The sequence below is a fragment of the uncultured Bacteroides sp. genome, assembly GCF_905207245.1.
Classification (GTDB): Bacteria; Bacteroidota; Bacteroidia; order Bacteroidales; family Bacteroidaceae; genus Bacteroides.
This window is the reverse complement of sequence record NZ_CAJLKP010000013.1, coordinates 1-57,671: the sequence shown is the minus strand read 5'-3', so window position 1 is coordinate 57,671 and position 57,671 is coordinate 1. Positions and strand designations below refer to the sequence as shown.

General features: G+C 43.9%; 38 protein-coding genes and 1 pseudogene (1 of these 39 running past the window's edge). 9 read left to right on the top strand and 30 right to left on the bottom strand.

Features of this window, described 5'->3' with window-relative positions:
- Nucleotides 1-1,064, top strand: partial view of an alpha-L-rhamnosidase gene (locus QZ135_RS06215; RefSeq protein WP_294606859.1) — the end only. Its footprint begins 2,527 nt before the window's first position; the window shows 1,064 of its 3,591 coding nt (coding positions 2,528-3,591); its start codon lies off the left edge, out of view; its stop codon occupies nucleotides 1,062-1,064.
- A 163-nt stretch (nucleotides 1,065-1,227) separates the two neighbouring features.
- Here QZ135_RS06215 and QZ135_RS06210 read toward each other — a convergent pair.
- From QZ135_RS06210 to QZ135_RS06165, 10 genes and pseudogenes are all read right to left on the bottom strand, one after another.
- Nucleotides 1,228-1,695: pseudogene (locus QZ135_RS06210) on the bottom strand (cupin domain-containing protein); the annotation flags it as partial.
- A 192-nt stretch (nucleotides 1,696-1,887) separates the two neighbouring features.
- Complete coding sequence (locus QZ135_RS06205; protein ID WP_294606857.1) at nucleotides 1,888-3,204, bottom strand: ATP-binding protein; 1,317 nt, start codon at nucleotides 3,202-3,204, stop codon at nucleotides 1,888-1,890.
- 123 nt (nucleotides 3,205-3,327) lie between these two features.
- Nucleotides 3,328-4,680, bottom strand: coding sequence for an MFS transporter (locus QZ135_RS06200; protein WP_294606854.1), 1,353 nt, complete (start codon nucleotides 4,678-4,680; stop codon nucleotides 3,328-3,330).
- A 12-nt stretch (nucleotides 4,681-4,692) separates the two neighbouring features.
- The gene (locus QZ135_RS06195; protein WP_294606852.1) at nucleotides 4,693-5,592 is read right to left on the bottom strand and encodes a glycerophosphodiester phosphodiesterase family protein; all 900 of its coding nucleotides are present in this window, start codon (nucleotides 5,590-5,592) and stop codon (nucleotides 4,693-4,695) included.
- Between the two features lie 36 nt (nucleotides 5,593-5,628).
- Complete coding sequence (locus tag QZ135_RS06190) at nucleotides 5,629-7,074, bottom strand: PQQ-binding-like beta-propeller repeat protein (RefSeq protein WP_294606850.1); 1,446 nt, start codon at nucleotides 7,072-7,074, stop codon at nucleotides 5,629-5,631.
- Nucleotides 7,075-7,086: 12 nt separating this feature from the next.
- Nucleotides 7,087-7,989, bottom strand: coding sequence for a glycerophosphodiester phosphodiesterase family protein (locus tag QZ135_RS06185; protein WP_217713019.1), 903 nt, complete (start codon nucleotides 7,987-7,989; stop codon nucleotides 7,087-7,089).
- Nucleotides 7,990-8,006: 17 nt separating this feature from the next.
- Nucleotides 8,007-9,773: a RagB/SusD family nutrient uptake outer membrane protein gene (locus tag QZ135_RS06180; RefSeq protein WP_294606847.1), complete on the bottom strand. Its 1,767-nt coding sequence runs from the start codon at nucleotides 9,771-9,773 to the stop codon at nucleotides 8,007-8,009.
- A gap of 15 nt (nucleotides 9,774-9,788) precedes the next feature.
- The gene (locus QZ135_RS06175) at nucleotides 9,789-13,298 is read right to left on the bottom strand and encodes a TonB-dependent receptor (RefSeq protein WP_294606845.1); all 3,510 of its coding nucleotides are present in this window, start codon (nucleotides 13,296-13,298) and stop codon (nucleotides 9,789-9,791) included.
- A gap of 96 nt (nucleotides 13,299-13,394) precedes the next feature.
- Nucleotides 13,395-14,375: a FecR domain-containing protein gene (locus tag QZ135_RS06170; RefSeq protein WP_294606843.1), complete on the bottom strand. Its 981-nt coding sequence runs from the start codon at nucleotides 14,373-14,375 to the stop codon at nucleotides 13,395-13,397.
- 65 nt (nucleotides 14,376-14,440) lie between these two features.
- Complete coding sequence (locus QZ135_RS06165; protein ID WP_294606841.1) at nucleotides 14,441-15,040, bottom strand: RNA polymerase sigma-70 factor; 600 nt, start codon at nucleotides 15,038-15,040, stop codon at nucleotides 14,441-14,443.
- 847 nt (nucleotides 15,041-15,887) lie between these two features.
- On the opposite strand from QZ135_RS06165, the gene QZ135_RS06160 reads away from it, so the two are divergent.
- The 4 genes from QZ135_RS06160 to QZ135_RS06145 all read left to right on the top strand — a co-directional run bounded on the left by QZ135_RS06160 (nucleotide 15,888) and on the right by QZ135_RS06145 (nucleotide 19,801).
- Complete coding sequence (locus tag QZ135_RS06160) at nucleotides 15,888-16,853, top strand: DUF3575 domain-containing protein (RefSeq protein ID WP_294606839.1); 966 nt, start codon at nucleotides 15,888-15,890, stop codon at nucleotides 16,851-16,853.
- Between the two features lie 5 nt (nucleotides 16,854-16,858).
- The gene (locus QZ135_RS06155) at nucleotides 16,859-17,812 is read left to right on the top strand and encodes a DUF5119 domain-containing protein (protein WP_294606836.1); all 954 of its coding nucleotides are present in this window, start codon (nucleotides 16,859-16,861) and stop codon (nucleotides 17,810-17,812) included.
- 40 nt (nucleotides 17,813-17,852) lie between these two features.
- Nucleotides 17,853-18,824, top strand: coding sequence for a fimbrillin family protein (locus tag QZ135_RS06150; protein WP_294606834.1), 972 nt, complete (start codon nucleotides 17,853-17,855; stop codon nucleotides 18,822-18,824).
- Between the two features lie 131 nt (nucleotides 18,825-18,955).
- Nucleotides 18,956-19,801: a helix-turn-helix transcriptional regulator gene (locus QZ135_RS06145; RefSeq protein ID WP_294606832.1), complete on the top strand. Its 846-nt coding sequence runs from the start codon at nucleotides 18,956-18,958 to the stop codon at nucleotides 19,799-19,801.
- A 22-nt stretch (nucleotides 19,802-19,823) separates the two neighbouring features.
- Here the strand turns inward: QZ135_RS06145 and QZ135_RS06140 are convergent, their stop codons facing one another.
- Entirely contained in the window at nucleotides 19,824-22,583 is a 2,760-nt protein-coding gene (locus QZ135_RS06140) for an outer membrane beta-barrel protein (RefSeq protein ID WP_294606830.1), read from the bottom strand.
- A 126-nt stretch (nucleotides 22,584-22,709) separates the two neighbouring features.
- On the opposite strand from QZ135_RS06140, the gene QZ135_RS06135 reads away from it, so the two are divergent.
- Nucleotides 22,710-25,070: a PAS domain-containing sensor histidine kinase gene (locus tag QZ135_RS06135; protein ID WP_294606828.1), complete on the top strand. Its 2,361-nt coding sequence runs from the start codon at nucleotides 22,710-22,712 to the stop codon at nucleotides 25,068-25,070.
- Between the two features lie 106 nt (nucleotides 25,071-25,176).
- Here QZ135_RS06135 and QZ135_RS06130 read toward each other — a convergent pair whose 3' ends face one another.
- The 4 genes from QZ135_RS06130 to QZ135_RS06115 form a co-directional block, all read right to left on the bottom strand.
- A complete protein-coding gene (locus QZ135_RS06130) occupies nucleotides 25,177-25,932 on the bottom strand; it encodes a succinate dehydrogenase/fumarate reductase iron-sulfur subunit (protein ID WP_294606826.1) in 756 nt (251 codons plus the stop codon).
- A gap of 33 nt (nucleotides 25,933-25,965) precedes the next feature.
- Complete coding sequence (locus QZ135_RS06125) at nucleotides 25,966-27,945, bottom strand: fumarate reductase/succinate dehydrogenase flavoprotein subunit (protein ID WP_294606824.1); 1,980 nt, start codon at nucleotides 27,943-27,945, stop codon at nucleotides 25,966-25,968.
- Nucleotides 27,946-28,042: 97 nt separating this feature from the next.
- Nucleotides 28,043-28,732, bottom strand: coding sequence for a succinate dehydrogenase/fumarate reductase cytochrome b subunit (locus tag QZ135_RS06120; RefSeq protein ID WP_294606823.1), 690 nt, complete (start codon nucleotides 28,730-28,732; stop codon nucleotides 28,043-28,045).
- Between the two features lie 207 nt (nucleotides 28,733-28,939).
- On the bottom strand, nucleotides 28,940-29,857 hold the full coding sequence (locus QZ135_RS06115) for an AraC family transcriptional regulator (RefSeq protein ID WP_294606822.1): 918 nt from the start codon (nucleotides 29,855-29,857) through the stop codon (nucleotides 28,940-28,942).
- A gap of 105 nt (nucleotides 29,858-29,962) precedes the next feature.
- Between QZ135_RS06115 and QZ135_RS06110 the strand changes: the two genes are divergently transcribed.
- Nucleotides 29,963-30,565 (top strand): phosphatase PAP2 family protein, encoded by a 603-nt coding sequence (locus QZ135_RS06110; protein ID WP_294606820.1) that lies wholly within the window; start codon nucleotides 29,963-29,965, stop codon nucleotides 30,563-30,565.
- Here QZ135_RS06110 and QZ135_RS06105 read toward each other — a convergent pair.
- The 5 genes from QZ135_RS06105 to QZ135_RS06085 all read right to left on the bottom strand — a co-directional run bounded on the left by QZ135_RS06105 (nucleotide 30,562) and on the right by QZ135_RS06085 (nucleotide 36,825).
- Complete coding sequence (locus QZ135_RS06105) at nucleotides 30,562-32,187, bottom strand: S41 family peptidase (RefSeq protein WP_294606912.1); 1,626 nt, start codon at nucleotides 32,185-32,187, stop codon at nucleotides 30,562-30,564. The two genes, QZ135_RS06110 and QZ135_RS06105, sit on opposite strands and share 4 nt — an antisense overlap.
- 34 nt (nucleotides 32,188-32,221) lie before the next feature.
- Nucleotides 32,222-32,674, bottom strand: coding sequence for a pantetheine-phosphate adenylyltransferase (gene coaD / locus QZ135_RS06100; RefSeq protein ID WP_294606819.1), 453 nt, complete (start codon nucleotides 32,672-32,674; stop codon nucleotides 32,222-32,224).
- Nucleotides 32,671-34,545: a DNA topoisomerase IV subunit B gene (locus QZ135_RS06095; RefSeq protein WP_294606818.1), complete on the bottom strand. Its 1,875-nt coding sequence runs from the start codon at nucleotides 34,543-34,545 to the stop codon at nucleotides 32,671-32,673. The genes coaD and QZ135_RS06095 overlap by 4 nt, the downstream gene beginning before the upstream one ends.
- Before the next feature lie 117 nt (nucleotides 34,546-34,662).
- Complete coding sequence (locus tag QZ135_RS06090) at nucleotides 34,663-35,799, bottom strand: N-acetyltransferase (protein ID WP_294606817.1); 1,137 nt, start codon at nucleotides 35,797-35,799, stop codon at nucleotides 34,663-34,665.
- A gap of 69 nt (nucleotides 35,800-35,868) precedes the next feature.
- Entirely contained in the window at nucleotides 35,869-36,825 is a 957-nt protein-coding gene (locus QZ135_RS06085) for a calcium/sodium antiporter (protein ID WP_294606816.1), read from the bottom strand.
- A gap of 179 nt (nucleotides 36,826-37,004) precedes the next feature.
- On the opposite strand from QZ135_RS06085, the gene QZ135_RS06080 reads away from it, so the two are divergent.
- Nucleotides 37,005-38,804, top strand: a complete 1,800-nt coding sequence (locus QZ135_RS06080) for a mechanosensitive ion channel family protein (RefSeq protein WP_294606815.1) — start codon at nucleotides 37,005-37,007, stop codon at nucleotides 38,802-38,804.
- On the opposite strand, the gene QZ135_RS06075 is transcribed toward QZ135_RS06080, so the two are convergent.
- The 3 genes from QZ135_RS06075 to QZ135_RS06065 are packed head-to-tail and all read right to left on the bottom strand — an operon-like array spanning nucleotide 38,779 to nucleotide 42,353.
- Nucleotides 38,779-39,918: an ATP-binding protein gene (locus tag QZ135_RS06075; protein ID WP_294606813.1), complete on the bottom strand. Its 1,140-nt coding sequence runs from the start codon at nucleotides 39,916-39,918 to the stop codon at nucleotides 38,779-38,781. The genes QZ135_RS06080 and QZ135_RS06075 overlap by 26 nt on opposite strands.
- Entirely contained in the window at nucleotides 39,887-40,600 is a 714-nt protein-coding gene (locus tag QZ135_RS06070) for a hypothetical protein (RefSeq protein ID WP_294606812.1), read from the bottom strand. Before QZ135_RS06070 ends, QZ135_RS06075 begins: the two co-directional genes overlap by 32 nt.
- Before the next feature lie 19 nt (nucleotides 40,601-40,619).
- Nucleotides 40,620-42,353: a family 43 glycosylhydrolase gene (locus QZ135_RS06065; RefSeq protein ID WP_294606810.1), complete on the bottom strand. Its 1,734-nt coding sequence runs from the start codon at nucleotides 42,351-42,353 to the stop codon at nucleotides 40,620-40,622.
- A 161-nt stretch (nucleotides 42,354-42,514) separates the two neighbouring features.
- Between QZ135_RS06065 and QZ135_RS06060 the strand changes: the two genes are divergently transcribed.
- A complete protein-coding gene (locus tag QZ135_RS06060; RefSeq protein ID WP_294606809.1) occupies nucleotides 42,515-42,895 on the top strand; it encodes an MmcQ/YjbR family DNA-binding protein in 381 nt (126 codons plus the stop codon).
- 106 nt (nucleotides 42,896-43,001) lie between these two features.
- On the opposite strand, the gene QZ135_RS06055 is transcribed toward QZ135_RS06060, so the two are convergent.
- The 7 genes from QZ135_RS06055 to QZ135_RS06025 form a co-directional block, all read right to left on the bottom strand.
- Nucleotides 43,002-45,449, bottom strand: coding sequence for a thioredoxin-like domain-containing protein (locus tag QZ135_RS06055; protein ID WP_294606807.1), 2,448 nt, complete (start codon nucleotides 45,447-45,449; stop codon nucleotides 43,002-43,004).
- 326 nt (nucleotides 45,450-45,775) lie between these two features.
- Nucleotides 45,776-48,451 (bottom strand): MG2 domain-containing protein, encoded by a 2,676-nt coding sequence (locus tag QZ135_RS06050; RefSeq protein WP_294606805.1) that lies wholly within the window; start codon nucleotides 48,449-48,451, stop codon nucleotides 45,776-45,778.
- A gap of 155 nt (nucleotides 48,452-48,606) precedes the next feature.
- Nucleotides 48,607-49,518: a hypothetical protein gene (locus QZ135_RS06045; protein ID WP_294606803.1), complete on the bottom strand. Its 912-nt coding sequence runs from the start codon at nucleotides 49,516-49,518 to the stop codon at nucleotides 48,607-48,609.
- Between the two features lie 124 nt (nucleotides 49,519-49,642).
- Entirely contained in the window at nucleotides 49,643-50,569 is a 927-nt protein-coding gene (locus tag QZ135_RS06040) for a DUF4361 domain-containing protein (protein ID WP_294606800.1), read from the bottom strand.
- Between the two features lie 25 nt (nucleotides 50,570-50,594).
- A complete protein-coding gene (locus QZ135_RS06035) occupies nucleotides 50,595-52,592 on the bottom strand; it encodes a RagB/SusD family nutrient uptake outer membrane protein (protein ID WP_294606799.1) in 1,998 nt (665 codons plus the stop codon).
- 15 nt (nucleotides 52,593-52,607) lie between these two features.
- Nucleotides 52,608-55,691, bottom strand: a complete 3,084-nt coding sequence (locus tag QZ135_RS06030) for a TonB-dependent receptor (protein ID WP_294606797.1) — start codon at nucleotides 55,689-55,691, stop codon at nucleotides 52,608-52,610.
- A gap of 28 nt (nucleotides 55,692-55,719) precedes the next feature.
- Entirely contained in the window at nucleotides 55,720-57,048 is a 1,329-nt protein-coding gene (locus tag QZ135_RS06025) for a hypothetical protein (RefSeq protein WP_294606795.1), read from the bottom strand.
- Nucleotides 57,049-57,671: the final 623 nt, after the last annotated feature.

Genomic DNA, 57,671 nt, shown 5'->3' with positions numbered 1-57,671 from the left:
AAAACACAATTGAGACGGAAACGAATCTGATTGTGCAAAACAGAGCATGGGGAGACCTGTGCGACTGGTTGGGCCTGGAAGACGAAAAGAATGATAAGTCGCTCGTATGGGAAGCCTATTTCATCTATAACTTGGAGTTGATGAGCAAGATGGCGGCTGCGCTGGGAAATACGGTGGATGCCGAGTGGTTCAAAGAGCTGCATGCGGCGCGGAAGGACTTCTTCAACAAGACTTATATAGAGCCTGAAACAGGGAAAACCGTCTTCTCAGCCTTCATCCCCGAAAAGAAAGGGACATTTGTAGATATACAAACTTCCTACGTGCTGCCGTTGGCCTTTGATATTATCGACCGGGAAAAGAAGAGTAAGGTAGTGACGAATCTGGCAAAGACAGTTGTCCGCGAGAATACTACCGACAGTGGCAGGCAATGCCCTGCCTATTCCTTAATGACGGGCTTCATCGGTACGGCATGGATTAGTAAGGCGCTGTCCGATAACGGATACACCGATTTGGCCTATAAGCTGTTGCAACAGACCAGCTATCCCTCATGGCTCTACTCCGTAGACCAGGGAGCCACGACCATTTGGGAGCGTCTGAACTCCTATACCCATACGGATGGCTTCGGGGGAAACAATCGCATGAACTCTTTCAACCATTATTCCTTCGGTGCGGTGGGAGCCTGGATGTACGGCCATTCTCTGGGCATACAGCGGGATGAAAACACTCCTGCCTTCAAGCATTTCCTGCTTAAACCGGAGATAGACCCGACGGGGCAGATGACGTTTGCAAAAGGCTATTATGACTCTATGTACGGGCGCATCGAAAGTAGCTGGAAGGTGGAGAACGGGGTGATTCATTATGACTTTACCATTCCCGGCAATACGACGGCTCTACTTTATCTGCCTGCCACGGCGGCGAAGTACATCAGGGAGAACAGGAAGTTTGTCGGTAAAATGCGCAGAGGTATAGAATATATGGGTGAGGAGAATGGAAAGATATTGCTGAAACTGCAATCCGGAAAGTATTCGTTCGAAGTGCGGGAGAAGAGATTGGCTAAGAAGTAATGTTCCCGTAGCGGAAGTATCAGCTTGTTTTGCTGATATATTGCCAATGTTCTGCCATCGTAGTGGCAAGACCTTGCCAACGCTATGGCAAAGTCTTGCCACTGCGATGGCAAAAGTTTGCCAAAGGGATGGCAAAACATTGGCAAAGTATCTACTCCGGAATCGCCTCAGTGTACTGCTTGTCGTCTACCGGTTCGAGCCAGATATTCTTGTTGGTCTGCGGGTTACATTCGATGGCAAGGTGGGAGAACCAACTGTCGGGAGCCGCACCGTGCCAGTGCTCCACGTCAGCGGGGATTTCCACTACATCGCCCGGCAACAGTAGGCGGGCAGCTTCACCGCGTGCCTGATAGTAGCCTTTGCCACCCACGGCAACCAGAATTTGTCCGCCTGTGTGGCTGTGCCAGTTGTTGCGGCAACCCGGTTCGAAGGTTACGTTAGAGATAGGGCAGTTCAGGGCCTTGTTTTGCGTCAGCCGGGCCAGATAGGCCTGCCCTATGAAATACTGTGAAAACATTTCCGGCAGTTTGTCACCTGTGGGAAATGCACTTGTTTGTTCAGGAGATTTCTTTTCCATATTCTGTGCATTTAATGGGTTGTAATAGTTGGGCAATGTCATTGCCACAGCCATAAAAATGAGTATTAACTTCTTCATATCCGTATTGCTTTGAGGTATTAAAAAAGACTTAACCGGAGGAAGGGATGTGGTTTCCTTCTTCCGGTTACAAAGTTACGGCATTCAAAGTTGGGAGGCTGTATACGGATTACTGATTGTTATACCAATTTTACGGAACTGATACTCTTGGAGGAAGGGCAGGCTCTTTTACATATCTTCCATGGATAATCCCATATATTCTACTTGATAATCCTTTAAGCCGGAACTTTCAATGAAGAAACTGCCTTTTGTCCGTAAACGTTCCATATCTATTTTTCGTTTCTGGCGTTTCACTTCAATGATGCGCGCGGACTTCTCTAACTCGTTCAATGTGATAAGGTCTATTTCGTTCTCTCCTTTCCGATCCCAGAAACCGCCTATGCGGGTACTGCATTGCTCTTCCATGAAGCGTGCCGTGAAATATTTCTCTAATGCCAGACCACTGAATATTTCATAATCGCGTTCTATAATCTCACGTAGCATAGTGTAGGAGCCGATCTCAACCATATAGTAATACTTGAAGATGAAGCGGAACCAGAATGACAAGAAGTTGTCGCATAGTCGATAGCGTACGTTTTTGGTTTCTACCTTGGCCAGCAGCGGGATACTCTTTTCGATAAGGCTAAAGTCTTTTTCCAATCGGGACAAGTAACCGCCGAGTTCTTTCTGAACGGCAGCTTCTATTTTGGCACGTGTGTTTTCTCCCCTTGCAATAGCGGCCAGAATAGAAAAATAGACGGCGTAATCTTTTCCGAATTCTTCAACGAGCATATTTTTCCCTTCGGCAATGAAGAGTGAGTCTTCCTGTATCATATAGTCCAACATCTTCTTTTTGGTAAAAATGCCGTTGTCCATAAAGAGTTGTACATACTTTGCCACGCCTCCGGTAAATGCGTATAGAGCGAGTAAATCCTCGTTTGTATAGCGGGCGTGGTGGTCGGATAGAATTAGCTTCAGCACGTCTGTGCGGAAAGGTTTCAGCCGGATATACGCTGTGGCTCTGCCGAATAGCGGTTCCTTGCTGTTCTGGAATATCTTTTGCATCAATGAATAAACAGAACCGCTGAGTAGCAGGTTTATTCGGCTCTTGTCTTTGTTGACATCCCAATAGTGTTGCATTTCGCTGTAAATGGCTGGGTTGATATTGAAGAATTCCTGAAACTCATCAATGATGAGATTGAAGGGATGAGTGGTGGAGTATTCCATGAGAAAGCGGAACAGTTCTGCAAAAGAAGTTACTTGTCCGAAGACGGGTATGTTCAGATTGCGGGCTATGATGGCTTGAAAGTCGGCGATGAGGTCGGCTTCTGCTTTGCGTGCCACAAAGAAATATAGCGTGGGTTGCTCCGCCGTGACATTCAGTAGTAGCTGGGTTTTACCGATACGTCTCCGTCCTGTAATGATAGTCATTTGAGCTTGCAGAAGTGATTTTTGCTGTATCTCCTGCAATTTGGCGGTTTCTTGTTCTCTATCGTAGAATTTCATAATCAGTAGTTTATGTGATTATAAATAAGTTCCGTAATGTACATTACGGAACTGGCGGTTACGGAACAAAAATACAGAGAATAATGAGATAAACCAAATGAGTGGTGCTTTTTCTGAATATACTTATTCTGTATCTGCCGACTTTGCATTCCATACCAGCAACGCCAGCACTACCGACAACAGCGCCGCGCCAATCCAGAACCAGTTGATATAGGTGAAGTCATACGTATCTGTTCCGTTCACTACCGTCTTATGCCCTTCTATCAACACACCGCTCATTACATCCTGTAATCCTGCACCGATGTAGCTGGCAATGCCTACTACTCCGAGAGCGGCTCCCGAAGCATTGCGTGGGGCAATATCAACGGCCATCAGTCCGCCGAGGAAGCAAATCAGTACACCGATGCCTAACCCAAACAGTATCATCGCCAAGGCATCCAACCAGAAGTGTACACCGGGCACCAATAGAAACAAGCAAAGCGCCAATACATTCGTTAATCCGAATATAAGTGCCGGTGCATTGCGGCGTCCTTTAAACAGCTTGTCTGAGATTACTCCGGAAAGCATAGTGCCTATGATGCCACATACCGAACTGATAGAAATAATGAAACTGGCATCCAGTGTTGAGTAACCTTTCTGTGCCTCCAGATAGAATATCCCCCAGCTATTCACCGCATAACGGCTGATGTACATGAATGCACTGCTGAGGGCAAGTATCCAGATTGCCGGATTCCTTAATACAGCTTTCTGCGCACGGTCAAATTCTTTCGTCTCCAATGCACTCATCACTTTCTTTTCTTTCGGTGCGTTGACCGGAGGAAGCCCTTTACTTTCCGGTGTATCGTGGAAGAAACGCCAGATGAGTAATGTGCCTAATAAGCCTACCATGCCTGCACCCAGAAAACCATAACGCCATCCGAGCGCACTCACGATGGAGGCCACAATGATGAACGTCATTGCTTCACCTATGTTGTGGCTGGCACTCCAGAAACCATAAAATGAACCGCATTCCTTGTCTGTGAACCAGCGTGATAACCCTACAACGCAAGATGCTGCCCCCATAGACTGAAACCAACCGCTGATACCCCATAATATGGCGAACAAGATGAACGAGTTCACAAAGCCCAGGCACAAGTTTACCAGTGCTGTCACCAGCAATCCTGTTGACATAAAGCGGTTGATGTTACTTCTGTCTGCCAGGAAACCGTTGGAGAATTTGCCTATGGCATAGGTGAAGAACAGTACAGAGCCAATGATACCTAATTCTGTTTCGGAGAAGATGCCTTCATCCACAATCGGCTTCTTAACGATGTTCAGGCTCAGGCGGCATACATAGTACATACTATATCCGAGGGTTGCCGCAAGGAAAGTGGACCATTGCAGACGCTTCAACCGACGCTTTTGTTCGGGCAAAGATTCCCCGTTACAAGGTGCCGGAGTCGACACCTTGTAAAAATCAATGATATGTTTCAACATGCTTTCTTTTCTTTACTTGTGCAGTTTCTTATCCTTTAAGTATTGCAGCAATATAGCGGGACGGTCTGTCTGAATCAGTTTTGCTCCCTGGTTGATGATCCATCCCCAGCTCTCGTCCGGCTGATGCAGTTCTATGGCACGGTCATCATCATGTCCGCCACAAAGCTCGGGCCAGAGGGAGTTGATGAATATCTTTGCTCCACTGTCGTGAACCTTCTTGATGAGGCGCTGCACTTCAGGGCTGTCGTTATTGAAGACTAATTCAAAAGCCTGTGGCTTCATGTGTTTCAGATACCCGTCTATGATTGCTTCTGCTCCCTCTTTGTGTAACTGGATAACAGGCATGAAAATCATCTTATCCAGCACTTCGCCATTTTCAGCTTTCACTTGTTCATAGGGCAGGCTGGCTTTCATCACACATTGGTCTGCGGTGCCGGTTTTCTTTAGTACTTCATACGCATCTTTGAAGTAGTCATAGCCTTTGTCTACATTTACCATGATCTTGCCTTTACATAGATTCATGACTTCCTCAAAGGTAGGAATCTGATGCCGGGTTTTGATTCCGGCACCATTTTTCAGTCTCATGGCTTTCAGCTCTGCCAGAGTATAATCCTCCGGACTTCCTTTACCGTTCATTGTGCGGTCTATCATTTTATCGTGCATCAGTACCAGGTGACCATCTTTTGTTTTCTTCAGGTCGATTTCCACCATATCTACACCCATATCGATGCAGTTCTGGATAGCCTGCAAGGAATTTTCCGGTGCATTGCGCCAATCGGCACGATGGGAAACAACAAGAATCGATTTAGTCTCCGGTTCCTTGAAGCTCTTTTCTATCTCTTTAAAATGTCCTTGGGCAAATGTTGCCAAATAAGCGATCAGTAATACTGATATTGATAATATCCTTTTCATATTCTATTTTTCTTTTGAGTTTTTTATTCGTTAAAGTTATTTTTTACGGGCGTTTCTCTTGTAGTCTCCACTCCGCATGGACCAACCTTGTTGTGCTCCTGTTGCATGGGTTCTGAGTGCGAATACCTTGCCTGGCTCTGATGATTTGGTAACATCGGTGCAAACGTAGATAAGTCCATTCTTATCAATAACAGGAGATGACCAGATGTTTGCTCCCAACTGAATTTCCTTATAACTCAGTTTTCCTTTTGAATTTAGTACATAGAAGTAGCCTTTTCCGTCACCGAAGTAAATATTTCCGGCATTGTCTATTGCAGGTACCGAACGAATCTGTCCTTGTGCCTTGAACTTCCAGACAGAGGTACCGTCTTCCTGAGTATAGCAAAGCATATCTCCGTCAGAATTGCCTACATACAAATATCCGTCGATACTCAGCGAGATACCGGAATTAGCGAAGGCTGAGGCTGAATATTGTTGCCATTTTACAGTCCCATCCGGATTTACAGCCATTACTATTCCACCATCCGCCGTTTCACCACATAGATAAATGGTGCCGTCTTCTCCTATGGCGGGAACTGAAGTACAAGTCTTTCCATATTCCACAGTCCATCTCTTCTTTCCGTCATTTTTGGCAAAAGCATAAAGTTTACCACTATTGGAACAGATGTATACAGCATCATCGCCTATTACTGGAGTAGATTGCGTAGTCCCTTCACAATCGGCATTCCACTTTTCGGTCATACCCGGTGCCGCATTGATGGCAAATAACTTTTTATTGGCAGAGAAAAATACTGTACCATCTTTATCTATAGCCGGGCTACTGAACTTGGCTGTGGCACTCAGATCAAATGTTCCCAATGGTGCGGATGAACTGGCGGAGAAGGCGTATAGTTTCTTGTCATAGCTGCCCACATAGATAGTACCATCATCTGCTATTGCAGCCGAAGAACGGATTACGTCGCCCGAAGAATAATGCCAGACTTCTGTTCCATTGTTTATTACCCATATATTTTGCCCGCCGCGTGCATTGTTTGCATCGCAGCCCACAACGACATTTCCATGATCGTCGATGGCAGGAGATACATCCTGAAAGCCGCATGGTGTCTGGAATTCCCATGCTATTTCGGGTTCTACGTCAGCAGTAGACTTTTCTTTTACAGTGATAGTCTTACTGAATACATTTGCATTCTGTGTCCCTTGATTATCCCAGACGGATAAAGTCACTGTATATTCTCCGGCCGCAGAGTATTCCGTTATTGGAGATTGTTCTTCGGAAGAACTGCCATTGCCAAAATCCCATGCCCATTGGGCTATTTGTCCGTCCTGGTCGAATGACAAGTCTGTGAAAGCCACAGACTGTCCTTCCTGGACGATGACTTCACTTGCCTTGAAAGCCGCCACCGGTTTTATATTCACTTTATCTTCATCACTGCATGCCATCCATAGAAGTGCAGTCAGTATTATTAATATTGTATTTTTCATTGATGTATCTTTTTAATTGTTTTTTAAATACTCTTTCAGTTCAACGGGATAATCTGTCTGTATGATACTTCCTTCTTTTATCAGAAATGCTTTCACTTGTTTGTAGTTATCCGAAGTCGGAGTAATATTGGTGTTTATATAAATGTTTTTGAATAGGAAAACACCGTTTTCGGATGCTTTGGCCAGAATGTCGTCTGTGAAAGCAGCGCTATTGAACTGGGCAACGGGAAGAGGTTTGCGAATTGCCAGATAATTTTCCAGATCCTGCATTTCGTAGATGACTGGTAAGAGGATGGCGTTTTCATCCAGATTCACCACCTTCTTGGCTGCCGCCACATCATAGACTGTAAACAGTACCTGGGAAAGCATACCATATTGCTTTACCAAGTCGTATACTGCCTTATAATCGGAAATCTTCACATCTATATCAATGTAGATCTTCCCTCTGGCTGTTGACAGGATATCTTTGAAGAGCGGTACTCTTTCCTCCGTCAACTCTCCCTCATGATACAGATTGTACGAACTTAATTCCTTGTAACTCAATTCCGATACTTTTCCGGTGCCATTTGTCGTACGTTCGATAGTGGCATCGTGCATCAATACCAGCTTTCCATCCTTTGACATTCTTACATCCAGCTCTATCATATCAATTTTATTTTCGATAGCCAGGGTTACTGCTTTGATGGAATTCTCCGGTGCATCTTTCCAATATCCTCGATGGGCGCATATCTGCACATGCTCTCTCTTCTGTAATGAAACGGGAATAGAAACCCGCTCACTTTCGGTAACTTCCGGATAGTATACTTCCGAAGGGTCGGGCTCTTCCGGAATAGATGGTTCGTTATCGCTCCCGCAGGCAACAAAAAGAAACAGGGAAAGGAAAAATCCGGTTATGTATATTTTATCTATTTTCATGATTCACTCTGTTTTTATTATTTCCAGTTCGGATTTTGTTCCAGTTTCTTGTTCAGCATAATATCGCCTGAAGGTATTGGGTACAGGTAATCGCGTGTTTCATCAAACTTCTTCGTTATATTCAGGAAACCAACCAGATAGCCTCGTTTCCCTTCTGTCAGTTGAAGGACACCTCCCACTTTGATTTTTTGTTTCGCTTTACTTTCGGGTGCTTTATCGTCGTAAAGCAGAAGATCGGCTGTGCCATCTCCGTCCAAATCAAATTCACCCAGTGAGGGGAAATACATACCTGTGAAATGAGGTTCAAGTAGTTTACCCATTTTCCAGCGCATCAAGTCATCATAGCGGAATCCTTCGAGAGCTAACTCTATGCGGCGTTCGCGTCTGATTTCCAGAATGACGCCTTTATTACTTCCGGTTACGTTGGTGTATTCGCTTGCAAGTATCCCGTCCGGGTTGGAATTGGATGTAGCAAGATTCAGATTTGGCATTCCGGCTCTTACGCGAATCAGCCTTATAGACTTATCAATGTCATCCTGTGTGATTACTCCCAGTTCAGCCTTGGCTTCGGCATAATTCAGAAGAACTTCCGCATAGCGAATGATAGCTACATCCTGATAGGATGCACCATCTCCATCCTGTGCCTCTTTGGATATGAATTTAGCAATCTGGTATCCCGTCATGGAGGCTTCTAAGTCGGGAAGTAATGGTTTGTCGCTGTCAATCCGGGTATATCCCACTGAACGGATTGTCTGTGCCAGACGTTTGTCCCGGTTCTTCATTTCATCCTTGAACTGCATGGTAGCATAATCTGTTTGAGCGGTGAACGGTGTTCCGTTGGCCAACAGATAGGTATTCACAAAGTCTTTGGTCAGCCCTACGTCTTGTTGGGTTTTTGATAGAAAATAATAGTTTGTATTATGCATCTTGTTCAATACCAACGAGTAACGTCTTCCCAAAATAACTTCTGCCTCTTTCAGCTCATCGGAAGCAAACAAGTCCCTGTAATCGACATCGGAATTTCCTGTAGTATATAAACTATAGCCCGATTCATTCATTACTCTTTCCGCTGCTTTATATGCTTTCTCCAGTAGTTTGTCGGCATCGGGAAGATTTAGTTCTGTGTGATATTTACGATAAGTACCTTCGTAGAGACATACGCGGGACAAGAAAGCCAATGCAGTCCATTTGGATATCTGGTCCGGTTTTCTGGTAGTACCCAGACGTTCCACTGCTATTTCCAGATCTTCAATTGTTTTGTTCATAATGAATTCACGTGAATCTCTGGGCTTATATAGCAAGTCTTCATCGTCTGTTTTTATTTCTGTTTCATACCAGGGCACACCACCAAAGCGTTTCACCTTGTCGAAGTAGAACCAGGCTCTGAAGAAACGGGCAACACCTTCATACTTCAGTGCGGCAACTTTGTCTTCACAGCGTGTGTAGTTATCAAAGAAAATATTGATTTTCCGGAGAGCTCCCCAACTCCAGCCACTACTACCGGCTTCGGATGGAATATCTCTTTCCGCACTTCGTTGTTCCATAGGTACATTGCTGTAAAGTATATTATCTGATGTATTATCTCCTCGGACAATATCATTGATTTTCGGAAGATTCTCATAAAACCCATTGGTATACAATTCGAGGTCTTGTGCAGACTTGAATGAGTTCTCCGGCGATATTTCCGCGATTGGGAATCTGTCCATGAATGAGTCGTTGCATGAGGCCATGCCTATGCCTATCATACAAACAGTACAAACTTTTATTATATTGAATTTATTCATAGCTATACTTCTTCTTTAAAATTTAAAATCAAAACCAAAAGCAAATGTCTTGCTGAACGGGTAAGAATTACCGTCTCCCAATTGTTCCGGGTCTACGGTGCGGTCCTCGTTATGTTTGTACAAAGGAGAGAACGTCAGGAGGTTGGTTCCTGAAACATAAACCCGGATGCTGGAGAATCCAATCTTACTACAGAGTGCCTTAGGCAGAGTATAGCCTAAAGTGATATCTTTCAGGCGGACATAAGCAGCATTCTGCAAGTATTTATCAGAATAGACTCTCAACTGGGCGCCTTCATAATTTCCACCTTCGTTGGCCGCATATACAGCCAGACGTGGGAAGTATGCATTCGGGTTTTCCGGGGTCCATGAGTTTTGCTCAATACTTTTAGGGTAGAAATTCTCGTACTGGCGTGTAAACGGTCCCCAGAAGAAACTGTTATCCTTGCCCGGCCACCAGTTACGTTTCAGGACTCCCTGAAAGAATGTTGAAAAGTCGAAGCCGTAATAATTGAATCCCAGGTTCAGGGAGCAAGTGTATCTGGGCGATGTATTACCGATGATGCGTAGGTCACCCGGATTTGCCAAAGTCTGGTCACCCGGAGATATTTCTCCATTGCCATCCAAGTCTTTGAATTTGATGTCTCCTGCTATCGGATGGTTAATGAGGTAGTTACGTTGGATTCTTCGGTTTACTTTCGTTTGGTCTGCATGTTTCAGATATTCCATGTCATCCTGGAAGAACCCTTCAACCGTATATCCCCATATTTCACCCAAGCGTTTACCTACATAAAACTGGTCTATCTGTCCGTCGGGGTTGTCGAATTTGGTAATTTCTGTTACGTTATCGGCTAATGTGAATCCTACTTTATATTCGAACGGCTGGTGTGCCAGCAAGAATTTATCCTGCCATTTCACTGACAGCTCGAAACCTCTTGTACGCAGATTAGCGGCATTCTCTTGTGGTTCGGAAGTTCCGAAAACAGATGGAAGTTTCTTACCTTGGGTCAACATATCTTTTGTGTCGCGTTGATACCAGTCGAAAGAAGTGGAGAACCGTCCGTTAAACAAAGAGAAATCGACTCCAAAGTCAATGGTCTGAGATTTTTCCCAAGTGAAGTTTGAGGAGATGGCATCAGGAGTAGTCAGGTAACTCATGTATGAACTGTCCATCAGGTAATCCCCTTGCGTGACTTTCATTTTGGCTATATAGTCGTATGGACCTACGTTTTGATTGCCCAGTGTCCCATAGGAAACGCGGAATTTCAAGTTATCCATAACGGATTTCAATGATTGGAAGAATGGTTCTTCACTTATGCGCCAGGCAAAAGAACCGGAGGGGAAAATACCCAGGCGTTTGTTATGGGGGAACTTGGAGGAAAGGTCGAAGCGTCCGTTGAACTCTAATAGATAGCGTCCCAGGTAGTCGTAGTTCAGGCGGTAAAAAGCGGCACGGATAGCCCATTCATCAGCATTTCCCTGAACCTGTACATTTTCTCCTGTGGCGAGGTTGAAAGAACCCAGTTCTTCGGATGCGGGTGAACTGCGTCTTGCAACGCTGCGCTCCCAATGTCTCCATTCCTGGTTGAATCCGATCATTGCCTTTACATCGTGTTTCTTTGCAAAGAGGTGGCTGTATGTACCGAAGGCATTGACTGCCTGATACATAGTTTGCCAATGCATCTCCTTATAGAGTGATTTGTTAGGCATATAGCGGCTTGTTCCCTCACCATTGGGTTGGTTGGTGTGTGGAGTTGAAACCAGTAACAGTTTGGAAACGGGACTTCCTTTACGGAAACTATAGTCGGCATTCAATACTACATCCTTGATGGGAGTAAACTGCAAAGCAATGGTGTTTGAAATGTCATGCTCCTGGTCAAGTCCCTTGCTTTTCCCATAGGTCAGGTCGGCAAATGTGCCGTCTGCTATGTCACGGCCGGGAGTGTAGGCGCCGTTGATAAGAATAGTACCATCCGGATTTCGAGGTAAGAATACCGGGGAAGCGTGGAAGGTATATTTTCTCCAATCCTCACTGTTATCGCTTCCACCTACATTACGGTTGTTGGTTGCCGGATAATCGTAATCACTGAAATAGATATTGGTGGAGTTGGTTATCTTGATAGAGGAGGTCAGCTGGAAATCGATCTTGCTGCGTAAAGTATAACTTTTCAGTTTATCGGGGTTGATTCGGTAAATACCTTCTCTTGAATAGAATCTTCCGGAAAGATAGAAACGAACTTTCTCGCTACCACCGGAAATATTCAGGTTATGCTCCATGGAGGGCTGGTTATTCTGGAAGATATAATCCCACCAATCCGTATTTCCGTAATGTACATAGCGTTCCACGCCGTCTACTGTTTTTATCAGTGCGGAAGGGAGTGAAGGGTCTTTCTTGCGGGCTTCCATATAGGCATAGTCTTCTTCAGTGTATCCTAAGTAGGTACTTGTGTTTTCCAAAAGACTTAACTTATCGCTCAGGCGAGCCCATTCCAGACCGTCTGTGATAAAATTGTCTGTATTGATAGTGGGATTGCTCCAACCGAAGTGATTGGAATAATTCACCTGTATTTTTCCGGCATTCGGATTCTTGGTCGTGATAAGTACTACACCAAAAGCGGCACGGGCACCATAGATGGCGGCAGAAGAAGCGTCTTTCAGTACAGATATGGATTCGATATCTTTGGGATTGATATAATTCATATCACCTTCTACGCCGTCGATAAGTACCAAAGGCTTTCCGCCGTTTATGGAACCTACGCCACGTACATCAAAGGTTGCCTTTGAGTTTATGGAACCATCGCTGAAGGAAACATTCAGATTGGGAATCATTCCTTGGAGTACTTGCCCGGCATTGCCACTGACGCGGTGCTCTATTTCTTTCGAGGATATTTGGTCTACGGCACCGGATAGATTTGCTTTCTTGGTGGTACCGTATCCTACCACCACCACCTCATCCAGCATTTCACTATCCTCTTTCAGCGTAACTTTGGTGAGTTCTTTACTGGATGCGGGATAGGTCAAGGGCTGATAGCCTATATAGGAAATGTTGATTGTGGAGTTTTCAGGTACATTTGCCAAGGTGTAATTACCGTCTATATCGGTGATGGTACCATTGCTGGTTCCTTTTACTACAATGCTGGCACCAATTACCGGTTCGCCCGACTGGTCTACAATCGTTCCGGTGATCGTCTTAGTCTTCTGATTCACAGCCTCCTTCTGCAACAGCACTACTACATTGTCTTTCTCCATTCTGTAAGTAAGTTCCTTTCCCACCAGCACTTTCTGCAAAGTCTGTTCAATGGTGGCATTGCTTACGTTGAAGGAAACGGGCTGATCGAGACCTGCCAGTTTTTCATTGTAGAAGAACTTGTAGTCGCTTACCTGCTCAATCTTTTTCAGTGCGGCACGCAACGGCGTGTTTTCCACAGTGACGGTGATCTGCGAGAAAAGACTGAGTGATACACTCAAGAACATAGTGAGGCAAAGCACCCGCATAGTTCTTAGATTCTTTGGTTTCCTGTTTTTCATATCAAATAAATTAAGTTGGTTTGATAGGTATACAGGCTTCCTTATGCCGCCGTCCAAGCGGCTTCTCTCTTTTAACTCACGTTAACAAACTAACGGCTACTTCTCCTTTAATATAATGACCGAATCTTCTACTTCGTAGTGGAACGGGGAGGTCAGCATTATAATATCCAGAGCATTCTGTATACCACCACCGGGTATTGTTCCGGTAAACCGCTCTTCTGCAATTCGAGGTGAGTCGATGCGTATCGTGACGTCGTAGACCCGTGAAAGGGCTTTCATGATATTCTCCAGAGATTCGTTCTGGAAGTACAGGTTGCCCTTCGTCCAGCTTACGTAATCGTCGGGATAAACTTTTTCGGTACTCAGTTTGCGGGTGGACTTGTTATAGTTTATCTTTTCTCCGGGGCTTAGGGTGGTAGAAGTGGATGGCGTGTGGATACCTACTTTTCCTTCCAGCAGAACGACGGTCACATCCTGGTCGTTGCTGTAGGCGCAGACGTTGAACACCGTACCCATTACTTTAACTTCCAGTTCGCCCACCTGCACGATGAAGGTACGGTGAGTGTCGTGTGCCACTTTGAAGTAACCTTCTCCTTCCAATTGTACGCGGCGTTCGTTTGTTCCGAAGTCGCTCAGATAGCTGAGTTGGGAGGCGGAATTCAGGATGACGTCTGTACCGTCGGGCAGAACTACAGTGGCTTTGTCGCCCTTGTCGGCTTTCACAATGAAGGGTGAGTGGGCTTTATCGGCATTAGAGATACTCAGGATATTGTAAGTGAAGAAGGCGATGCAGATGGGAATGCAAATCATAGCCGCCCACCTTGCCCAGGCGGGAACCAATGCTTTGCCCGGAGTGCGCTTCACGGTCTCTTTAAGAACTTCCGTCTTAATCCGGGCAAACATCTTATCGCGCAAGGCGGGACTGATGTCGGCGGCGGACTTCTCAAACTCCTTCTCCCACCATCCTGCCAGTTGGGCATTGTTGCGTATCCATCCTGCCAGTTCGCTGATTTCCGCTTCTGTGATGTCTCCTGCGAAGTATTTTTCGGCTAAGTTCTTATAATATTCTTTTTCCATCTTCTCTTACTTATTTCTATATGTGTATACAGTTACTTTCATTCTCTTGTCCAACTGTACCGTTATTATTGCATTTCGTTAACAAAAAAGGCCCATAGGATGAGAATCAGCTTATCGTAATGCTTAATGAATTGTTCGCGCATGAACTTCACGGCAAGTGATAGTTGGGTGGCAACGGTACTTTCCGAGATGTCCAGCATCGCGGCTATCTCCTTGTTGGTGTAGCCCTGACGTTTGCTGAGCAGGAAAATCCTCTTGCGCGAAGGGGGGAGTTCTTCGGCCAATGAGTCGATGTAGTCGTTCAGAAAGCGCAGGTCGGTGTTCTCTTCCGTTTGGCAATCGCGTTCGGAACTGCTTTTCAACAGGTATTCGGTATAGATGTATTCCACCGTCTGATGCTGATACATATTCATCGACATATTGCGGGCTATGGTGCAGAGGTAGGAGATGAAGTTTTCAGCCGGGTCTATCTTCTCCCGCACCTCCCATACGCGGATAAATGTTTGCTGCACCACCTCTTCTGCCATATACTGATTGCCGGAGGAGATGCGCATCATGAAGTTGTACAGTTTGCCGCTATACAGGTTATATAACTTCTCGAATGCTGGGAAAGAGCCTTCGGTCAGTGATTGTAACAACTCACTTATTTTATCGTTTGCAATCATGTGATTATTGATTTAGGCTTCAAAGGTATGCCTTGTACTTACGGTAACGGGTTACAATATTATTAATAATTTCCGGAATATCCGAATAGTAGTAGTGCTTTTTAACTACAGCACATTTTGCCAACTGGTTCCTATAGTCTGATTTGCAGCGATGCAGAAATGAAATAAATAATATGTAGCACTATGAATATCATAAGGAAAAGAGATGATATGAGACAAAATGAATGTCTGGCTTGGCGAGTAGGGGGAGTATATCTGGCGATAAGGCATAAAAAAAGGAGTACCGCTGTACTCCAACCTTTGTTAACCTTAAATCTAATACTATGAAAAAAATCACATGACAAATGTAACAGTTTACTATATTCCTTCCAAATCATAGCTTCTGTTTACTGTTTCTTTTAGATTTCTTTCACGGATATTCACTGTTTTCGCACACGAGTTGTCTTTTTGATAGTATGCTGATGTGCTCAACTCCGTGCGAGGTCCGTGCCTTCTCTGTACTTGCTCCGTATCTGCTCCGTGTTATCTCCGTATCTGCTCCGTATAGGGTCCCCTTTTTACGGACTTGGTACGGTCTTGGTACGGGCCTGATACGGTTCGGGTATGTACCTGATACTTCAATGGAGTAAATAAATAGTATAATTATTCAGTTGCAAGGGCTTCATGATTATCTGTAAATCCTGCATTCAGGGAGGTATATGTAACTACAATCACGAGAATGTTTGTCGCAAAGTTGCAAATATGTTTCATTCGTTTCACAGAACCTTTCACCCCCTGAAAAGAGTTATAGAATCTGTATTTATTTAAAATTATATGATATACTTTTGCCTCTATACAAAGCAAAGTTATGAGGGTTCGCGTCGGTTCATATATACTCTTAATACTCTTTTTTTTGATATTAGGAAAAGAAGAGGCGCGCGCTGAAAGATACGCGGCGAATGCTGATACTTGCAAAGTAGAAGACCGGATGGTGCAACCCGAAACGTGGGGGAGAGTTTATCAATGGATAACGAACGACCCGCAAGTTCCGGACCGGGAAGAAGTCCTGACGTTGATAAAGTATCACTACGGAGACTTCGGGAAACTGATGAAGTTGTTGCGCCGGTTGAATGAAGGTAAAGCCTGGAGCTATTTATCGGAATATATATTTCCGAGGATAGAGAAGGCGAGAGAGATAGAAAATGATTTGTTCATAATAAAATTGTCGTTGCCTGCAGATAGTCTGCCGATACTGAAAATGGAGCCAGTGCCTGTTTCCGCTGCAATAGAGAATAAGAAAAAGAGAGAATTTAAAAATAGGACGGTATTAGCTATAAAAAACAATTTGCTGTATGATTTGGCACTGGCTCCAAATTTGGAAGTAGAATTGCCCGTAGGACGACGGTGGTCTTTGAATGTTGAATATAAATGTCCCTGGTGGTCGGACAATGCGCGTGGCTTCTGTTATCAGCTTCTTTCGGGAGGCGTCGAGGCACGTGTTTGGCTGGGAAACCGCAGGAAGCGCGACCAATTGACGGGACATTTCGTGGGGGTATATGCCGAAGGGGGAGTGTACGATTTCCAATTGGATAAAGATAAAGGGTATCGGGGCAATCATTATGCAGCTTCCGGTCTGACTTATGGATATAGTTGCCAACTGGCCCGTTATCTGGCTCTTGAGTTCAGCGTGGGCATAGGCTATCTGGAGACGGAATACCGCAAGTACACCACTTACGAAGAAGATTTGATTTGGACAAGTAGCGGGCGCTATCATTTCATTGGGCCTACGAAAGCCAAAATCTCTTTGGTATGGCTCATTAAGCGTAGGAGGTGAAGGCTATGAGGAATAGGATGTATATGTTTCTTTTGCTTCTATCCGGACTATCGGTGCTCTTGACGGGATGTAGCTTCAGAGACATGCTGGATGATTATCCCGTCAGTGGGGTACAGATAAAGTTCAACTGGGAAGGAGTGACGGACGAACTGCCCGAAGGTATGCGGGTCATCTTCTATCCAAAGAGCGAAGAAGGGAGAAAGGTGGAGAGTTACCTGTCGGTGGAAGGAGGCGAAGTGAAAGTGCCTCCGGGATATTATGACGTGGTGATTTACAATTATAATACGGAGTGTGTGCAGATTCGCGGCGATGGAGCGTATGAAACGATTGAAGCTTATACGGGATATTGTTCGGGTCTTGACACAAGCGAGAAAATGGTGTGGGCACCCGACCCTTTGTATGTAGTAAGTATGAATGATATGAGAATAGAAAAGAGTGAGGATGTGTTGTTGATGGAATTCCAACCACGGCTGGTGGTCAGGCACTATTCTTTTGAAATAAAGGTGAAGGGATTGAAGAATGTAGCGAGCATTGTCTGTAATGTGGATGGGATGAATGGTTCTTATTGTATGAGTGATGGTACTTGTACGTCCAGCATTGCACCGATTTATGTAGAGGCCAATAGAGGGGATGATGTGTTACGTGGCAGTTTCTCGGCTTTCTCTGCACCGACATTCACAAGTACCCGCGCAGGCGGAGAGGTGACGATGAAGCTGTTGCTGATAAAGGTAGATAATACGGTTCAGGAGGTTAAAGTAGATATTACAAAAGCTGTAGCTCCACCACCACCTCCTTCGGGTGGGGAAGAAGAACCGGAACCGGAGACAGATATAGAGATACCGATTGATGAAGAGATTGAGGTGGACGATGTGGAGGTGCCTCCAGGAGGTGGCGGAGGCATCGGAGGTGATGTGGGAGACTGGGATGATGAGACGAATGTGGAGTTGCCCGTAGAATGAAAATAAAGAAATAATATATTAACTTATAAAACAAACGGTTATGAAGAAAATTTTATTGGCAGCCGTTGCTGCTTTGGCAATCGTAGGTTGCACACAGAATGAAGAGATTGAGAAGGCTGGTGAAAAGGCGGAGATTAACTTTAAAACAATTGTAAGTAAGACAACGAGGGTAACTCCAATGGATACTGACAATTTTACTACATTTAAAGTAAATGCCTATAATACAGAGACTACAGAAATGGGTACTGAAGTTTCTTTTACAACTAGCTTCATGGATGAAACTATAGAGAAAAAAAATGGAACTTGGGGAGTTACGAGTAATGAAGAATATTATTGGCCTATGACTGGTAATATTCAGTTCTTTGCATATTCTCCGGCAACAAATGTCAAAAGTTATACGGCAGTTAAAGGTTATCCTACATTCTCTTACACTGTCCAACCTGTTGCTACGCAAGAAGACTTATTAGTTGCCAAGGCTGAGAATACTACTAAAGAAAAAAATGGAACTAATGGAGTAAGCTTAGCTTTTGCACATATTTTGACTCAGATAAATTTTTCAGCTAAGTTGGAGGCTGATGCTACTTATACAGTAACGAAGATCGAAATTTCAGGTGCAAATGAAACAGGTACATTTACTTATGGAGCTGCTGCCCTGACAGGAGTATGGACTGCTACTTCCGGAGTTGCTTCTTATGTATATGATGGAAAGTATGATGCTGTTGCAGCAGAGAATGTTGTCAGTTTTTCAACGGGTGCTAATGCACTGATGTTATTGCCACAGACTTTATCTGCTGATGCAAAAATCTCTATTACTTATTCTGTTGTAAAAGGTGGTACTACTACTTTCAATGGAACTAAAGACGTTTCTTTGTCTGGCCAAAAATGGGAAATAGGAAAGAATTTACGGTATACTTTGGAATTATCTTCTGATGCCACAGCGGTAACCTTTAAACCGACAGTTAATGAATGGGGTACTGAAGAACCGGGTACTATTACTCCTCCCGCTGAATAATCTTTTATAATCCCCATAATTCCCCTCCCCTAAGACTTTCCCTTTTAAAAAGTCTTAGGGGATTTTTTTGTATCTCAGCAAAATATTCATATTTTTGTGGCACAATAGCAAACAAAAACGTTCAATCTACAATGCATGATTACTCTTCCTGCGGGGCGACCATACTATGTCAGGAATGTCCGAGGGCTGTGGACAACGCCATAATATACGCTTCTCATTCCAGAGGCTTCCACCTTCCAGCTCAAAAATGCGAAGAAAACATCATGATTTTCCTGTTGAAAGGAGAAGTACTTATCAACAGTCAGGAGTATGCCGGAACCGTGTTGCATGCCGGAGAATTCATTCTTCAAGCCATTGGTTCAAAGTATGAAGTCCTTGCCCTGACAGATGTAGAATGTGTTTGTTACAGTTTCAACCAGCCGGAACAATTCTGTGAAAAGCGTTATAAGCATATTATGGCAGAGGTAACCCCTCCGCTCATCTTCTCCCCTTTAAAGATAATCCCTGAGCTGAATTTCTTTCTGGAAGCTTCGAAGTCCTATCTTGCAACAAAAAGAATTTGCCGCGAACTTCTTTCCTTTAAAAGGAAAGAACTTGCTTTCATCCTCGGACAATTTTATTCGGACTACGACCTCTCCATGCTGGTGCATCCACTTTCCAAGTACACCTCCACTTTCCAATATTTTGTCCTGCAAAACCATGCCAAAGTGAAGACCGTGGAAGAACTTGCCCAGTTGGGCGGATACACCACCACTACTTTCCGACGCATCTTCAACTCTGTTTTCCACAAACCTGTTTATGAGTGGATGATGGAGAAACGCAAAGAAAGCATCGCCTATGACCTTCGTTACTCAGAAGCCACCATTTCCGAAATCTGCTATAAATATGGTTTCGAGTCTCTGCCCCACTTTTCTAATTTCTGCAAGAAGAACTTTGGTTCTTCTCCCCGTGCCCTGCGACAAAAGCAATCAGTATAAAACTCCGGTAAGACAGTATCCGTTATTTGCGGAGAGGCTGATTAAAACGATACTTCATTGAAATGACAAAATAGCTGCCTATCTGCTGAGTGTGGCGTTCATACAATCCGTCTGCCATAGCGCCACGGTAGTAATTCTTCTGCTGGCTGAGTATGTCCACCCAGTTGGCAGACAGTTCGGCCTGTTTCTTTTTCAGGAAACGCCATGTGACGCTTGCATTCCAGACGAGTTGGTCGTCGTCTCCCTTGTCGATGTTCGTGCCGTTTCGGAAAGAGTAATTGGCATCCGTTCTCAGTTGTATGCTTCCCGGGAGGTCGGCAAAGGTATTTAGCCCGAAGCTGTAATTGCGGGTGTACGTATTTGTTTCTAACAGCGAGTTGGAGGAATGCTGAAAATCCCACCTTCCGTTTAGTTCAAGATTGCCCCATTTAGGTTGGTAGGACAAACGCAGTTCACTGTTTATTCCCGTGTTATGGGTAGCGCTGCGTTCAGGTTGCTCGGTCTGGTTCTCGTTGATGAGTCCGACGTTTTGGGACAGATTACCTCCGGCATTGGCATTGATGCCAAAACTCTTGATGCGCTTTTGATAGCGCAACATACTGCCTGCATTCCAGTTTCCGTTTATATTGACCGGATAAGTTTCGCGTCCGCCTGTCTGCTGGTTATAGGTCACCGCACGAGTTTGGCTGTTGATTCTGTTTTGTAGGTTCAGTGAGGCGAAAATGCCTTTATCAGTGTTCTGCGCTTCCAGTCGGAAATATTGGTCGTAGGTAGGTTTCAGGTTGGGATTACTCCGTGTGATGTTCAGTGGATCACTATTGTTGGTTGGTGAAATCAAATCCTGCAAGGAAGGCTGCCGGGAACTCCCGAAATAACTGAAGGTCAGCCTGTTCTTCCTTTTCTGCCAGGAGACTCTCAATGTTGGGCGGAAGCCGACAGAATGAATGGCAGTGTCTGCCCTTTGCAAACCGGTTTTCTGATCCAAAGTGCGCCGTTCGGGTTGTACGGATAACCCAAGGTTTACGTTCCATATAGTATCGGAATAGTTGAGATAGAAATCTATCGCATGTTGCAGGGTACTGCTGTGGCTTCGGTTACTTAGGCTGTCAATGTAGTGCGCTTCATATCCCGGAGGTAGGAAACCCACTTTCTCCTCTGTATCTTCCATAAAGCCGGACAGGTCATAAGTATTGCGATCATCTTGTTGCTTACTATAATTAAGGTTATAAGAAACCTGTGAGCGCAGTTGCTTTGTGAAGGGATGTGTGAACATCAGCCCGATACCTTGTTCCCGGTTGGGTGAAAGGGAAGATGCGTATTGGTTGCGATAAAGCACGGAGTCCCTTCCGGCACTGTTCTTCAGTTGATAATAGGTGGTTGAGGAGATGGAAAAGTTTTCGTTTTCGCCCTCATTGCCATTGTACTGTGCTGTCAGGCCGATGGAACTGCCTTTCTTGTTCAGCCGGCGCATGATATTGGCATGAAATGAGTAGCGTTCCTGTTCGCCTCTCATCAGTGAATTCATGGCAATGTCATTGACCTTCTGCTCATCGGGCACACGGTCGATGTCATTGAAAGGATTCAGTATATCCAGATGAGGATTTTCATTGAACGTGGCCTGACGGTTGTTATTAGCACTATTATTGCGAATGAGGCTGAAATTACCGAAGACATGAACAAAAGTCATAGTGTCTATTTGCCAGCTTAGGGACATTGTTGCATTCATATTGCGGTTACGATTCGCGTTGTTTCCGGCAGAATATTGATATTTGTTTCCGCTCGTCAGGTACTGCTCGTTGTAGGCGGACGATTCATTGCCTTGGTTGTTATGATAATACATCAGGTTTCCGTTGATATTCAACTTCTCACTGAACTTCTTCATAAAATTCATGGCGACATTTTCCTGTATGTTATCCTTGTAGCTGGTTCTCATGTCGAGGTTGCCGGAATGGGCGATTACAGAGAGGTTGTTTCCGTTCTTCTGGAAGTAATTACCCTGCAGGTCGAAGTTCTTCTTATTGTGATTGCCGTATCCGGCTTTTCCCGATGCCAGCAGGGTGCCGTTGAACTCCTCTTTGGTTTGCAGGTCGAGCACGTAGTTTTCCTCTCCGGTTTTCACTCCTGTCAGTTTTTCCAGCTTACTCTTCTTATCATATACTTTTATCTTGCTGATGATGTTTACAGGCAAGTTTTCCAATGCCATGCGGTTGTCTCCGGCAAAAAAGGCTTCGCCGTTCACGTTGATTTCCTTGATGGGCAGTCCGTTGTATTTCAGCGTTTTGTTTGTACTGTCGTATTCCATTCCGGGGATACGTTTCACGAGTGCTTCGAGGTATGAACCTTCCGGGGTTTTGTAGGCTGCGGCGTTGATAACGGTGGTATCGCCTACCTGGTCCATCTCACGAATTTGCCCTTTGACCGTAACTTCGCCCAGTTCAATACCTTCTTCCAGCAGGATGCTGCCCAGATTGATGGTGGAAGATTTGCCGTCCAGTTGGTAGAAAACGGATTCCATCCCCGTATATGAAGCTTTTAATAAGTAATCTGTTCCTTTTTGTGGAATGAATTGAAGATTGAAATGACCATTTGCATCACTTGCAACTCCTTTTACAAAAGTAGAATCTTTTCCGGTCAGGATGACGACACTTGCATAAGGCAGAGGCTCTTTACTGTCTTTGTTCTCTGCCACAGTGCACACCTGTCCCTTGACTGTTCTTGTTTTTTGGGCAAATAGAATAGTCGGGACCAGTAAGAGCAGTAATAGAGTCCAGAATTTGTGCACGTTTTTCTGTATTATTGTAAGTAGGCACAAAAATAGGGAGTTTTGATTGTATTCAATATTATTATAAAGGGAAAACGTTCTTTTTTCGTAGAATTTATAGTATTTTTGCTTGGTGTTAATTCAATAATGAAAACCGACAAACTTAAATATATATTTGCCTTTGTTTTTCTGCTATGTGCTTTCTTATGCGGAGTAAACTTTAAACAGTGGTATACTACCAACCATCGTCTGGAAAAACATATCTCACTTGTTTACTCTTTTTCACCGAATGATGGCGGTTACGGGAATTTTGAGGAACTCTTGCAACAGGCATTCAGGAAACAGGGGATAGAACCTGTATTCGATAAGTTTTATCTGGATTGCAATAATCTCACTACGAAGGATGAAATAGAAAGTATGAAGACCTATCTTGAGATTCTTAGGAACCGCCGGGTAGACCTTATTCTTACGGTAGGCGACCAGTCAACATTCACTTTGCTTTCCACCCGTCACCAATTGCTTTCTTCCATTCCGGTGGTGGCTTGCAACGTACATTTCCCCGATGAAAAACTCATTGAAGAATATGAAGGTAGTCGAATCTATGTGCTGCGGGATACTCCGGACTTTAAACGTAACATGGATTTCATAGCATCATTACACCCCGATGTGAGCATGGAGATTGTCTATAATGTAGACTTGACTGTTCTTGGGCGTAAGTCATTTGATTTGTTTACCCGGTTCATTGACAGGAGAAATGTTCAGGTTTTAGCCTATGAGTCGGCTTTCTCCGCACAGCTTCAGTACAGGAAGTTGGAGGAAATGATTGAGTACTATAATCTGAAGCCAGCAGTGGCGAGGCAACGTTTTAAGAAGGAGAAACTGACCATAAGCCTTTGTCCTTTCCGCTATATAAAAGGGACTTCCTTGCTCGTTATGATGGAGAAGTCGAGAACTGACCGGGGTAAACAGGTATTTCTGCTGGATAAGTTTGATATGATGGCACTCCCGATAGTTAAAGCTATGGATATTCCCTCTTTCAGTTGTATACGTGAGGGGTTTGGAGAAGGTTCCAAGATTGTAGGTGGTTACATGGCTACTGATGAGATTTCTGCCCGGTCTGCTGCTGAATTCTCAGTCCGCCTGATGAATAAGGAGAAAATGGACATGCCTGAAATCAGGGATTTGGAGAAGGAGTATGTGCTCGATTGGACTTATTTCTCTGCTCATAGCAGTTATCATATAAAAACCGTGCCGAAAAATGTGCGTATCATCAATTATCCACTCTACGACCATTATCGCGAAGAACTCTATCTGCTGGTCGGGTTGTTCATCCTTACTTTTATTCTCGTATTAATCAGTCTGTTGCGTATGCGCCGGCATTCCCGGATTGCACGTAAGAATATGGAGATGCTTGAAGAGGCCCATAAACGCCTGACGCTTTCTACAGATGGAGGCCGGGTTTCGCTATGGAATATGCAAGGGAATGATATAGAGTTTGATGAGAATTATACGCGTCTGGTGGGGTTGGAACAGAGGAAGTATGCGAGAATGGATTTTCTGAAATATGTGCATGCTGATGATGTGCCGTTATTGAATTCATTATATGAAACACTACATCAATCTACGGATATGCAGGTGCAGCATGCGCGATTCTGCTTTGGTGAGGATGGTTACCGTTGGTATGAACTCCGGTGCCGTAGCCTGAAAGATGCAAAAGGAAAGATAATGCTGGCAGGTATCATGCAAGATATTCAGGAACAGATGGAACGTGAGGAACAGCTTATTCTGGCTAAACAAATAGCTGAAAAAGCTGAATTGAAGCAATCCTTCCTTAACAATATGAGTCATGAAATCCGTACTCCACTCAATGCCATTGTTGGTTTTACGAACTTGTTGGTAGGTGAGGGTGCTGACGAGGTTGAACCGGAAGAACGGGAGGCTATGCTCGAACTGATCAATCGTAACAATGATTTGCTTCTGAAACTGATTGATGATGTGGTGGAGATTTCTCGTCTGGACTCCGGAAATATGAGCTTTGAGATAAAAGAATGGGACATGGTGGAGGTTGTGAAGGAGATTTATAGGGCTTATCAGTCCTTAATCCAACCTTCGCTGCATTTCCGGCTTGAACTGGACGAAAAGGCTTCTCCTCTACTTGTCAATATAGATCGTTTACGCTTTATCCAGGTTATTTCTAACTTCCTGAACAATGCGAATAAATTTACCCGGAATGGTACGGTAACATTGGGATGTAAAGTGGATAAAAGCCATAATCAGGTTAGTGTATACGTAGAAGATACCGGTAAAGGCATTGAGGCTAAAGAACTCATGATGATTTTTGACCGTTTTTATAAGGCTGACGAGTTTGAACAAGGAAGTGGACTCGGACTTTCCATTTGTAAGGTTATCATTGAAAGGCTGTGCGGGCGTATAGAGGTACAGTCGGAAGTAGGAAAGGGTAGCTGTTTCACGGTAATTCTGTCTTTGGCAAATCCGGTTATAGAATAACTGAAAGATTTCTTCGCCACCTTTTGTTGCAAGTATATAAAAGCTCCTCTGCCGGGAAACTGGCAGAGGAGCTTTCGTGATATTAATCAAATGTAGAAAGGGCTATTTAGTCTTTCAGTTTTGCGATGATGAAGTCGCGGTTCAGGCGAGCGATGTTGCTGATAGAAATGTTTTTCGGACATTCGGCTTCGCAAGCGCGAGTGTTGGTACAGTTACCGAATCCGAGTTCGTCCATCTTGCTCAACATAGCTTTCGCACGGCGCAATGCTTCCGGTTTACCTTGCGGCAGCAAGTTCAACTGGCTGACTTTGGCAGAAACAAACAACATAGCAGAACCATTCTTACATGCAGCTACACAAGCACCGCAACCGATACATGCAGCAGCATCCATAGCTTCGTCGGCAATCTGCTTCGGAATCAGGATAGCGTTGGCGTCCTGAGGAGAACCTGTACGTATGCTGACATAACCACCGGCTTGCATAATCTTATCGTAAGCTGTACGGTCTACCATCAAGTCCTTGATTACCGGGAAACCTGCAGAACGCCACGGTTCAACAGTGATAGTGTCACCATCGTTGAAACGGCGCATATAGATCTGGCAGGTAGTAGCACCTGTTGCAGGACCATGAGGATGTCCGTTAATGTAGAGTGAACACATACCGCAGATACCTTCGCGACAGTCATGATCGAATACAACCGGCTCTTCACCTTTGCTGATAAGTTCTTCGTTCAAGATATCCAGCATTTCGAGGAATGAAGTGTCACCGGGGATATCTTTCATTGGGTATGTTTCAAAAGTACCTTTTGCTTTCGGACCTTTCTGGCGCCATACCTTGAGCGTGAATGATATATTTTTATCCATTTTCTTTAATTCTTTAAATGTTCAACTTCCCGATTAGCTCTTATAGTTACGAGTCTGTACCTTGATTGCTTCGTAAACCAACGGTTCTTTCAGCAACTCAGGAGCTTTTTCGTCGGAGCCTTGATATTCCCAGCAAGCAACGTAGAAGTAGTTTTCGTCATCACGTTTTGCTTCGCCTTCCTCAGTCTGGTATTCTTCACGGAAGTGACCACCGCAGCTTTCGTTACGGTTCAGAGCGTCGTAAGCAACCAATTCACCCATGATAATGAAGTCGTACAGGCGGATAGCTTTATCCAGCTCTACGTTCATACCTTCTTTATCTCCGGGGATGAACAAGTCTTTTTCAAATGTCTTACGGATTTCTTTCAGTTTAGCAATACCGGTCTTCAAGCCTTCTGCTGTACGGCCCATACCTACATATTCCCACATTACGTGACCCAGTTCCTTGTGGATAGAGTCTACCGACTTCTTGCCCTTGATGTTCATCATCCAGTTGATTTTCTCCTGGATAGCTTTCTCTGCTGCTGCAAATTCAGGCAGGTCGGTAGAGAAACGGGGAACTGTAATCTGGTCGGCCAGATAATTCTGAATAGTGTAAGGCAATACGAAGTAACCGTCAGCCAGACCTTGCATCAATGCAGAAGCGCCAAGGCGGTTTGCACCGTGGTCGGAGAAGTTACACTCACCGATAGCGAACAGACCCTTGATAGAGGTCATCAATTCGTAGTCAACCCAGATACCACCCATTGTGTAGTGGATAGCCGGATAAATCATCATCGGATTATAATATTTCACACCGGCAATTTCTTTTGCCAGCTCACCCGGATTAACGTCAGTGATTTCCTCGTACATATCGAAGAGGTTACCATAACGCTGGAGAACAATATCAATACCTAAACGGCTGATAGCCTCAGAGAAATCGAGGAATACTGCCAAGCCTGTATTGTTCACACCGAAACCAGCATCGCAACGTTCCTTAGCAGCACGGCTGGCAACGTCACGCGGCACTAAGTTACCGAATGCCGGATAGCGGCGTTCCAAGTAATAGTCGCGGTTTTCTTCGGGAATATCGCTTCCCTTGATTTCACCCTTCTGGAGTTTTATGGCATCTTCTTTCTTCTTCGGAACCCAGATGCGACCGTCGTTACGCAGGGACTCCGACATCAAAGTCAGTTTAGACTGCTTATCACCGTGAACAGGAATACAAGTGGGGTGAATCTGTACCATAGCCGGGTTGGCCATCCATGCACCCTTGCGATAGCAAGATATAGCGGCCGTACAGTTACAAGTCATAGCGTTGGTAGACAGGAAGTAGGCATTTCCGTAACCACCGGTAGCAATAACTACTGCGTGGGCAGCGAAACGTTCCAGTTTACCGGTAACGAGGTCTTTAGCAATGATACCGCGTGCACGTCCGTCGATGAGGACAACATCCTGCATTTCATAACGGGTGTACAGTTTCACAGTACCTGCATTTACCTGGCGGCTCAGTGCAGAGTAAGCACCCAGCAACAACTGCTGTCCGGTTTGACCGCGGGCATAGAACGTACGTGATACCTGGGCACCACCGAAAGAACGGTTGTCCAGCAGGCCGCCGTATTCGCGGGCAAAGGGAACACCTTGTGCCACACATTGGTCGATGATGGCGTTGGATACCTCTGCCAAGCGATAAACGTTAGCTTCGCGGGCACGATAGTCACCACCTTTTACAGTATCATAGAACAGACGGTAAACAGAGTCACCGTCGTTTTGGTAATTCTTAGCAGCGTTGATACCGCCCTGTGCAGCAATGGAGTGTGCACGACGCGGAGAATCCTGAATACAGAAGTTGAATACTCTGAAACCCATTTCACCGAGTGAAGCGGCGGCAGAAGCACCTGCCAATCCCGTACCTACCACGATGATATCCAAACGACGCTTATTGGCGGGGTTAACTAATTTCTGGTGAGCTTTATAGTTGGTCCATTTCTCAGCCACCGGTCCTTCCGGAATTTTTGAATCTATCTTAGTCATAATGCTATTTTTTTTAAAGTTTACGAGGCTACAGTTGACAAGTTTACGAGGAGAATGCTTTTTTGTCTTGTTCCCTTGTATCTTGTCTCCTTGTTTACTACATAATTGATTTTGCAAAGAATACGACAACTACCAGGGCGAAGCATACAACAACGATAGTGGAGTAGATGTTAGAAATGCATTTCCAACGGTTAATCCATACTTTGTTGTTCCAGCCCAGGGATTGCATGGAGCTCCAGAAACCGTGAGTCAGGTGGAACCACAATGCAGCGAGCCAAATGAGGTAAAGCACTACGTATACCGGATTGCTGAATGTGTTTTCAATGTGATGAACACCGTTAGCGGCGAATTCCAGTGCAGTTGCGTCAGCACACATACCCATGTTGTGCATCAACTCGGGGAGCTGCATCTTTGCCCAGAAGTTAATCAAGTGAAGACCCAGGCCTACGATTACGATAAGACCCAGCACGAGCATGTTCTGAGAAGCCCATTCCACAGTCTTGGGTTTGTCTACTACAGCATAGCGCTCGCTACCGCGCGCTTTGCGGTTTTGCATCGTCAGCCAGAAGGCGTAGATGATGTGAATGATGAAAAGGGCAGCCAAACCTACCGTAGCCACCAAGGCATACCAGTTTGCTCCCAGGAACTCACAAACCATGTTGTATCCCTCTGCCGAGATTAATGCAACCAGGTTCATCGCCATGTGAAACGTCAGAAACAGGACAAGGGCGATACCGGTAACGCTCATCACCACTTTCCTTCCTACAGATGAATTACTTAACCACATAAATGATTGAATTTAAATTATTTAATAGTTCGAAAATTTGCTTTTCCTTAGAGCTTCCCGCTAATTTCCCGCAAAAATAGAAGAAATACATTGATTAAACAAGGAATTAAAGAAATAATTCCGTAATTAAAACAGGAGATAGAAGTTGACAAGGCAACAAGGGAACAAGCCGACAAGGGGATAAGGAGACAAGGGGACAAGAGTCGATTAGTCTTCTTTGTCTCCTTGTTCCCTTCCTCCCTCGTCTCCTTTCTCTTTTATGATAGTGATTTTTTCTCCATTGGCGGCACGTTTCCGCAGGGCCCGGGGCGTATCTCCAAAGGAATCTTTGCAGAAGTGGGCGAAATGGGACAAGGAGTCGAAACCATATCGCGCACTGATGACCGAAACACGTTGTTTAGTGAATTGCAGGTCGTTCAGAATGCCTTCACGCTTCTTGTCCAATATCCATTCATATACAGGTACATTGTACATATTTTTAAACAAGCGGCGGAATGTAGTGGTGGTATATCCTCCCAGATGGGCAAATTCTTCCACATTCTTCACCTTGTCGTAGTTCTGCATAATGAAATAATGGAAACTTTCAGTATAAGTACTGATGGGGTAGAAGAAGGTGCTTATCTGGCGTATTGGATAATAGCAGGTCAATATGTAAACCAGTTCCTGACGCTTAAGATCGAGATATTTTCCGCAAGCGGCGGGTTGTTCCTTGAAATAATCGACGATATCGTGTAGCAAACGTTCCAGTTTTGCGTTGGCTATCAGTGGCGTGTAGGTCAGTGGAGCTTCGGAGCGTTCCAGAATATCCTTATAGCGGTCCTCGCACAGAACAGGGAGTTCCGTAAACCAATAAGCGATATATTCTACATCGGTCAGCGCCAGTAGTTCCATTTTCGAACCGATGGCTTGCAAAACACATTGTTTACTTTGAAGAGTAGTTCCCGGATATTCGTTACTATTTACCAGTAACTCACCCTTCAATACAAAAATCATGCAATTTTGTGTACACTTCTCTGCAGAGAAATGCTGCCCCTGAGGATATTGGCGGTATGCCAACGTCCCCTCAGAAACTTTCGGGCACAGACTACAATCTACTTGCCGTGTACAAAGAGTGTCTTTTGTCATGAAATATAAGACGAATTACTAAAATTATGGCAACAAAGATAGAATTTTTTTGTGAATACTCTAACAAAATCGTCTATCTTTGCAGCAAACTATAAGAAAGACTGCATGAAACGGACTATTTTTTTTGTATTTTTTGCTTCCTTAGTTGTATTCAGTATTTCCGCACAAAACTGGGACATTAATACTTTACATAAAATAAATAGTTGGGATGGTAAATTTATTCGCAACTATAATAAAATAATTTCCCGTACAGAACCTTACATTGCTGTGGGAGTCCCTGTAGCAATGGCGTTGGCTGCCTGGGTAAAGAAAGACCGCGAATTATTGAAGGATGCCATATATGTAGGAACCAGTGTCGCCGGTGCTTTTGTGGTGACTTATGGCATGAAATATCTTATAGACCGTGAACGTCCGTTCGACCGTTATCCCGACCGGGTGCATGCTTATAGCTACGAAAGCAGTCCTTCCTTTCCTTCGGGGCATACGGCAACTGCTTTTGCACTGGCAACCTCGCTTTGTGTGAGGTATCCGAAGTGGTACGTGATAGCTCCTTCCGCCTTGTGGGCATGCTCTGTCGGGGTATCCCGTATGAATGAAGGTGTGCACTATCCGTCCGATGTACTGGCGGGTGCAGTCATCGGAGCCGGATGTGCGGTAGTCAATATCTATGTGAACCGCTGGCTTAATAAATGGTTGTTCGGTAATTAAAAGGACAGTTTCTGCTCGTAAATCTTTTCGTCCAAAATCTTGAGCGCTTGTTGTACGCTGTTGTTCGTGGTGTTTATCACCTGGAAGTATTCGTTCATATCCCACAGGTCGCGGGCAATCAAGGCTTTCAATTGTGTCTTAATCAAAGGCAATGATTTGTTGTATTGCTCTTCATTGAACTCAATCTTTTCCTTTTCGGCAGCAGCACGTATGTCTGCAAGCATCTGTTCGTCTATCTCGAACTTACTGTTGAAGGAGTCGAACTTCTTATATTTTTCCTGTAACTCTTTCCGGTGGTTCTCGATGTACTTTGTCGTTGCTTTGATGACAACGCCTTTGGCAACCAGGTTCCGGTGGTAATCGGTGTATTGGGTGGTGTCAATCGGTACGAAGTAATCGGGCATGATACCACCGCCGCCATATACGGTACGTTTCAGCTTTTTGGTGGAATTCTTCAGTGAGTCGGGGAAGTGGATACTGTCGGCGTGCATCATCTCTCCACGGTTGAAGCGCTCTACCAAATCCATGTTGTATTTTTCCTGAGTATTCTCGCCTTTAAGTCTGGGACTATCCAGGTTGGCGGTATGGTCATAAGGCTTCTGGATGCAGCGACCGGAAGGGGTGTAATAGCGGGCAATAGTCAGACGTATCATGGAACCGTCGGGCAGGTCGATGGGCCGCTGAACTAAACCTTTGCCAAAAGAGCGTCGTCCCACAACTAAACCTCTGTCCCAGTCCTGTACGGCACCGGTCACGATTTCGCTTGCGGAAGCGGAATATTCATCGACCAACACAATGAGGCGTCCATTCTTGAAGTTACCCGTACCCCTGGCGTAGAAGTTGCTGCGCTGTGAGGTTCTTCCTTCAGTATATACGATAAGCTCTTTCTGTTGCAGGAATTCATTGGCAAGGTCGATAGCCGCATTCAGATAGCCGCCGCCATTGCCTTGCAGGTCGAGTATCAGGTCTTTCATGCCCTGTTTTTGTAATCCTTTGAGGGCGGTCGTAAATTCTTCGGCGGTAGTGGCACCGAAACGGTTGATACGGATATAGCCTGTTTTGGGCTGTATCATATAAGAAGCATCCAGACTGAGAATGGGAATTTTATCACGCTTTACGGTGAAAAGCAGAGGGTCGTCCACCCCGCGGCGGACAATAGTCAGTTTAACTTCCGAGTCTTTCGGTCCGCGCAAGCGTGCCATGATATCTTCTGTCGACATCTTCACGCCGGCAATGGCACTGTCGTTTACTGCAACGATACGGTCACCTGCCAGGATACCCACCTTTTCAGAGGGGCCGTTGCTGACGGGCTGTATAATTAATAAGGTGTCTTCTATCATCTGGAACTGCACGCCGATACCTTCAAAATTGCCTTGCAGAGGTTCGTTCATCTTTTTCACTTCCTCGGCATCGTTGTATGTGGAGTGCGGGTCAAGTTGTGCCAGCATGCGGATAATCGCTTCTTCCACCAGTTTGTTTTCGTCCACCGAGTCTACATACAGGTTGGCAATGGCGAATTCTGCCATTTGTAACTTGCGGGCAGCAGCGTTGCCCATCTTTTGTGCCTGCATGTAAGTCATGGCACCACATATACATATTATAAAGATAAGAAGTTTCTTCATCATTCTTTTTTGCTTATCACTAATTCACTAATCACTAAATCTCCATTCCTTCGGGAATAAACTGGCTGATGTCTTTGCCGAACTGTAGCAGCTCGCGGACAGTGGTCGAACTGATACACGTCAGTTCGGGCTCGGTAAAGAGCAGGATAGTTTCGATGCCTGCCAGTTTGCGGTTGATGTCTGCAATGGTTTCTTCGTATTCGAAGTCTTTCACAGTGCGGATGCCACGGACGATGAATTGGGCATTCACCTGCTGGGCAAAATCAATCGTCAGGCAATCGTAAGAATATACTTTGATGCGTGGCTCGTTCCGGTAGAAGTTCCGTATCATTTCCACGCGCTTCTCAATCGGGAAATAGGTGTTTTTGTTCTCGTTGATACCAATTCCGATAATGACTTCATCCATAAAAGTCAGTGCGCGCGCCACTACTGAGGAGTGACCGATGGTGAACGGGTCGAATGTTCCCGGAAAGATTGCTCTTCTCATGATGCCAAGTCTTCTTCTATAACCAGATTGTTGATAATAAAGTTTTGCCGTTCCATGGTATTCTTACCCATGTAGAATTCCAATAACTCTTTTACGAGGTCCGTCTTACGCAGAGTAACCTGTTCCAGACGCATATCCTTGCCAATAAAGTGCCTGAATTCATCAGGTGAAATTTCTCCCAGACCTTTAAAGCGGGTGATTTCTGGATTCGGTCCCAGCTCCTCAATCGCTTTCTGCCGTTCTTCTTCCGTATAGCAATAAGTGGTCTTTTTCTTATTGCGCACGCGGAACAGCGGAGTTTGCAATATATATACATGCCCTTTCTTGATTAAGTCCGGGAAGAATTGCAGGAAGAATGTGATGAGCAGCAGGCGGATGTGCATGCCGTCCACATCGGCATCGGTGGCGGCAATCACTTTGTTGTAACGCAGTCCTTCAATACCGTCCTCAATGTTCAGGGCAGCTTGCAACAGGTTGAATTCTTCGTTTTCATATACCACCTTCTTGGTCAGGCCAAACGAGTTCAGGGGTTTACCACGAAGGCTGAATACGGCTTGTGTGTTCACATCACGGCTCTTGGTGATGGAACCGCTGGCGGAGTCACCCTCGGTGATGAAGATGCAGGATTCTGCTTCCTGGTCCTTGCCTTTGCCATCGTTGAGGTGGTAACGGCAGTCGCGCAACTTGCGGTTGTGCAGGTTGGCTTTCTTGGCACGTTCGCGCGCCAGCTTGGTTACGCCGGCAATGGCTTTGCGCTCTTTCTCGGAGTCTTGTATCTTTTGCAGCATGACTTCCGATACTAAGGGGTTCTTGTGGAGATAGTTGTCCACTTCCGTCTTGATGAAATCACCTACATATTTATTCACGCTTACACCGCCGGGAGACATGGAAGGCGAACCGAGCTTGGTTTTCGTCTGTCCCTCGAACTGAGGTTCCTCCACATTGATGGCGATGGCGGCAACGATACCGTTGCGGATGTCGGCATACTCCTGATTCTTATTGTAGAACTCCTTGATGGTGCGGGCGATATGCTCTTTGAGAGCACTCTGGTGCGTTCCACCCTGTGTGGTATGCTGGCCGTTGACGAAGGAGTAATATTCTTCGCCGTATTGATTGGTGTGCGTAAAGGCTATTTCAATATCCTCTCCTTTCAGATGGATGATGTTATACAACCCCTGTGCGGTCATGTTGTCGTTCAGCAAATCTTCCAGACCGTGGCGGGAGATGATGCGCTGACCGTTATAGATGATGGAAAGTCCCGTATTAAGATAGGTGTAGTTGCGCAACAGGTTCTCTACGAAGTTGGGTTGGAAGGAATAGTTTTGAAACAACGAGCCGTCCGGTTCGAAGAAGATATATGTTCCGCTGTCTTCGTTGCAGGCCTCCGTCACGTCGCTTATCAGGTTTCCTTTTTCAAAAATGGCGATACGGACTTTACCTTCACGGTAGCTGTGTACTTCAAAACGGCTGCTAAGTGCGTTCACGGCTTTGATACCCACACCGTTCAGTCCGACGCTCTTCTTAAAAGCCTTGCTGTCGTATTTACCGCCGGTATTGAGTTTGCTCACCGCTTCAATCAGCTTTCCTTGCGGAATGCCACGACCATAGTCGCGCACGCTGACGCGGAGGTTATCCTCAATGCTTATCTCAATCCGTTTACCCGCACCCATTTTGAATTCATCGATGCTGTTGTCCATTACCTCTTTCAGCAATACATAGATACCGTCGTCGTTCTGCGTACCGTCGCCCAGACGACCGATATACATGCCCGAACGGACACGGATGTGCTCCATGTCGTCAAGATGACGAATGTTGTCTTCCGTATATTCTACATTATTACCTTCGGGCATCAGTCCGTTGATTTCTTCCATAAGTTCTTATTTAGTTGACGAGGTTTACAGTTGACAAGTTGACGAGGGAAATAGTCTGTCTTTCATTATGGTGCAAATATAGTGCCCCCCTTGTTAACTTGTCTCCTTGTCCCCTCTTTATTTAATTTCTTTAATGAACGCCCTGCGTCGCTTATGCTGTTCGGTTTCGAAGTATTCCCATTGGGCTTGTACCTTGCCGTTCAGTTCCAACTCAGGGTTGCTCTCTGCAAATATAAAACCTAATTTTTGATAAACCGGAATTAAATCGGAAAATAACAATGCGTTAACACCTTTGTTCTGGTACTCCGGCTTCACGGCTACGAGCAGTAAATCCAACATCTTGGCACGTCGTTTCATGAACAGCGCTTTCAGCAGATAATACCATCCGAAGGGCAATAACCGTCCGTGTGCTTTCTGCAAAGCTTCGGACAGGGATGGCATGGAAATACCTACAGCAATCAACTGGTCGTCGGCATCCGTGATAAGTGTCACCATGCGGAGGTCCACGATGGGGAGGTACATCTTCACGTATTGGTCAATCTGCCGTTGCGACAGGGCGGAATAGCCGAACAGGGGTTTATACGCTTCGTTCATCAGTTCAAAGATGGCCTGACCGTATTCGCGGGCAATCTTCTTGGCTGATGTGTATTTCTTTATCTTGAGGTTATATTTTCGTTGGATAAGGTCGGAAATGCGCTTGTGCTTGTCCGGTATGGCATCCGGAATGTAGATTTTGAATTCCACCCAGTCGGCATCCTTCTCAAAGCCCATGCGCTCCATGTGTTGCGGATAGTAAGGGTAGTTGTAGGTGGTTGCCATGGTGCTGAGTTGGTCGTAGCCTTCAATGAGCATACCCTCTGCGTCGAAGTCGGTGAAGCCCAGCGGACCTTGTATGTGAGTCATTCCACGCTCTTTTCCCCATTCTTCCACTGTGCGAATCAGTGCATCGGAGACTTCGGGGTCGTCAATAAAATCAATCCAGCCGAAGCGGACATTCTTCTTATCCCAGGTTTGATTGGCTTTGTGGTTGATGATAGCAGCTACGCGTCCCACTATTTGGTTGTCCTTGTAAGCTAAGAAATACTCTGCTTCGCAGAATTCGAATGCCGCATTCTTCTTTTTGCTGAAAGTGTTGAGCATATCGTCGTAAAGGTCGGGGACGGAGTAAGGATTGCCTTTGTATAACCGGTAGTTGAAGCGGATGAACCGTTTCAACTCTTTAGTTGTGGAAACTTTTTTGATTGTTATTGCCATAATTTTATGTCTAATGAGGTGGCAAAGATACATGATAATCTTTAAAATACCACGCGACGGGGATAAAAACTAATTGTAAATAAGTACCACTGTATAAGCTATGTAACAAAGTATCAGTATGCTGCCTTCGATGCGTGTGATAGTTCGCTTGGCAAAGAACAATCCGAATACCCATAGCAGGATACTTGAACCTACCAGTACCAGCAGGTCCAGATTGGTGATACCCGTCAGATGTAGCGGTGTGATAGAGGCGCTGCATCCCAGTACAAAGAATATATTGAAAAGATTGCTTCCGATTACGTTTCCGATGGCAATCTCCGGGTTTTTCTTCAGGGCGGCTACGATGGAAGTGGCAAGTTCGGGCAGAGACGTACCGCCTGCCACGAGTGTCAGTCCGATGACGGATTCACTAACTCCCAGGCTGCGTGCAATGCCACTGGCACCGTCCACAAAGAAACTGCCGCCGGCAATCAGCGCACCCAGTCCGCCTATTATATAGAGTATGGAGCGCCACATGGGCATTTGCTTGATTTCTTCCTCCTCTTCTCCTTCTTTTTTCTCCTGAAAGGCGATGGCAAAGGTATATCCGAGGAAGATGATGAAGAAGCAAAGCAATATCAACCCGTCCGTGGTGCTGAGTATGTTTTCCTGGCTATGGTCCAGTAGCACATCATTGGCACAAATCAGCAGTACGATAGATGAGAGGATGCAGAGGGGGATTTCCTTGCGCAACGTATTCCTGGAAATGACGATAGGGGCGAAGAGAGCCGTGCAACCCACAATCATCAGCGTGTTGAATATATTGCTGCCTACCACATTTCCTATGGCGATGTCCGCACTTCCTTTCAGGGCGGAAGATACACTGACCGTCAGTTCCGGAGCGGAAGTTCCGAAAGCAACGATGGTAAGTCCGATGACGATGGACGGAATATGAAAACGTTTGGCAACGGATGCGGCTCCGTCTGTCAGCCCATTGGCACCTAAAAGGATGAGGAGAAGACCTCCGATAAGAAAGAGAATATCCATAAAAATACTGATTTGGGTGCAAATATAATTAATTCCTTTCATGAAAAGTGAAAAACATTCCGTATGTTTGGCGCGTTAATTAAACTTAAGGTCCGGAGTAACTGTCATCCTGTTTTCTATGACGGATACTACAGTTATGATAGTGCAAACTGATTTTAATTGAGTCTTATTGAGTATTTATGAAAAGAATTAGCGCAATATGCATCTGTCTGTTGCTTCTACCTGTGTGTGAGGCATCTGCCCAGTTGGTAGAGAAGGTAATGGATATTTTTAATGAAGATTCGTTGGGAGCGGTTGCGCCGCTCAGAGTAGATACTGATTCGGTATATAAGTTAAAGATACGGCAGGAGTTGGAAGCTGCCCGGCTGAATGAAGCCAATCTCAGGATGGAGATTGAGCAGATGAAGCTGAAGTATGATGCGGCGGACTCCCTCAAACTGGCACAGCAACGCCTGCGCATCGATTCACTTCGGAGGGTGACTCCGGGTGTTGCTGTGGTGGTGGAAGGTGACACGTTGTATTACTTGTTTGCCAAGCGGGGCGGACATTCTCCCCAGCAACGTGCCGAGATGAACGCAGCAGCCATTACGGAACTGGGCAAACGGTTTAATTTGCAACCGGACTCGGTGTATATAGAACGTAGCGATATTGTTACCGATTTGATGTATGGAAACAAGGTTCTGACTTCATTCACTGACCAGGACGGGCTTTGGGAAGGCTGCACGCGCGATGAGTTGGCAGCCTCTAAGCGGAAGGTGGTAGTGGATAAGCTCAAAGTGATGAAAGACGAGCATAGTCTGTGGCAGCTTGGCAAACGCATTCTCTATTTTATTCTTGTCATCATCGGTCAGTATCTGCTGTTTAAACTCACCACTTGGTTGTTCAATAAGCTGAAAGTCCGTATTCAACGGCTGAAAGATACCAAACTGAAGCCTATCTCCATTCAGGATTATGAATTGCTGGATACACAGAAACAGGTGAACCTGCTTGTTTTTCTGGCAAACCTATTGCGTTATGCAGTGATGCTGCTTCAGTTGGTGCTGACGGTGCCTCTGCTTTTCTCCATATTTCCTCAGACAAAAGATCTTGCTTACAAGTTGTTCTCGTATATATGGGATCCGATAAAGAGTATCTTCCTGGGCATAGTGGAATATATCCCCAATCTGTTTACTATCTTTGTGATATGGCTTGCCGTGAAGTATCTGGTAAGGTTGGTGCGCTATCTTGCCAGTGAAATTCAATCGGAGCGGCTGAAAATCGGAGGTTTCTATGCCGATTGGGCTATGCCGACGTTTCACATTGTGCGTTTCCTGCTTTATGCATTTATGATTGCGATGATTTATCCCTATCTGCCGGGTTCTAAGTCGGGCGTTTTCCAGGGAATATCGGTCTTTGTGGGATTGATTGTTTCGTTGGGTTCAAGTACGGTGATCGGAAATATTATTGCGGGATTAGTAATCACTTATATGCGTCCCTTCAAATTGGGCGACCGCATCAAACTGAATGATACTACGGGCAATGTAATAGAGAAGACTCCGTTAGTGACGCGTATCCGTACGCCGAAGAATGAGGTGGTAACTATCCCGAACTCTTTCATCATGTCTTCGCATACGGTGAATTTCAGTCAGTCGGCACGCGATTACGGGTTGATTATCCATTCGGAAGTGAGTGTGGGGTATGACATTCCTTGGCGGAAAACGCATCAGTTGCTGGTGGAGGCTGCGCTGAATACGCCCGGAGTAGTGGACGACCCGCGTCCGTTTGTACTGGAAACATCTCTACAGGATTATTATCCGGTCTATCAGGTGAATGCCTATATAAAGGATGCCAATCAGTTGGCACAGGTTTACTCCGACCTGCACCAGAATATTCAGGACCGCTTCAATGAAGAGGGCATCGAGATTATGTCGCCGCACTACATTGCTACGCGCGATGGTAGTGAGACGACGATACCTAAAGATGATTTGCGGGGGAAATAGTGTCGCCGTCCAGCAACCATTTCCATATAGGAATGACTTTTATTTCTCTTCCGTCTTTCTGAATGGTTTCTTCTTCACTGTATGTGATAATAAGCAGTGTTTCCACTTTCTGCGTAGCCGCCATCTTTATTAAGGCGTCTGTTTCCCGTTTGCGGGTGTTTTCCTCTTTTAAGCTGTACGAAACCTGTACGGCCAAATTAGCGGTAGGGACAAAGAAGTCAACCTCTATATTCTGCTGATAGAAATAAAGCTCCTCTTCGTACTTCTTTTTAAGAGAGATGGCAACCATGTTCTCCAATAGTGAAGTGATGGGGTCCAACAGGAATAGATTCAGTAGCCCATTGTCTATGAAATAATATTTCCGGTTTGAAACCTTTTCTACCAGTTTGCTGGCATAGTTCTCAAGTGAGAAAAACAACCATGTGGCCTGCAGGAAGTTCAAGTAATCGATAATTGTATCTGTCGATACTTTGGTGCCTGTGGATGAAACTACATTGCTCAGGCGATTGAAAGAAGAAGGTTGCTTTACACTCTCGGCCAGTTTGCGAATCAGTACTCTCATTGCTTGGTCGTTGCGTATGGAATAGCGGGTTATCAAATCTCCAAAGAAGATTTTGTTGAATAGGTTGCTGAGCCATTGCCGCTTTTCAATAGTCTCTATCAATAGAAGTTCGGGCAAGCCACCGTAATTAAAGTAGTCGGAAAAGGTACGGACTACTTCTGTGCGGTTTTTGTAGTACCACGTCGGTCCTATTTCCACTTTATTGGCTTTCAGGTATTCCGGGAAAGAGAAGGGATATACATTTTGCACAATGTAACGTCCGCCCAGTGTAGTGGCTATTTCGGAACTGAGCATTTTGGCATTACTTCCGGTGATATAAACCCGGTACTGTTGGTCTGCCAGTCGTCGTGCAAACTTTTCCCAATGTTCTACAATCTGTATTTCATCCAGAAAGAAAATAGGCTGATGCGGATATAGTTCTTCATAGCAGACTTTGATAAGGTCTAAGTCCTGTACAGTCAAGTCTACCAGGCGGTCGTCTTCAAAGTTGAAATAAAGAATCTCTTCCGGAAGGCATCCCTCATCCAACAAGTTTTGTATTTGCTGGTACATCAGGTAAGACTTTCCGGCACGCCGAAGCCCTACAAATACATAGTTCAGATGGGGGGATATATGTACTTCGCGTTTGATTAATGCTATCTTTGAAACAAACTATCAATACCTGCGAAACAAACAAAGGGTCTTGCGCCTCAGGAAGTGCCCTGACGGAGTCCAATATAGGATTGAAAGCATTGTATACCTTCTCGCGCCAAGGTTTTAAAGGCTCGTCTTCTATCCTGTAAGGAAGAATGTATTCGCAAAAATCAGCGAAAGCTACATTCTTACCCCACGGCTGTTCGCTCCAGACTTTAAACGCCCATTCAATATTGTCTATCAGGAAACCGGCCGGAAGCTCTAAATCAGGCTTAACCGTTGATTTTCTAAGATTAATGCGTCCATACATTTTCCGGATTGAATCCTGCACTTCACCGGGGGTATACAGTCCGGTACCGTAAAGTTCGAACTGTTTCTGATAATGCTCCACCTGCTCGCCTTCGTACGAACAATAATACGGAAGATTCTCTATCAGAAACTCGGCCGCCCGCAATTTCAGCGTATCAGCCTCATACCTTTTCAGCACCTCTCTCAACTGAGGATTTTCCTTGATGACATCCTCTAAAACATGCGAAGGATTATTCTCCCCACACCCGCTTACCAAAGCTCCTAAAAGAAAATACAAGATATACTTTTTCATCTTCATACATGCATAAGGATTATTCATCTTCTTTTATTACATCACCACGGGTAATGCCTCCTTCATTGAAACTGTCAACTGCAAAATAGTAGGTTTGTCCGACCTGCAAGCACCTCAATTCAATCTCAGTATCATTATACACCATATAGCTATTGTACAACTTCTCCGGATGGATTCCAAAACGAATACCATAGCCGGTTGCCCCTTCTACTTCTCGCCATTTCAATATGACGCTTCTTCTATCCTCTTTATTCCGACAAATGCGATAAAATTTCGTTTGGGGCGGAGAAGGTTTATCCGACCGTCCAAATACACGTAAACCGGAAACAGAGAATTTACCGGAAGGACAATAAATATTTGTAAGCCGGACATACCGCGTCTTCACGGCTTCTTTAAGTTGGATATAATCATGAGGAGCATCCTCTGTATTCACCGACTTGTCTACCAAAATATTCCACTTTTTCCCGTCTGTAGACTCCTCCAGATAGTATTGATAAAAGATACTATCTGACCGCCCGAACAAATGGGCATCATGGTCGGCAAAGTTTATCTGCACGGCGTTTACTTCGCACTCTTCACCCAAATCCACCGACAGGTATTCTCCTTTATCGGCCGTTTCGGCACTCCACCAGGTTCGTATATCTTCATCAACAGCACAACATGCCGGATATTTTCTGAGTTCGGAAGAAGATCTGACACTTTTATTATGGGACAATAGCATCCAACCGGGAAACAGCTCCTCAGGAGAAGTTATTTTATGGTCAGGGACAATCATCGGGTAATCTCCCGGTTCTGTATAAGCGTACATTACACTATCTTCATCAAAGAAAACCGAATATAGAGACAACCTTCTTTCAAAATAATGCCGGGCGGTGACAGCAACAGTACCCACATGCCAGTAATTGCCATATTTATCCTGGAAAGTTCCACCATTTCCGGCACCGGTAGTAAATCCTTCCGGATTGTAAACAAGCGGATTGTGCTTCGCCAAAGTAAAAGGTCCTAACGGAGTGTCGGAGACATATACCCCATCATTGGAAGTTTTAAACTGTATACCGGGAGAAGCATACTGTAAATAGTATTTTCCACCACGCTTATTCATCCACATGCCTTCTAACCAAGGAGTCGCATCCATCCAGTCGTGACGATCACCGGGTGTCTCCCATCCATTGTCCCGTTGGCAACCTCTAATTAATGGAGAAGGCTCACCCAACAATTGAAATGTACGCGGATCCACTTCTACTCCGGTTAAAGAAACAGAATTACCCGCTCCCGCGTACAAGTATAATCTTCCTTCATCATAAAAAAGCATTGGCTCCAACATTCCCGGAGGAAAATTGCAAGCTACCGCTTCCCAGACTCCGGATTTCGGGTTATCAGTTTTATAAATGGTATCCGTGGCATAAGAAGCAGTGTAATACAATTCACCCTGCATTTCCACAACTGTAGGAGCAAAGCTTTCTGTAGGAAGATTTGTGTCATCAATTAATTTCCACTCTATCAAGTCAGAATAATAATAATAGCCTCCCGAACCAAACAAAAAAAGATAGTAACCGCCCTCAAACTGAACAATACAGGGATTTGCAGCATCTCTGCGGGAAACATCATCGAGACAGAAACGGTAATTCAAATTAAGGGGATTGCTTATAGTGCGGAATACAGGATTCTTCGCATCGGGTATCCGGCATCCGGCTACCACAACAATTATCATGACTAATACCCATATAGTTTGTCGGTTATACATAGCATTCATACATATTAGATTAACTTTTTATATGAACACAAAGTTAGGCTACTAATAAAGTAGCCTTATTAGATTACAGATATTTGATTTTAGATATTAGGTATTTAATCAGAAATTACCTCCAAAAGTATTATATTTGCCTTCGTATACTGTTTAAAAATCTATCAGAAATGAACATTGAAGAATTTAGAGAATACTGTCTGTCATTAAAAGGAGTTCATGAGAAAATGCCGTTCTTAAATATTCCTGATAAATATAGTCGTGATGTTCTATGTTTTTATGTAGCGGATAAATGGTTCTGCTTTGTAAATATCGAAATCTTTGACTTTTGCTGTATCAAATGCAAGCCGGAAGAATCGGGAGAATTACAAACCACATATATAGGAATAAAGCCCGGATGGCACATGAATAAAAAATACTGGGTCAGTGTTTACTTCAATCAGGATGTACCTGACGAGAAAATTAAAGAACTCGTCAGGCAGTCTTATGACATTGTTGTCAAAAGTCTGACAAAGAAAGAACGGGAAATGCTTCTATCAAGTGATGAATAGCATTCCTTATCATACTTTTCTGCATCAAACTGCGCTTTCGCCAACAAGTTGAAGGAGGAAAGCAGCACAAACAACAGACAGCTATTTATTTGCTTCATAATATGAATCATTTTTTACTTCCAAAACGTTGCTCCAGATATTTCTCCAGATTATAAGTTCCTGGAGAATTTCGCAATACAGTACCATCTTTTTCTATCCACTCATAATGAGGGATACCATTAAAGTGAAATAATTGGCGGAGATAGTTGTAATCTGCTTGGGGGATACGATAACAAGCCTCATCTTTCAAATTCTTTTCCACATACTCATTATAAGTCTTTTCGGGACTTTCACGATCACTGGTGATGTATATGAACTGGAATTCCGGATGATCTTTATACTGTTGGCGCAAACTGGCAGTATGTTCAATACCTCCACGACAGGGACCACAGAACGTTGCCCAAAAATCTACAAATAGAGCTTTACCCGCATGGGCTTTAATGATATTACGGAAGATGTCTGTAGCGGGCCCTTCAGGCAGAGTGTAAGTACTATCGTTTTGTTGCGGAAACGCTTTAGCATATAAACGCTCCGCCTCAGCAAATAAAAACGGATGAGCGATAAGTTCCTTTTCTTTATCGAGCAGATAACGGGCGTACTTTTCATCAAGGGATTTCAAGTTATAAGGTAGGCTACGCAAAGGAATTACCTGAGAAACAAACGGCCTATATCTCACTATTGTATCCAATTGCCCGACTTTCATTCTTTGATCTTCAAAGAAACTGTTGGCACGCAATTGATTTTCAGGCGTTTTTTCTTTCGTTTTAATGCCATTTGCTTCTTCACGTTCCGCTCTATATGCTTCAAATAAATCCTTATACTTTTCCATAAGCTCTTTCCAGATTTTTGTTTCAGCAATCAGCTCCTCAATAGGCCTTTCCAATGTTGTTCCCGCCCTTTCTTCATGTTGCTTCCGTAGCTCTTCCTGTTCGGGAGTAAACTCGGCGCCATGCTCTTTCAGATAGGTAAGAGTAGATTTTTCAGGATACGTATATGTTACCACATCCATTTTCGTACCAATGGTGTCACCCATAGCTCTGCCAAAATTCATATACTCAAGGCGATTGATAAACGTACTGAAATTCCTGTCCGCTACGATAAGACTATCGTTAAGCGGCATCTGTCGTAAGAAGTGATAATAAGTTGAATCTTCCTTAACCTTCAGAACCTCATTATCTTTATTCTCTCGCGCCAGATAATCTCTATCCATTACAAAGTCCAGCATCTTACAACCTTGGGAAATCCTTGCCGTATTTCTCACCAGGCGTGCCGCTTTTCCCACATATCCGTTAACAGCTACAAGTGAGTCAGTCTGCTCTGACCAACGACGAAACATGGGTTCGCAACGCTCTGCAAATTGCGCAGGAGTCAGTTCTTTCTGCATTTTTGAGAAATCTTCATAACGGAATACGAATAAATCATCCACATATTTCAATACCCTTCCTATATATGCAGTAGCTCCCATGTAATGGACATTATGAAGAGGATAATAATAATCACGGGCACGACTACGTGCCATTACAGCTTCCCAATCTACATACATGGTGATAGTTTGCCCCGGCTCTATATAAAAGGGTACCCAGTTATTATTAAACACTACCGAACTTACCATAGGGTAGTTGACCTCAAATTTACACTCAAACCTTCCATTGGGTTGCAGAGTCACTACCATCGGATAGTCTTCCCGCGTCAGGTCATTGGAAACATAAATCAAACCGTTGGTAAAACCTAATTTCTGATCATAACCGGCAATGTATCCTTGCAGACAAACACTATCACGACGGAATACCGGACTCTCATTCTCTTCAACCTGCATCGCCTTCATGCTTCCCGCATCCCGCGAATAAAGCCGGGCGGGTTCTTTATCTTTCTTTATCCGGCACAGACCATTCTTTTGCGGGGTCAGTTCCAGTTCCACTTTATCGCCCCGGTCATCTTTCAAAGTGAACAGCATGCTTTTGCCTTTCTGGCGGATTGCTTCGTACTGATAGAAACGGTTGTCCATGACAGCAAGAGAATCGTATATGCCGAAAGCCCATTCATAATAGTCATCCATTCCCATCCAGTTACCGGAAACTTTATCGAAAAGTGAGGCTTTGGCATCTTTCTTTTCCAAAGATATATAGAATGTATGCGACTCATCGCCTTCATCATCATCGAGGAAATGAATCTTTTTTGTTGTTTCAGGAAGCGGTGGAAAAAGAAGCACAAAATCTAAAGTTCCCGAGTCCGGAGTATATACTTCTTTATCCAGTTCAAAACCTTCGCTCCCCGTAAGATAATATTTCTCACCGGTATCCGCATCTTCCAGATAAGTGTTCTTACCCAGCATCACCCACCAATGCGGACGGAAAATAACATGGATATGCAACCTCGTTGCATCCGGAGTACGTTCAATCCGAGTAATATTATAAATACTGCCCGAACGGAATTTAAACTTAGGATTGTCGATCACATTTTGTGCCCGAAGCATACAAGTGATGCAAAGCAGGAGAAGGAAAATAAGTTTTCTCATGGTATAGTTGTATATAATTAATTTCTATTAAGGTTCAAAGATTGATCACTCTGACAAATATAAGCAATAAAAAAGAAGAACTTTTATTTTGAATAAATATTTTTCAAAAACTGATATTCTAAGAGTAAAGCATCCTTTCGGAAAGGCTACACCCTTTATACGAAAAGGTGTAGCCATGAGACTAAAAGGGTGTAGCCATCCGGTCCCAAAGGTGTAGCCCTTTCAAAGTAAGGCCACAAGTACCTGTAAGCCGGATTACAGTATTCTTATAAATACGTTTATAGTATTTTTTATAAGCGATATTTTAAAATTATTTCAATAAGAAATTAATAAGAAGCATTATGCCGCGATACAATCTTCTCACCTGAGTAAATGAGATTGCCTGAAGCGCAGACACCTTCTATCACAACCCCATAATCGGCAGCAGAATCAGCCGTATAGAAGCTGACGTGAGCAGTTCCCGATTCATCAACCTGAACGCTCGGATTCCAGTATATCGTTGAACGCAAATCAGGAGTGGTGGATTCTTTCTTCGCTTTGGTGTCATACGCCGGTGAGTAAAACTCTACAGTCTGCTGGTAGCCGATACCCGCAATAGTCTGTATGTTGCTGTTCATCTTATTTTTCTGCACAAACCCGTTCTTCGTAGTGACTACTATGGCACCATTTCCCGCAGCCGACCCGTAAAGAGGACCGACAGAAGTGGCAGGAGAGTAAAAAACATCTTTGATGTCATCCACGTCCAACAGGTCAAAATCGAAATTCTCTTCAGGAACATTGTCCAATAACACCATGACCGGAGCATATCGATAACGCACCTCATTATTCGTGACAGTAATACCCGGCAAACGTCGCAAGAGGTCGTATGTAGAAATAAAATGTCCCTTTTTCACATCCTCTTCCGTCAGTACCTTCGAAGTTCCTACCGAATAAAAGGGAGATTCCGTTTTTACAGCTCTTTCTCTTCTGGCTGTCACTATCACTTCCGCCAGATTATAGACTCTCATTCCATTTTCTATAGTATATTTTTGGTCCATCTTTGCCATATAGTTTTCTTCTATATGTGGTTTTTCAATGCGGGGAATAAATCCGATTTTAGGGGCAGGAAATGATTTATAGGGGTCCAGTTCAATAAAGACCTTTGAAGAACCTTTCTTGCTAAGAGCCTGAACTATATACTGAGTACCGCTGGGATATTCCAGCCTGTCGAATACAAACCGCCCATTCCGGTCAGGCTTCGCCAGTTCTGTCCCGATGAGCGAATCTTTAAGGGCAAGCAAAGAGATATTTCCCTCTTTCAATGCAGAAAACAAGCCCTCTACTTTACCGGAAACTTCGTCACCCAATTCCAAATTGTAGGGTAATGTGTCGGTTATATTGCCTTTCAATACCTCCGGAATGTTGTATTTCCGCCAGCCTTGCGTCATCATCAACAAGTCCAAGACATAGGAAGAACTGCGGCTGTCCTGCAAGTAACTTAATGGTGACTCAATGTGTCCTTTAAGATCGGAAGTGAGCAATAAGGTGGAAACAATGTTGGAAACGGTATCCGGCTTCACGTCCGTTCTGTCAACAACTGCAAGTGCGAAGTTGCCTGACATGGGGTTTCCGTTTATATCTTTAATCTGTATATCCATATTTACCTTCTCTCTTGCCAAGTAGTTTTCGCGGTCGAGCCGGACTTCGGTCTGCGCCAGCGCACTTTTTTGCAGAGAAAACACTAAACGTTCACTCAGAATGTTTCTTCTTTCATCAACCAACAGAAAATGAACAATACCTGCCGGGAAGAAGTTTTTTTCGAAGTCAATATAACTTTGTTTGTTATTCCAAGGCTGTGCATATAGCACGATACCGCGTAAATGCGCCACCAGCGTCAGCGAAGTGCCCAATGGGGTATCGGGTGATTTGGAAAGACTTACCCGCAAATAATCTTTAGACCAAAGTGTATTCAGGGAGATAGCATCCGGAGAAGGCTCAGGCAAATCAAAACGCTGGGAAACGCCTGTTCCGTCACTACAAACGGCATGATACTTTTTTCCGGGAACATAATACATCCGGAAACTCCCCATACCCAAATGCTGGCTCTTGAAATCGGCACATACCTGACCTTCTTCGTCAAGTACCTGACCTTCTATCTCTGTAGACAAACCATCTGCATCAATAGCCTTAAATGCCATTTTGATTGTGGTGGACTGAGCTGCATGACCTCCTTCGGGAAAGAAAGCTACATCATAGTTTTTACTCAATTCGGGAATTCTGAAATAGCGATTGGAAATTTTGCCGTCATACACTGTTTGCAACAAAAATGTACGCGAAGCGGGAATTTCTTTTCTCTTGAAAGTGTAATGGGTATTTCTTCCTTCAAATGATAAAACTTTCCCTTTTTTATCCCTGTCTCCATCGGGGAAAAGAATGGCTTGTGTGGGAGTGACGGATCGGTTGTCCGGCTTACTGAGAAAATGTATTTCTGCGTGAATGTCATTGTTCTCAGCAGAATAATTGATTTCCGGAGATATCGCTTCGGATACAGGATCGGATATATAAATCAGTTTATGGGAAAAATACTCTTCACCTATATTCTGCATGAACCAAGTGTAGGCTCTGAGAGAATAGTTACCTTCCGGCAGGTCTTCACCCAATGGAATATGTCCGTAAAAACATCCCAAAGAGTCCGGTCTTATTTTCACTCTCTCCACCAGGTTGCCCAACGGATTCACCAGCTCTACATATACATATCGGCTGGCATTAGCTTGCTTTAGCATAAGGGCATCTACTAAATGTGCCCTGAACCAAAGGGTTTCACCGGACATGTAGATGCCACGGTCTGTCTGAAGATAAATTTTTTCCTGGGGGAAATGTGACAACTCTTCTCTGAACAGGTTTTCAATGGTATCTGTCGGTACAGACTGGGGAGCGGTACCATCTGCCCAAAGGCTGGGAGACAGCATCAGGCAGCACAACCATACCATGTATTTGACAGAACTGTTCGCAATGTTCTTCATTATTTTTTCTTTTTAATTATTTATTTACCACAGAATACACAGATTAACACGAATACTCTCTCATTATCAGCATTGTAGAGTAATAGATTGCTTTCTTCCTTGTTTTCCAATGGAAAACAAGGAAGAAAGCAATGGAAAGATTTCACAAGTACTTATCAGTAAGTAGGCATTGGAGAATCTGGATAATAAACTACTCCATCCAAAACTTGACTCATTTTTACAGAACGGACTATTTGGCTCAAAGGCTCTAAATTAGTTGTTTTATACATACAGTAATTTGTACATGCTGGTAATAATGAACCATAACCAGGAGACAATTTGGGACACCCTCCATCGTAAAGACGAATATCTAAAGTGAAAGTCGCATCCGGACGATCCCAAAATCTATCTAATTGTGGATGGCTAATTTTTATTACCTCGGACATAGATGAAGTAAGAACCGGGAGATCAACCCAATTCGTAATATCTTCAACATCATATACAGGTGTAGGGGTATAAGGGTAATAAGGAAGGTATTCATAATGATCGAAACTCTGAACATGCAAGATATATAACAATAACCCTCTTTTAGGAAACTCTCCTCTCGAAAAATAGAAATTATGCTCCAAGTCTACGCCTATACTTAATACTGGATATCGTGGGTTATATCCATGACTACATCTTGGTGGCTTAGCAGGATCATTCATAATACCGAGTGAAATAGTTATTGGTTGACCAACATATCCATTAGAAGAACGACCTCTTACTGTCGCTGTCACAGGTCCACTGTATGATGCAATAGAGGACAAAAAAAACTTCTCACTTCCAGAGTCGTTACTACTTGAAAATGAACCCAATGACATACCAGATTCAGTAGATACTCCTACTTCGATTCCAACATACTTACCAAATGGCTCATTCCAAGAAATAGAAACAACATTCCCTGACAATGACAAATCAAGAGAGCCTGACGGCCCCCTTGTCGTTGCAGACGAAGAGTCATTCTTTTCTTCTGTGATCGGATCATCTTCTCCTTTACATCCGATACATAATAGCATAAGAAACAAACAATAAAATAAATGCTTCATAATGGTTCAGCTTTAAAAATTTGACAATATTTACTTATAGAATGGTGTTTCTCACGAAGCACCATTCTTAAACTAATGATAATAAAAAAGTCACAATCTGTTTTTTTACCTTAAAAACACCTTTCTAATAATCGTACTTTCTATTTTCTTCCATCCAGTCATTTATCTTGCGTACTTCATCATCGTTCTTACGCTCTTTGTACACAAATCCCCGAGTTTTCTTCAACATACCATCCTCTTCGAAAGTATACCACAAATCATATACTTCCATCTCCGGATAATATTTACCACCGCCACTGATAAGTTTGAACTTATCCCAAGACTTCAGAGTTACTGAATTATCCTGATTAACAGTGATATTGAAACAAAAGTCCGGTCTATAATCTGTTGACCCTTTTGACCACTCATTCTTTTGATGATACATACGTACAGTGTTACCATCAACTACAGCTTGCAACGTGCGAGGCGACTTATAGATAACAGAATCTTTCGGATTATCAGCAGGCTTAATCACACCGTCCATATAATAAAGCCCTGAATAGTCATTCATCAGATTCAGACGGATTAGCACCACTGTATCTTCTTTAGCCAGTTCAAAACGAGATGTTCCACTAAGTTTAAACGCCATCATATAGAGCGAATCTATATGCAAAGTGGATGGGTCAATGTGAACAGGATACGTGCCATAGGTTTCACCCTTTTTCACAACTACATTTTCTTGTGGAAAACTATAGATACCATTTGTCAACGTACGATACTTTATATCATCCGAACCGAGTTCTTTCTGGTTATAACTTTCAATACCAGAAGGAAATTCTTCAACAGTAACAGTTACATCTTCCTTGGCAAGCAGCGAACCGCTGATGGCAACCGATGCATATATGGTATCTTTTTCATAACCTATATTCAGATCTCTATTTATAATCTTATCTTTTGCCCCAACCAGATAAACCGTTTCGGGCCATAAATTCTCTTCCATAGGTATTTTATTGTCGCAACCCGCCATACATGCCAACAGCAAGGTTATCGAAAAAAATGCTATTTTCTTCATATTATCAACTTTTAGTGTTTTCATTTTAATTCCATCCTGGGTTCTGTACCAACTTACCGTTCTTTCTCAGCACATTTCTGTCAAGCGGCCACAGATACATCTTGTTGGAAAACATACGTTTCATGGTTTTTTCTGTATTCCAAATTCTTTCTGTATAGAACTGTTCACGTTGTGATTCGCGAGCACTTACATCCAATCCTCTGATGGGTTTGTTGTAAGCGTCATAGGCATCTTTCCAACGGCGCAAATCCCAATAACGATGACTTTCGAAAGCAAATTCAATCAACCTTTCATGCTTAATCAGTTCACGCATCCTGCTTTGGTCGGCTGCATCGGCAGTTGTGATTCCCGGTTGACCGGCACGATAACGAATCTGATTGAAATATTTCACCATCTGATCCACATCACGAGTAACCGTCACCTGCCCATCTTCGTCCGTATACGAACCTTCCATTTCGTTCATCGCTTCTACATACCCCAACAATACTTCGGCATAGCGAAATATCGGATAAGTTTTCGCTTTTACCACTCCATTCCAAAAGATACAATCATCCTGATGCACATATTTCCGGCAGGTATATCCGGTCCTGGTTCTGTTATCATTATTATTCATATCAGATGCACTACCTCCGTAATAATAGTCGGTAACATAGTTTCTGGTACCTGCTGACAAACCGTCACGGTGGGAAGTTGTAGGCCAGATACAAGCATTGAAACCAATAGCCGCATAAAAACGCGGCTCACGACCATCATCACGATGAGCTCTGTTTCCGGAAAGAAGATAATCTGACGAGAATGTTTTATCTTGTCCCACTGCCTGCCATGATTTTTCCGCCTGAGTAGCTTCACTAAACGGTCTACCGTCAGCCATCCGGTATTCATCAATCATATCCAAAGTAACACTAAATGAAGATATTCCCCCCAATTTGGAAGGTGTCACAAGAATATAGTTTCCATTATTTTTTGAAAAATAGATGTATTCTTTAACCAACTCAGGCTGGTAAGTGCCATCAAACAGCGTCTTGTATGACTTATAGGGATCTATGCCTCCGGCTCCATCAGGGAAGTTGGCATCGGATACCGTCTCGGGAAGAGGCAATGTGCCTGTACCCTTTTCATTCACTATTTTAGGTACAGTATGAATGGCATACTTATTCATATCAATAATCCGTTTGAACGTGGCGGCAGCTTTTCCCCACTTAACCTTGTCTTCCGTCTGGGCAATGAAATTCCTGCCCTCTGAGTCTTTCCAATCGGAATAATAACTGTTACCATTGAAAAGGGGGCTGGCAGCATAGAGCTGCATACGAGCTTTGAACGCCAAAGCAGCACCCTTGGTAGGTATATACTGCAATGCATCTATACGACTTGGAGGCAGCAATTTAGCTGCTTCTTCAAAGTCGGCACAGATTTTCTCTACACACTCATCGTAAGTGGAACGCTCGAATGAAACTGACGCTACATCTTCGTCCGTATCGAAAGGACGGTCGGGAAGTACAACCACAGGCCCGTACAATCTTACCAAATAGAAATAGAAGTAAGCCCGCAGAAAATAAGCCCTTCCCTTGAAATCACGCATTTCCATCTCGGTAAGCTCCTGGTTTTTGGATATATTCTCCAATACGATGTTGGCCTTACGGATTCCTTTATAGCAATCGCCCCACGGATTAAACCATGAGTTCGTTTCTTTCACTTCATCATAAAGTATAGCATTTCCATTCGTTACAAACGGAACGATTGCTTCATCTGAGCCCAATCCACTGGGCAATGTAGAAGACGCTCCCCAACCATTCATAAGTATTGATTCATCGGGAAGCAGTGCAGCCGCTCCATTGATATACTCTTCCGTTCTGGAGCGGGAAAGGAAAATGGAGTCCAGCGTGGTCTGATCATACACATATTTGTCAATGTCCAAGTATTTTTCGCACGAACCGAACATAATGCTTGAGACCAAAATAACGGTTATTGCAGCTATTCTACCGAGAAAACCGAATTCTCTTTTATAATTTCCAAATTTTATCATAATTGTCAGGTTATATTAGAATGAAAGATTAAGCTGTAAAGTATACACTCGCTGGACAGGATAGACTGTTCCATTATCTCCCGCTTGTGCAGGATCCAGCATCTTCTCTTTAGACCAAACTGCCAAATTGTCTCCAATCACACTAATTACTGCTTTCTGGAGACCAAACTTTTTCAGGAATTGGTTCTTGAGTGTATAAGAGACTTGCACATTCTTCAGACGCAAGTAACTACCATCAGACAACCAAAAAGAAGATGATTGACTATTATTACTGCTACCTCCATAATAAAGACGAGGGTACTTGGCGTTCGGATTCTCGGTGGCAGGGTCGCCTGAAATTTCACGTGAAATCCATCGGTTTGCCGGATTGGCAAAGTCTGTAATCACATTACCAGCTGTACTACCCGAGAATGGCTGATACATATTTCCACCTTTAAAATAGGTCACGCGGCTTACTCCCTCGAACAGAACACTTACATTAAAGTTCTTCCAGTTAAACTCTGTGGCAAATCCATACTGTATCTGAGGCACATAAGAATACTTCAAAGGTACAATATCATCCCAATTGACAATGCCATCGCCATTGACATCCTTATACTTGATGTCACCAGGCAAGTAATTGCCAAAATCCTGACGAGGACTATTATCTATATCTGCCTGATCTTTAAACAAGCCCAAAGCTATCAAGCCTCGGTTAATTCCACTTTGATATCCTACGGCTGATTGGTAATCGTATTTCTTAAGGTCTTCCTCGAAATTAGTGATTTTGTTCATGGACTGTGTGTAGTTGGCACGTACAATCAGGTATTTGTCACTGTCACCCAAAGGCTGTGTATATGAGATATGTCCATCCATACCCCAACTCTTCATTTCACCTACATTGGCCCAAGGCAATGACGGAAGTCCCATCTCTTCGGGTACACTCTGGCGTTGTTGATAAATACCGGAACGTATATCCTGGAAGAAATCGACTGTCATTTCAAAACGTTCGTGGAAGAAACGTGTATCAATACCGATGTCAGCTTTCTTGGCCTTTTCCCAGCGCAGGTTGCTGGAACCCACTTGCGTTTCGGTCAAACCGGAACCGTTATTCCAACTGCCGGAACCTGTGTGACCAATCAAAGTCAGATAGGGAAAACGTACCGAGTCATCCCAAGTGAGACGGTCATTACCTACTATACCATACGAAGCCCTGATTTTGAAATAATTGATAAAATTGTCCTTATTACGCCAGAAGCGATATTGCGTGGGAGCCCAACCTATAGAAACAGCGGGAAACCAACCAAATTTCTTACCTTTCTCAAAAGCCTCCGAACCGGTGTAACCCATATTAAATTCGGCCATATAAGTATCATCATACGAATAAGAGAAACGGCTTGAGTAACTATTATAACGTTTAGGGATAGCAGTCAGCAATTGATTATATTTCGATGCTTCATAATCGCTCCATTCGGCCTTCACCAAAGCACCTACCTTATGTACCTTATTAAATGTCTGGTCGTAATTCAGTCGGAAATCCCAATAAATTCTACGCTCAGTGTCATTCCAATTTGTATAATAGGGCTCCACTGCATCAGATATTTTCTCCAAATCGAGTGTTCCATCACGTTTATAACCATGAGCATAATAAATGGCCGGCATTTTTTCGCGAACTTGGGTTCTCGCACCTATCGAATTAATGTTGACCAATCCTGCAATACTCAGTCCGGGAGTTATCATCTTCAAATCCTGATTGAGCTGCATCGTGATTTTATTGTCATTGGAATAGAACTTACGATAACCCGTCATATTCAACAATACATACGGACTGATATTCGATTTATCAGTGCCATATCCAGGTGCCTGCCCTGTGGTGTACATCAACGGTACTGTCACCGGAGTCAGATTGGATTGTGCCTGCCACAATACCTTACTGTCGTTTCCATATCCCGGATAATTCTGAGTAACAATCACAGTCTCTTCATTCAGCGAGAGCGTAGTGGTGGGAGTGACATTCACATCCACATTGGCACGGAAATTAAACTTGTTGTAATTTACGTTCGTATTGTATTTGTTTACACCTTTGTCTTGCTTAAAAATAGCATCTTTTGTCGTAAAACCAGCACTGATGTAATAACGAGCCACTTCACCACCTCCCGATGCACTCAGGAAGTATTGTTGGTTCCAGGTATAGTCTTTCAAGATAACATCCCGCCAATCCACATCCGGATGAAAATCAGGATCCATGTGATTTCTAAACAGTGCCAAATCCACATCCGTATAAACAGGAATACGTCCACGTGTCACGGCAGCTTCGTTGGCGAGTGCCGCATATTCCGCAGCACGTACATATTTGGGCATTTGAGGAGAATAAGAAATACCAGTATTTGCCTTCACCTGCAAATTCAGCTTTCCCGCCTTACCCTTCTTGGTACTTACCAATACTACACCGTTGGCACCACGCACACCATAAACCGCCGTAGAAGAGGCATCCTTCAAGATAGAGAAACTTTCGATATCTTCGGGGTCGAGCGTATTCAAGTTACCTTCGATACCGTCAATCAATACCAAGGCACCCTGTCCGGCACCAAAGGTACTAATACCACGCACCCAGAACTCGGAGAAATCCTTACCCGGCTCTCCACTACGTGTAACGGAAATGATGCCCGGAACACGTCCGCCCAACATGTTGCTTATGGAAGTGGCAGGAGTTTTCAACGTAGCCACCTCAACTCCAGTAATGGCACCTGTCACATTAATCTTCTTCTGTACCTTACCCGATGCCGTAATCACAACCTCGTCCATTACATTCGAACTCTCCTTCAACACCACGCGCATGCGCTCGTCACTCTTGTTCATCTTTATCTCCTGAGGATCATACCCCACATAGGATATGACCAACGTATGCCCGGCTTTGATACCCCCTATCTTGAAACGACCGTCAATATCCGTAATGGCACCCATAGAAGGAACTTCCTTTACAGAAATCGATACTCCGATTAAGAGTTCGCCTTTCTCGTCCATAACCGAACCCGAAGCTACCACAGTCTGTTGCGCATAGGCCAAATTCATAGAACTTACCCATGCCATAAGAAACAGTAATATATGTTTAATCTTCATCTTGATTCATTTTATATGATTTCTACTTTTATTCAATTGTCATTTTCCGGATTGCCTTTGAAGATTCTTCACCAATGAAGAAGTTCTCTTCCGAATCCAAAGCAATACACAATGGATTATCAAACAATGCATCCGTAGGGAATCCGTTAAGTCTTCCTGACCGATCGGGAGCTCCCGCTACCAAAGAAACAAGCCTTCCTTTGATTTTCACAATGCAATGGCTATTTTTGCAACATACATAGAGTTCACCGTTACCATTCACCGCCATTCCGCAAGGTTCTTTCAATACGGCATCGGTCAATCTATCTCCAAAAGCTGTAGCCAACCATCCCGGTTGGAAGCCGGCATAGCGTTCCACTTGCCATGCGCCCGAAGTATCTTTCCATATCTTCACAATGCCATTACTCTCAGGATAAGAAGCGAAAAAACACTTATCGTATTTACTATAAGTCAGATAATGCCTCCACTGGCTGGTATTCACTCCATCAAAAGCCGGGTAATCTGATGTAGCAAATAACTTTGTATAACCTTTATCTTCCAAATCTATTTCATAAAGACCATCACCGGACATTGCATACAAATAGCGGTCATCTTCGGCATAAGCCAATGCCCCCTGGCAATCGCCTTGGAAAGGTATTGTGAGACCAAGAGAGTTTAAAATCCATCCATCCGCACGGGTAGCTGTGTATAAAGCACCTCCACTACGGGGCATGATACTCACTTTTTCTCTTGAACTATCAACTGCAACAGCACCCATATAACCAATATTAATCAGACGAATCACCGTATTATCCTCTAATGACACAAAATAGGTACGGTCGCCCCATCCTCCTCCAACGAAAATGAAATTATCACTCTTTTGTCCTACAACAGCTACAATTCCTGTACACTCATTCATTCGGAATTCTTCTATTTTACTGTCATCTGACGATGTCCATCCGTCTTCACCAAATTTTCCCAATATTGTTTTCACAGATTGAGTTTGATAATACTTAAACTTCACATTGTCAGAGGTGTACCTTTTACCTTCCACTTCCAATGTTATCTCGTTATAGCCGGGCAACTGCTTGGGGATAAGCCCATACAATTCATTTCCGTTGTTGTTTACGATAACAGCTTCCTTGTCGGCAAAGAAAACTTTGACTTTTCCGGTCGTGTCAACCGGAAAGTTTCCTTTGATAATAAAAGAATCGTTGATTCTTCCCCAGTCGGGTGACATGGATTTTAACTCAATAGGCTTGCTCGAATCATAATAGTTGCCTATTTCAGGCCATTTCTCAATTACTTCTTCGCCATTGCAACTTGCGAACAAAATACTTAAGAAAAGAAAAACAAAATAAAGCTTATTGTTCTTCATAATATATAAGTAGTGGGGTTCTATGTTTTTCATTACTAATAGTAGTCATTGGTACCAGCCCCCCTTTAAATACCAAAGCTACGTAAAACTCATTGCAGATTACCGAAAGTGATATGTATCGCTACGGTTATCTCTGATTTTACAATCTTTACATAATAGCTGACTTAACCGTCATTATCATACATACATTTCATAAGATTAACTTGATTAGATTTAACATAACAATAATTCCATCAATATACATTCCGTACATCGATGCACAAAGCTACAGAAGTGTACCCAATACACTTTTAGATATTAGATATATAATTTTAAATATTAGATATTCTACCTAATAAATAATAAAAAAGAGGAAAAAAAGAAGTAATCTAAGTGGTTCTCACGATAAAATTGAGAGCTACTCAAATCTTACCAGATATGGAGCAAAGAGGGAACAAGTCCAGGGGTTGACTAAAAAGCTCCCCCTCGAAAAAAAGTTCTCTCTATCCACTGATATGAGAGAACTTTTATGTATATTTAGGCTACCAAACGCATAAAATATACTTAGTCAAAGATATGCAAAAAGTTCAATTTAAACAATATAATGAGGGTGAAATTTTATTATTCCCCGACCGTTTAGACTT

Excerpts from the sequence above, each read along its gene's own strand:
- QZ135_RS06075 (WP_294606813.1), bottom strand. The coding sequence starts at position 39,918 with ATGTACCAGCAAATACAAAACTTGTTGGATGAGGGATGCCTTCCGGAA.
- QZ135_RS06055 (WP_294606807.1), bottom strand. The coding sequence starts at position 45,449 with ATGAGAAAACTTATTTTCCTTCTCCTGCTTTGCATCACTTGTATGCTT.
- coaD (WP_294606819.1), bottom strand. The coding sequence starts at position 32,674 with ATGAGAAGAGCAATCTTTCCGGGAACATTCGACCCGTTCACCATCGGT.
- QZ135_RS06175 (WP_294606845.1), bottom strand. The coding sequence starts at position 13,298 with ATGAAAAACAGGAAACCAAAGAATCTAAGAACTATGCGGGTGCTTTGC.
- QZ135_RS06080 (WP_294606815.1), top strand. The coding sequence starts at position 37,005 with ATGAAAAGAATTAGCGCAATATGCATCTGTCTGTTGCTTCTACCTGTG.
- QZ135_RS06095 (WP_294606818.1), bottom strand. The coding sequence starts at position 34,545 with ATGGAAGAAATCAACGGACTGATGCCCGAAGGTAATAATGTAGAATAT.
- QZ135_RS06050 (WP_294606805.1), bottom strand. The coding sequence starts at position 48,451 with ATGAAGAACATTGCGAACAGTTCTGTCAAATACATGGTATGGTTGTGC.
- QZ135_RS06085 (WP_294606816.1), bottom strand. The coding sequence starts at position 36,825 with ATGGATATTCTCTTTCTTATCGGAGGTCTTCTCCTCATCCTTTTAGGT.
- QZ135_RS06155 (WP_294606836.1), top strand. The coding sequence starts at position 16,859 with ATGAGGAATAGGATGTATATGTTTCTTTTGCTTCTATCCGGACTATCG.
- QZ135_RS06045 (WP_294606803.1), bottom strand. The coding sequence starts at position 49,518 with ATGAAGCATTTATTTTATTGTTTGTTTCTTATGCTATTATGTATCGGA.
- QZ135_RS06125 (WP_294606824.1), bottom strand. The coding sequence starts at position 27,945 with ATGACTAAGATAGATTCAAAAATTCCGGAAGGACCGGTGGCTGAGAAA.
- QZ135_RS06185 (WP_217713019.1), bottom strand. The coding sequence starts at position 7,989 with ATGAAAATAGATAAAATATACATAACCGGATTTTTCCTTTCCCTGTTT.
- QZ135_RS06120 (WP_294606823.1), bottom strand. The coding sequence starts at position 28,732 with ATGTGGTTAAGTAATTCATCTGTAGGAAGGAAAGTGGTGATGAGCGTT.
- QZ135_RS06150 (WP_294606834.1), top strand. The coding sequence starts at position 17,853 with ATGAAGAAAATTTTATTGGCAGCCGTTGCTGCTTTGGCAATCGTAGGT.
- QZ135_RS06105 (WP_294606912.1), bottom strand. The coding sequence starts at position 32,187 with ATGAAGAAACTTCTTATCTTTATAATATGTATATGTGGTGCCATGACT.
- QZ135_RS06070 (WP_294606812.1), bottom strand. The coding sequence starts at position 40,600 with ATGAAAAAGTATATCTTGTATTTTCTTTTAGGAGCTTTGGTAAGCGGG.
- QZ135_RS06180 (WP_294606847.1), bottom strand. The coding sequence starts at position 9,773 with ATGAATAAATTCAATATAATAAAAGTTTGTACTGTTTGTATGATAGGC.
- QZ135_RS06090 (WP_294606817.1), bottom strand. The coding sequence starts at position 35,799 with ATGGCAATAACAATCAAAAAAGTTTCCACAACTAAAGAGTTGAAACGG.
- QZ135_RS06135 (WP_294606828.1), top strand. The coding sequence starts at position 22,710 with ATGAAAACCGACAAACTTAAATATATATTTGCCTTTGTTTTTCTGCTA.
- QZ135_RS06195 (WP_294606852.1), bottom strand. The coding sequence starts at position 5,592 with ATGAAAAGGATATTATCAATATCAGTATTACTGATCGCTTATTTGGCA.
- QZ135_RS06165 (WP_294606841.1), bottom strand. The coding sequence starts at position 15,040 with ATGATTGCAAACGATAAAATAAGTGAGTTGTTACAATCACTGACCGAA.
- QZ135_RS06065 (WP_294606810.1), bottom strand. The coding sequence starts at position 42,353 with ATGAATGCTATGTATAACCGACAAACTATATGGGTATTAGTCATGATA.
- QZ135_RS06040 (WP_294606800.1), bottom strand. The coding sequence starts at position 50,569 with ATGAAGAAAATAGCATTTTTTTCGATAACCTTGCTGTTGGCATGTATG.
- QZ135_RS06205 (WP_294606857.1), bottom strand. The coding sequence starts at position 3,204 with ATGAAATTCTACGATAGAGAACAAGAAACCGCCAAATTGCAGGAGATA.
- QZ135_RS06110 (WP_294606820.1), top strand. The coding sequence starts at position 29,963 with ATGAAACGGACTATTTTTTTTGTATTTTTTGCTTCCTTAGTTGTATTC.
- QZ135_RS06035 (WP_294606799.1), bottom strand. The coding sequence starts at position 52,592 with ATGATAAAATTTGGAAATTATAAAAGAGAATTCGGTTTTCTCGGTAGA.
- QZ135_RS06170 (WP_294606843.1), bottom strand. The coding sequence starts at position 14,375 with ATGGAAAAAGAATATTATAAGAACTTAGCCGAAAAATACTTCGCAGGA.
- QZ135_RS06190 (WP_294606850.1), bottom strand. The coding sequence starts at position 7,074 with ATGAAAAATACAATATTAATAATACTGACTGCACTTCTATGGATGGCA.
- QZ135_RS06060 (WP_294606809.1), top strand. The coding sequence starts at position 42,515 with ATGAACATTGAAGAATTTAGAGAATACTGTCTGTCATTAAAAGGAGTT.
- QZ135_RS06030 (WP_294606797.1), bottom strand. The coding sequence starts at position 55,691 with ATGAAGATTAAACATATATTACTGTTTCTTATGGCATGGGTAAGTTCT.
- QZ135_RS06130 (WP_294606826.1), bottom strand. The coding sequence starts at position 25,932 with ATGGATAAAAATATATCATTCACGCTCAAGGTATGGCGCCAGAAAGGT.
- QZ135_RS06145 (WP_294606832.1), top strand. The coding sequence starts at position 18,956 with ATGCATGATTACTCTTCCTGCGGGGCGACCATACTATGTCAGGAATGT.
- QZ135_RS06115 (WP_294606822.1), bottom strand. The coding sequence starts at position 29,857 with ATGACAAAAGACACTCTTTGTACACGGCAAGTAGATTGTAGTCTGTGC.
- QZ135_RS06025 (WP_294606795.1), bottom strand. The coding sequence starts at position 57,048 with ATGAAGAACAATAAGCTTTATTTTGTTTTTCTTTTCTTAAGTATTTTG.
- QZ135_RS06200 (WP_294606854.1), bottom strand. The coding sequence starts at position 4,680 with ATGTTGAAACATATCATTGATTTTTACAAGGTGTCGACTCCGGCACCT.
- QZ135_RS06160 (WP_294606839.1), top strand. The coding sequence starts at position 15,888 with ATGAGGGTTCGCGTCGGTTCATATATACTCTTAATACTCTTTTTTTTG.